The organism is Haloarcula sp. Atlit-120R, assembly GCF_003665885.1.
Lineage (GTDB): Archaea > Halobacteriota > Halobacteria > Halobacteriales > Haloarculaceae > Haloarcula > Haloarcula taiwanensis.
This window is the reverse complement of record NZ_QPLN01000009.1, coordinates 1-54,933: the sequence shown is the minus strand read 5'-3', so window position 1 is coordinate 54,933 and position 54,933 is coordinate 1. Positions and strand designations below refer to the sequence as shown.

Annotated in this window: 62 protein-coding genes, 4 pseudogenes and 2 CRISPR repeat arrays; of the genes and pseudogenes, 38 read left to right on the top strand and 28 right to left on the bottom strand. The window is 56.6% G+C overall.

Translation table 11 applies throughout. From position 1 onward, the window contains the following. The first annotated feature begins 513 nt into the window (after positions 1–513). Complete coding sequence (locus DVK01_RS22950; protein ID WP_121538535.1) at positions 514–690, top strand: DapH/DapD/GlmU-related protein; 177 nt, start codon at positions 514–516, stop codon at positions 688–690. A gap of 11 nt (positions 691–701) precedes the next feature. On the opposite strand, the gene DVK01_RS19920 is transcribed toward DVK01_RS22950, so the two are convergent. The 7 genes and pseudogenes from DVK01_RS19920 to DVK01_RS19890 all read right to left on the bottom strand — a co-directional run bounded on the left by DVK01_RS19920 (position 702) and on the right by DVK01_RS19890 (position 4,551). Beyond that, positions 702–1,379, bottom strand: a complete 678-nt coding sequence (locus DVK01_RS19920) for a hypothetical protein (protein WP_121538533.1) — start codon at positions 1,377–1,379, stop codon at positions 702–704. A 224-nt stretch (positions 1,380–1,603) separates the two neighbouring features. After that, entirely contained in the window at positions 1,604–1,807 is a 204-nt protein-coding gene (locus DVK01_RS19915; RefSeq protein ID WP_121538531.1) for a hypothetical protein, read from the bottom strand. Positions 1,808–1,849: 42 nt separating this feature from the next. Next, positions 1,850–3,127 (bottom strand): glycosyltransferase 87 family protein, encoded by a 1,278-nt coding sequence (locus DVK01_RS19910; RefSeq protein WP_121538529.1) that lies wholly within the window; start codon positions 3,125–3,127, stop codon positions 1,850–1,852. 53 nt (positions 3,128–3,180) lie between these two features. Next, positions 3,181–3,432: pseudogene (locus DVK01_RS19905) on the bottom strand (hypothetical protein). Between the two features lie 95 nt (positions 3,433–3,527). Then, positions 3,528–3,794, bottom strand: coding sequence for a type II toxin-antitoxin system HicB family antitoxin (locus DVK01_RS19900; protein WP_121538527.1), 267 nt, complete (start codon positions 3,792–3,794; stop codon positions 3,528–3,530). A gap of 167 nt (positions 3,795–3,961) precedes the next feature. Continuing rightward, on the bottom strand, positions 3,962–4,225 hold the full coding sequence (locus DVK01_RS19895; RefSeq protein ID WP_121538525.1) for a hypothetical protein: 264 nt from the start codon (positions 4,223–4,225) through the stop codon (positions 3,962–3,964). Further along, positions 4,222–4,551, bottom strand: coding sequence for a hypothetical protein (locus DVK01_RS19890; RefSeq protein WP_121538523.1), 330 nt, complete (start codon positions 4,549–4,551; stop codon positions 4,222–4,224). The genes DVK01_RS19895 and DVK01_RS19890 overlap by 4 nt, the downstream gene beginning before the upstream one ends. 181 nt (positions 4,552–4,732) lie before the next feature. Here DVK01_RS19890 and DVK01_RS19885 point away from each other — a divergent pair, with 181 nt between their 5' ends. Genes DVK01_RS19885 through DVK01_RS19875 form a run of 3 tightly spaced genes read left to right on the top strand, consistent with a single transcriptional unit; the run spans position 4,733 to position 6,013 of the window. After that, a complete protein-coding gene (locus DVK01_RS19885) occupies positions 4,733–5,077 on the top strand; it encodes a helix-turn-helix domain-containing protein (RefSeq protein ID WP_121538521.1) in 345 nt (114 codons plus the stop codon). Between the two features lie 6 nt (positions 5,078–5,083). Continuing rightward, the gene (locus DVK01_RS19880) at positions 5,084–5,335 is read left to right on the top strand and encodes a type II toxin-antitoxin system RelE/ParE family toxin (RefSeq protein ID WP_121538519.1); all 252 of its coding nucleotides are present in this window, start codon (positions 5,084–5,086) and stop codon (positions 5,333–5,335) included. A gap of 60 nt (positions 5,336–5,395) precedes the next feature. Beyond that, the gene (locus DVK01_RS19875) at positions 5,396–6,013 is read left to right on the top strand and encodes a hypothetical protein (protein ID WP_147435209.1); all 618 of its coding nucleotides are present in this window, start codon (positions 5,396–5,398) and stop codon (positions 6,011–6,013) included. Here DVK01_RS19875 and DVK01_RS19870 read toward each other — a convergent pair. After that, entirely contained in the window at positions 6,010–6,279 is a 270-nt protein-coding gene (locus DVK01_RS19870) for a hypothetical protein (RefSeq protein WP_121538515.1), read from the bottom strand. The two genes, DVK01_RS19875 and DVK01_RS19870, sit on opposite strands and share 4 nt — an antisense overlap. A 3-nt stretch (positions 6,280–6,282) precedes the next feature. Then, positions 6,283–6,501 (bottom strand): winged helix-turn-helix transcriptional regulator, encoded by a 219-nt coding sequence (locus DVK01_RS19865; protein ID WP_121538513.1) that lies wholly within the window; start codon positions 6,499–6,501, stop codon positions 6,283–6,285. Positions 6,502–6,854: 353 nt separating this feature from the next. Here DVK01_RS19865 and DVK01_RS19860 point away from each other — a divergent pair, with 353 nt between their 5' ends. The 10 genes from DVK01_RS19860 to DVK01_RS19825 all read left to right on the top strand — a co-directional run bounded on the left by DVK01_RS19860 (position 6,855) and on the right by DVK01_RS19825 (position 12,461). Further along, on the top strand, positions 6,855–7,235 hold the full coding sequence (locus DVK01_RS19860) for a hypothetical protein (RefSeq protein WP_121538511.1): 381 nt from the start codon (positions 6,855–6,857) through the stop codon (positions 7,233–7,235). Next, on the top strand, positions 7,201–7,371 hold the full coding sequence (locus DVK01_RS22405; protein ID WP_199722400.1) for a hypothetical protein: 171 nt from the start codon (positions 7,201–7,203) through the stop codon (positions 7,369–7,371). The genes DVK01_RS19860 and DVK01_RS22405 overlap by 35 nt, the downstream gene beginning before the upstream one ends. After that, entirely contained in the window at positions 7,368–7,895 is a 528-nt protein-coding gene (locus tag DVK01_RS19855; RefSeq protein WP_121538509.1) for a hypothetical protein, read from the top strand. Before DVK01_RS22405 ends, DVK01_RS19855 begins: the two co-directional genes overlap by 4 nt. Next, entirely contained in the window at positions 7,892–8,185 is a 294-nt protein-coding gene (locus DVK01_RS19850; protein ID WP_199722395.1) for a hypothetical protein, read from the top strand. Before DVK01_RS19855 ends, DVK01_RS19850 begins: the two co-directional genes overlap by 4 nt. Continuing rightward, a complete protein-coding gene (locus tag DVK01_RS19845; protein ID WP_121538507.1) occupies positions 8,182–8,394 on the top strand; it encodes a hypothetical protein in 213 nt (70 codons plus the stop codon). Before DVK01_RS19850 ends, DVK01_RS19845 begins: the two co-directional genes overlap by 4 nt. Beyond that, entirely contained in the window at positions 8,384–8,524 is a 141-nt protein-coding gene (locus DVK01_RS22400) for a hypothetical protein (protein ID WP_199722394.1), read from the top strand. Before DVK01_RS19845 ends, DVK01_RS22400 begins: the two co-directional genes overlap by 11 nt. After that, complete coding sequence (locus tag DVK01_RS19840) at positions 8,517–8,795, top strand: hypothetical protein (RefSeq protein WP_121538505.1); 279 nt, start codon at positions 8,517–8,519, stop codon at positions 8,793–8,795. Before DVK01_RS22400 ends, DVK01_RS19840 begins: the two co-directional genes overlap by 8 nt. Positions 8,796–9,002: 207 nt before the next feature. Then, the gene (locus tag DVK01_RS19835; protein WP_121538504.1) at positions 9,003–9,968 is read left to right on the top strand and encodes a hypothetical protein; all 966 of its coding nucleotides are present in this window, start codon (positions 9,003–9,005) and stop codon (positions 9,966–9,968) included. 690 nt (positions 9,969–10,658) lie between these two features. Then, positions 10,659–11,885: an orc1/cdc6 family replication initiation protein gene (locus DVK01_RS19830; protein ID WP_101352113.1), complete on the top strand. Its 1,227-nt coding sequence runs from the start codon at positions 10,659–10,661 to the stop codon at positions 11,883–11,885. A gap of 240 nt (positions 11,886–12,125) precedes the next feature. Beyond that, positions 12,126–12,461 carry a hypothetical protein gene (locus DVK01_RS19825; protein WP_233562823.1) on the top strand — a complete coding sequence of 112 codons (336 nt, stop codon included), beginning with the start codon at positions 12,126–12,128 and terminating at the stop codon, positions 12,459–12,461. Between the two features lie 205 nt (positions 12,462–12,666). Next, positions 12,667–13,283: direct repeats of the CRISPR family, unit length 37 nt; unit sequence GTTTCAATCCCGGTTCGGGTTTTCTGACCGCTTCGAC. A 109-nt stretch (positions 13,284–13,392) separates the two neighbouring features. Here the strand turns inward: DVK01_RS19825 and csa3 are convergent. Next, the gene (csa3, locus tag DVK01_RS19820) at positions 13,393–14,037 is read right to left on the bottom strand and encodes a CRISPR-associated CARF protein Csa3 (protein ID WP_121538502.1); all 645 of its coding nucleotides are present in this window, start codon (positions 14,035–14,037) and stop codon (positions 13,393–13,395) included. A 272-nt stretch (positions 14,038–14,309) separates the two neighbouring features. On the opposite strand from csa3, the gene cas6 reads away from it, so the two are divergent. From cas6 to cas2, 8 genes are read left to right on the top strand one after another with little or no spacing between them, the layout of a single operon-like run. Then, a complete protein-coding gene (gene cas6, locus DVK01_RS19815; protein ID WP_233562822.1) occupies positions 14,310–15,053 on the top strand; it encodes a CRISPR system precrRNA processing endoribonuclease RAMP protein Cas6 in 744 nt (247 codons plus the stop codon). Further along, complete coding sequence (cas10d, locus tag DVK01_RS19810) at positions 15,053–18,124, top strand: type I-D CRISPR-associated protein Cas10d/Csc3 (protein WP_121538498.1); 3,072 nt, start codon at positions 15,053–15,055, stop codon at positions 18,122–18,124. The genes cas6 and cas10d overlap by 1 nt, the downstream gene beginning before the upstream one ends. Before the next feature lie 2 nt (positions 18,125–18,126). Continuing rightward, the gene (gene cas7d / locus DVK01_RS19805; RefSeq protein WP_121538496.1) at positions 18,127–19,116 is read left to right on the top strand and encodes a type I-D CRISPR-associated protein Cas7/Csc2; all 990 of its coding nucleotides are present in this window, start codon (positions 18,127–18,129) and stop codon (positions 19,114–19,116) included. An 8-nt stretch (positions 19,117–19,124) separates the two neighbouring features. After that, positions 19,125–19,868, top strand: a complete 744-nt coding sequence (gene cas5d, locus DVK01_RS19800) for a type I-D CRISPR-associated protein Cas5/Csc1 (RefSeq protein WP_121538494.1) — start codon at positions 19,125–19,127, stop codon at positions 19,866–19,868. Then, positions 19,861–22,014, top strand: a complete 2,154-nt coding sequence (gene cas3 / locus DVK01_RS19795) for a type I-D CRISPR-associated helicase Cas3' (RefSeq protein WP_121538492.1) — start codon at positions 19,861–19,863, stop codon at positions 22,012–22,014. Before cas5d ends, cas3 begins: the two co-directional genes overlap by 8 nt. Beyond that, positions 22,014–22,628, top strand: a complete 615-nt coding sequence (cas4, locus tag DVK01_RS19790) for a CRISPR-associated protein Cas4 (protein ID WP_121538490.1) — start codon at positions 22,014–22,016, stop codon at positions 22,626–22,628. The genes cas3 and cas4 overlap by 1 nt, the downstream gene beginning before the upstream one ends. Further along, positions 22,625–23,620: a CRISPR-associated endonuclease Cas1 gene (gene cas1, locus DVK01_RS19785; RefSeq protein WP_121538488.1), complete on the top strand. Its 996-nt coding sequence runs from the start codon at positions 22,625–22,627 to the stop codon at positions 23,618–23,620. Before cas4 ends, cas1 begins: the two co-directional genes overlap by 4 nt. 2 nt (positions 23,621–23,622) lie before the next feature. Continuing rightward, positions 23,623–23,895 carry a CRISPR-associated endonuclease Cas2 gene (gene cas2 / locus DVK01_RS19780; protein ID WP_121538486.1) on the top strand — a complete coding sequence of 91 codons (273 nt, stop codon included), beginning with the start codon at positions 23,623–23,625 and terminating at the stop codon, positions 23,893–23,895. A gap of 115 nt (positions 23,896–24,010) precedes the next feature. Further along, positions 24,011–25,572: a CRISPR direct-repeat array (repeat unit 37 nt; unit sequence GTCGCGACGGCCAGAAAACCCAGCACGGGATTGAAAC). Between the two features lie 164 nt (positions 25,573–25,736). Here cas2 and DVK01_RS19775 read toward each other — a convergent pair. Next, the gene (locus tag DVK01_RS19775; RefSeq protein WP_121538484.1) at positions 25,737–26,096 is read right to left on the bottom strand and encodes a hypothetical protein; all 360 of its coding nucleotides are present in this window, start codon (positions 26,094–26,096) and stop codon (positions 25,737–25,739) included. A gap of 191 nt (positions 26,097–26,287) precedes the next feature. On the opposite strand from DVK01_RS19775, the gene DVK01_RS19770 reads away from it, so the two are divergent. The 6 genes and pseudogenes from DVK01_RS19770 (at position 26,288) to DVK01_RS19745 (ending at position 30,573) form a co-directional block, all read left to right on the top strand. After that, positions 26,288–27,160, top strand: a complete 873-nt coding sequence (locus DVK01_RS19770) for a ParA family protein (RefSeq protein ID WP_121538482.1) — start codon at positions 26,288–26,290, stop codon at positions 27,158–27,160. Then, positions 27,157–27,534: a hypothetical protein gene (locus DVK01_RS19765; protein ID WP_121538480.1), complete on the top strand. Its 378-nt coding sequence runs from the start codon at positions 27,157–27,159 to the stop codon at positions 27,532–27,534. The genes DVK01_RS19770 and DVK01_RS19765 overlap by 4 nt, the downstream gene beginning before the upstream one ends. 174 nt (positions 27,535–27,708) lie before the next feature. Further along, on the top strand, positions 27,709–28,077 hold the full coding sequence (locus DVK01_RS19760; protein ID WP_101352104.1) for a UPF0175 family protein: 369 nt from the start codon (positions 27,709–27,711) through the stop codon (positions 28,075–28,077). Further along, positions 28,074–28,580: a twitching motility protein PilT gene (locus tag DVK01_RS19755; protein WP_121538478.1), complete on the top strand. Its 507-nt coding sequence runs from the start codon at positions 28,074–28,076 to the stop codon at positions 28,578–28,580. Before DVK01_RS19760 ends, DVK01_RS19755 begins: the two co-directional genes overlap by 4 nt. A gap of 32 nt (positions 28,581–28,612) precedes the next feature. Continuing rightward, a pseudogene (locus DVK01_RS19750) lies at positions 28,613–29,197 on the top strand (transposase); the annotation flags it as partial. A gap of 353 nt (positions 29,198–29,550) precedes the next feature. After that, the gene (locus DVK01_RS19745) at positions 29,551–30,573 is read left to right on the top strand and encodes a tyrosine-type recombinase/integrase (protein ID WP_121538476.1); all 1,023 of its coding nucleotides are present in this window, start codon (positions 29,551–29,553) and stop codon (positions 30,571–30,573) included. 384 nt (positions 30,574–30,957) lie between these two features. Here the strand turns inward: DVK01_RS19745 and DVK01_RS21745 are convergent, their stop codons facing one another. Both DVK01_RS21745 and DVK01_RS22395 read right to left on the bottom strand, forming a co-directional pair. Next, positions 30,958–31,617 carry a hypothetical protein gene (locus DVK01_RS21745; protein WP_147435208.1) on the bottom strand — a complete coding sequence of 220 codons (660 nt, stop codon included), beginning with the start codon at positions 31,615–31,617 and terminating at the stop codon, positions 30,958–30,960. Between the two features lie 515 nt (positions 31,618–32,132). Next, positions 32,133–32,276: a hypothetical protein gene (locus tag DVK01_RS22395; protein ID WP_198560286.1), complete on the bottom strand. Its 144-nt coding sequence runs from the start codon at positions 32,274–32,276 to the stop codon at positions 32,133–32,135. A 312-nt stretch (positions 32,277–32,588) separates the two neighbouring features. Here DVK01_RS22395 and DVK01_RS19740 point away from each other — a divergent pair, with 312 nt between their 5' ends. Further along, entirely contained in the window at positions 32,589–33,674 is a 1,086-nt protein-coding gene (locus DVK01_RS19740) for a substrate-binding domain-containing protein (RefSeq protein WP_121538474.1), read from the top strand. 122 nt (positions 33,675–33,796) lie between these two features. Here the strand turns inward: DVK01_RS19740 and DVK01_RS19735 are convergent, their stop codons facing one another. Beyond that, positions 33,797–34,021, bottom strand: coding sequence for a hypothetical protein (locus tag DVK01_RS19735; RefSeq protein ID WP_101352141.1), 225 nt, complete (start codon positions 34,019–34,021; stop codon positions 33,797–33,799). A 74-nt stretch (positions 34,022–34,095) separates the two neighbouring features. On the opposite strand from DVK01_RS19735, the gene DVK01_RS19730 reads away from it, so the two are divergent. After that, the gene (locus DVK01_RS19730; RefSeq protein WP_121538473.1) at positions 34,096–34,308 is read left to right on the top strand and encodes a hypothetical protein; all 213 of its coding nucleotides are present in this window, start codon (positions 34,096–34,098) and stop codon (positions 34,306–34,308) included. Between the two features lie 426 nt (positions 34,309–34,734). Here DVK01_RS19730 and DVK01_RS19725 read toward each other — a convergent pair whose 3' ends face one another. The 3 genes from DVK01_RS19725 to DVK01_RS22665 form a co-directional block, all read right to left on the bottom strand. Continuing rightward, positions 34,735–35,127, bottom strand: a complete 393-nt coding sequence (locus DVK01_RS19725) for a PIN domain-containing protein (RefSeq protein ID WP_121538471.1) — start codon at positions 35,125–35,127, stop codon at positions 34,735–34,737. After that, entirely contained in the window at positions 35,124–35,363 is a 240-nt protein-coding gene (locus tag DVK01_RS19720) for an antitoxin VapB family protein (protein WP_101352139.1), read from the bottom strand. Before DVK01_RS19720 ends, DVK01_RS19725 begins: the two co-directional genes overlap by 4 nt. Positions 35,364–35,522: 159 nt before the next feature. After that, the gene (locus tag DVK01_RS22665; protein WP_233562820.1) at positions 35,523–35,681 is read right to left on the bottom strand and encodes a hypothetical protein; all 159 of its coding nucleotides are present in this window, start codon (positions 35,679–35,681) and stop codon (positions 35,523–35,525) included. Positions 35,682–36,121: 440 nt separating this feature from the next. On the opposite strand from DVK01_RS22665, the gene DVK01_RS19710 reads away from it, so the two are divergent. From DVK01_RS19710 to DVK01_RS19700, 3 genes are all read left to right on the top strand, one after another. Further along, the gene (locus tag DVK01_RS19710; protein ID WP_121538467.1) at positions 36,122–36,781 is read left to right on the top strand and encodes a helix-turn-helix domain-containing protein; all 660 of its coding nucleotides are present in this window, start codon (positions 36,122–36,124) and stop codon (positions 36,779–36,781) included. Positions 36,782–36,847: 66 nt separating this feature from the next. Then, positions 36,848–37,201: a helix-turn-helix transcriptional regulator gene (locus DVK01_RS22660; RefSeq protein ID WP_121538545.1), complete on the top strand. Its 354-nt coding sequence runs from the start codon at positions 36,848–36,850 to the stop codon at positions 37,199–37,201. Beyond that, the gene (locus tag DVK01_RS19700) at positions 37,194–37,463 is read left to right on the top strand and encodes a HalOD1 output domain-containing protein (protein ID WP_199722393.1); all 270 of its coding nucleotides are present in this window, start codon (positions 37,194–37,196) and stop codon (positions 37,461–37,463) included. Before DVK01_RS22660 ends, DVK01_RS19700 begins: the two co-directional genes overlap by 8 nt. A 68-nt stretch (positions 37,464–37,531) precedes the next feature. On the opposite strand, the gene DVK01_RS19695 is transcribed toward DVK01_RS19700, so the two are convergent. The 5 genes and pseudogenes from DVK01_RS19695 to dgoD form a co-directional block, all read right to left on the bottom strand. Next, entirely contained in the window at positions 37,532–38,356 is an 825-nt protein-coding gene (locus DVK01_RS19695; RefSeq protein WP_121538465.1) for an IS5 family transposase, read from the bottom strand. Between the two features lie 263 nt (positions 38,357–38,619). Then, positions 38,620–38,845: pseudogene (locus tag DVK01_RS19690) on the bottom strand (IS5/IS1182 family transposase); the annotation flags it as partial. 307 nt (positions 38,846–39,152) lie between these two features. After that, positions 39,153–40,169: pseudogene (locus tag DVK01_RS19685) on the bottom strand (MsnO8 family LLM class oxidoreductase). A gap of 320 nt (positions 40,170–40,489) precedes the next feature. Continuing rightward, positions 40,490–41,521: an NAD(P)-dependent alcohol dehydrogenase gene (locus DVK01_RS19680; RefSeq protein ID WP_121538463.1), complete on the bottom strand. Its 1,032-nt coding sequence runs from the start codon at positions 41,519–41,521 to the stop codon at positions 40,490–40,492. A gap of 69 nt (positions 41,522–41,590) precedes the next feature. Beyond that, positions 41,591–42,742, bottom strand: coding sequence for a galactonate dehydratase (dgoD, locus tag DVK01_RS19675; protein WP_121538461.1), 1,152 nt, complete (start codon positions 42,740–42,742; stop codon positions 41,591–41,593). Positions 42,743–42,861: 119 nt separating this feature from the next. Here dgoD and DVK01_RS19670 point away from each other — a divergent pair, with 119 nt between their 5' ends. Continuing rightward, a complete protein-coding gene (locus DVK01_RS19670) occupies positions 42,862–43,635 on the top strand; it encodes an SDR family NAD(P)-dependent oxidoreductase (RefSeq protein WP_121538459.1) in 774 nt (257 codons plus the stop codon). A 5-nt stretch (positions 43,636–43,640) separates the two neighbouring features. Here DVK01_RS19670 and DVK01_RS19665 read toward each other — a convergent pair whose 3' ends face one another. The 6 genes from DVK01_RS19665 to DVK01_RS19640 form a co-directional block, all read right to left on the bottom strand. Further along, on the bottom strand, positions 43,641–45,116 hold the full coding sequence (locus DVK01_RS19665; protein ID WP_101351959.1) for a rhamnulokinase family protein: 1,476 nt from the start codon (positions 45,114–45,116) through the stop codon (positions 43,641–43,643). Between the two features lie 32 nt (positions 45,117–45,148). After that, positions 45,149–45,802 carry a class II aldolase/adducin family protein gene (locus DVK01_RS19660; protein WP_121538457.1) on the bottom strand — a complete coding sequence of 218 codons (654 nt, stop codon included), beginning with the start codon at positions 45,800–45,802 and terminating at the stop codon, positions 45,149–45,151. Positions 45,803–45,866: 64 nt separating this feature from the next. Continuing rightward, entirely contained in the window at positions 45,867–47,027 is a 1,161-nt protein-coding gene (locus DVK01_RS19655; RefSeq protein ID WP_101351961.1) for an ABC transporter ATP-binding protein, read from the bottom strand. Between the two features lie 91 nt (positions 47,028–47,118). Continuing rightward, complete coding sequence (locus tag DVK01_RS19650) at positions 47,119–47,997, bottom strand: carbohydrate ABC transporter permease (RefSeq protein ID WP_007190033.1); 879 nt, start codon at positions 47,995–47,997, stop codon at positions 47,119–47,121. Beyond that, a complete protein-coding gene (locus DVK01_RS19645; protein WP_007190034.1) occupies positions 47,997–48,929 on the bottom strand; it encodes a carbohydrate ABC transporter permease in 933 nt (310 codons plus the stop codon). Before DVK01_RS19645 ends, DVK01_RS19650 begins: the two co-directional genes overlap by 1 nt. A 36-nt stretch (positions 48,930–48,965) precedes the next feature. Next, on the bottom strand, positions 48,966–50,408 hold the full coding sequence (locus DVK01_RS19640) for an extracellular solute-binding protein (protein WP_007190035.1): 1,443 nt from the start codon (positions 50,406–50,408) through the stop codon (positions 48,966–48,968). 346 nt (positions 50,409–50,754) lie between these two features. Here DVK01_RS19640 and DVK01_RS19635 point away from each other — a divergent pair, with 346 nt between their 5' ends. The 4 genes from DVK01_RS19635 (at position 50,755) to DVK01_RS19625 (ending at position 54,383) form a co-directional block, all read left to right on the top strand. Beyond that, complete coding sequence (locus DVK01_RS19635; protein ID WP_121513604.1) at positions 50,755–51,789, top strand: galactitol-1-phosphate 5-dehydrogenase; 1,035 nt, start codon at positions 50,755–50,757, stop codon at positions 51,787–51,789. Positions 51,790–51,904: 115 nt separating this feature from the next. Next, a complete protein-coding gene (locus DVK01_RS21935; RefSeq protein ID WP_157829453.1) occupies positions 51,905–52,066 on the top strand; it encodes a hypothetical protein in 162 nt (53 codons plus the stop codon). Between the two features lie 257 nt (positions 52,067–52,323). Beyond that, positions 52,324–53,091: an IclR family transcriptional regulator gene (locus DVK01_RS19630; protein ID WP_121538455.1), complete on the top strand. Its 768-nt coding sequence runs from the start codon at positions 52,324–52,326 to the stop codon at positions 53,089–53,091. A gap of 893 nt (positions 53,092–53,984) precedes the next feature. Then, entirely contained in the window at positions 53,985–54,383 is a 399-nt protein-coding gene (locus DVK01_RS19625; protein ID WP_049944728.1) for a PIN domain-containing protein, read from the top strand. Positions 54,384–54,933 lie beyond the last annotated feature (550 nt).

Sequence of the window (54,933 nt, the reverse complement as noted above, 5' to 3'; positions counted from 1 at the left end):
CAAAAACAATAATATCGGTACAATTTAGATTTTTATATGGCAATCCAAAAGCTTCGTCAAGCACGCCGAAAAGCTGGATTTCGAGGGATGATTAAGTCAGCCGTCAGTTCTATGAAGCATACGAGAAGACCAGATTCCCTGCTGTTTCATACGAATACAATTACCGATATCGACGAGTCTACCCAGTTCGAGATTAGCAATCGTATTGAAGTAGGCATAGGAGACCGTGGGGCGACGCACCCACGGATTGGAAGGTCGAAGTTCGAATCGCACAGTGGTTCAACCGTCGCCCACACCGGAAACCATAGAGCGAACATTGGCCCCGCTTCGATTGTTCATATAGAGGGCGATTTTCGGATGGGCGATTCGAACATGAATTCTCACGGTAGGATCTTGTGTGGTAACGAAATCACAATCGGCGACGGGTGTGAACTGTCATGGGATGTTCAATTATTAGATGATGACCGTCACAAGCTCAGCATTAATGGCACTGAGTAGCCAAGGTCGGGGCCAATACATATCGGCGACAATGTTTGGATAGGGCAGGGTGTGACAGTTTTGAAGGGGGTTTCAATCGGTGACGGGTCTGTCATCGGTGCTAGCAGTGTCGTGTCCAAAGACATCCCACCCCAATCGCTGGCAGTTGGACAACCGGCGAATGTTGTGCGTGAAGACGTCGCGTGGAGCTAATATTTGTCACATTATTCGGTGTTATCTGACAATGCATCGTTGGCGAGTGTTTTGATGGTCTCCGCATCCCCTTTGTTGGGATCTTGGCGCATTCGTTTCGCGTCGATCATGAAATCCTCGACGTCGGTCTCGTCGAAGGGGACTTTTGCGTTCGTCGTCCAGTAGCCAAAGAGCAACTCAATCGCGTTCCAAAACGTCTCATCGTCAACGTCACCAAGCCGGACGCCAGTCGACTCTCCGCCAGATATGCACCCGTCTCGCTTGTTGACACGAGCGGCCCGCAGATGCACACGGTTACCGTCTCCGTGCGGCCGCGCGTACGGGTCCGACAACTCGACCGGCGTCTTGGCCGGATCGTCGAGGCTGGCCCCGCAGAGTTTCGGCGCGACATCCCGCAGAATCTGAAAAGTCGTGTGGCGGGCCTTGTCGCTGACGATCTCAGTCTCGTCCCACTCGGTGCCGCCGTCGTGATGCTCGGTGGCGACGGTCTCGACCTCGGGGTCGCCCCACCAGTCGTCGCGGCGAGGGCCTGAGGCGTTCGGCTCTTCCTCGTGTGGGCTACGGTCAGCGTCAACGGGGTCGGGAAGACCGAGATCCTCGCCACGCTTGACGGTGGTGTCGGCCGGCGCGAACGCCGAGCTTTCGCGGCGCTGTCGCTCGCTGTCGCTGGGGCTATTGTTGGTTGACATGGGTGGTGAGAGAAACGACTGACGAGTGAGCCGATTAAGGCTCACAAGCACACGCCGATTGGTCGGCCAGCGCGGCCGTTCCCGAGCCACGTCCGTTCCGGCCTGTCAACCGGAGCGGCGTCCTCGGGGGGTCATCCCTCGCGGGACCACGACGATGTCCTGTTAGCTATTACAACTCATGCAACTAGCTTAAACCTGACGACAGTGCAGTAAGATATTCTTACTTATTCTCTTGATACCTGTGTTTCGCTCGGATATTCACCTGTAGCTCTGGCAACTTCTAATTTTTTCATCCGTTGCCAGTCGTCAATCACAGCTCGCAGTAAGTTGCGTTTACCCCCCTCCGCAGAGGCAGGGAATTTATTTTGCATCTCCTCGAAGAGTTCCTGAGGGATATCGCCCTCAAGGTGGACGGTCTCATCATCCATGCCCGTCCGTTTTCTGGCGGTCTGAAATAAGCGTGCGGGAGTTTATCTGCGCTCACCACGGCGATCTTGAAGTGTCTCAGCCCACAATTCCCGTAGGTTAGTCTGGCTACCAGACGCTGTGTACAACATCGAGAGCACTGATATCAGCAACACGACTGTGATTAGAGTCCAAGACCAATGCGTAAGGATGGGTTGTGCGGCCCCTTCTGACAATCGCGTATCTTGGCCGATGAAATTCGGCATTTTGTACACAGGCATCAGGGCTAAATACGCCAGCGGACGGATCGAGAGTGTTCCTGCAATAATAGCTACGTGAGTTCGTAACCGATCTGGACCTATCGCAGCGCAATACCCAAGACCCAGCAAGACAGGCAACCATCGATAGATCGGAGCATACGGGTAAACCAATACTGCGGGTATCATGGGTATCACCAGCGCCAGTTCTGGGACGGTAAACTCTCCCCGAATGGCCCAAATTGCAGCTGCTACCGTGGTTACCGGGAATAATTGAAGACCCAGTGTTGTTGATTCTCCGATGAAGTAACTAACCAGAGACTGAGCAGAAAAGGTTGTAATCGGACGATCTTTGAACAAAAATGGGTGTGAGGTGTCCAGGGCTGCTGTAATGCTCTCTGGAGCCATCCAAAATAGGAGGCCGGCAGTCAAGCAGGTGATCGGAAGCGCGCCCAAGATGATTTCCCGGTAGTGCGACCGATAGCGAATGAGCAACACGAGTGCCGCTATTGCCGGATAGATTTTCAGCGATGTCGCAACCGCGGCCGATGCACCGGCAAGGGCCCACCGTTCGTTGTGGACAGCGACGAGCATACTAACCACCGCTAATGCGACCAGAGCGTCAGACTGTCCGAAGAACCCTGTATAGTATATTGTAATAGGAGTCCCCAGCACTAACAGTGCCCAGTGACGCCGATCAATATCTGTTGGGAGGTACACAATAGTAACCAGAGCGCCGACGAATAATGTCTTGAGCGCAAATATAGACAGGTAATTTGGTGGTGTAATCAGATGACCCAGCAGTTGTATCGGGGACAAAACTACGGCAAAAAGCACGTATGGAAGAGGGGCATATGCTGAGTGTGGCAAGGAATATACCGGCGTCCCGGATGTCACAGCTCCAGCTGCCGATAAAAATGCCCCCACATCTGTATCCCCATAAAAGAAACTCCCTCCGAGAATCATCGCCAAAGCGTATGTACCCACGGCGACATCGAAAGCAGACAGATTATCTACACTCAGACGATCGGTAAAACGAGTGAGACCGCGGCCCACACTGTCCAATAATTTGTTTTCACCATCCATATGGATGGCATGGATAAGCAACTGGAAAAGACCAGCGACACTGCCAGTTTATATTATGCCGTCGCGACGACGATCGCCACGTCAGCCTGCGAGAGCTTGGGTCGCAACGTCAGCCCGACGAGTGCCAACTCGCGGAGCACCGCCGGCGGGATGCCCTCCGAGTGTAGCGCCGCGTCAAGCGTCTAGCGGTCGTATTGACTTTCGCTTGGCGGGAGCACGTCGACACCGGCCGTCTCGTGAGTCACTGCAAGCGTTCGGGCCGCCCGGCGGACCTTCCGGCGGTGTTCGGCGGTACAGTTGCTCATTGCTCGTACCCAGCCACGAGGTCGCCGACGAGCGAGCCGCCGACATTTATCAGGACCTTCACGACATCTTTGCCAGAAAACGTACCCAGAGCCATTTACTGCATGAACTCGGGCAGTTCGCCATCTCCGGTCGTGTTATCTTCGGGGTCAACCCCCAACTCTCGGAGTTCTTCGTCGGTGGGTTCGTGGCCGCGTTCGCCCTTGTAGCCCGCGACCGCATCGTCAAGCATTTCCAGAGCGTCCTGACGATTCTCGCCCTGTGTAGTGACGCCGGTTTCGACATCCGTGATTACCCACGAGTCTCCCTCGCGCCACATCCGAATTTCGTCCTCGTGGGTCTCGTCGCGCGTCGAACTGGCCATATCTCTAGTTGCTGTATGGGTGGCATAAGCGTTCGGCCAGCAAAGACGGAATGGGGGGGTGAAACAACGGGAATCGGTCGCCGTGGTGTTGGGAGGTGGTGGTAACGACCGATTGCCCGCGCGGCAGCCCGGATGCCCTGATAATAAAAGCAGGTTATTCGGTTCGGTCAGGCCGTCGCCACGACGTGCTGATGCTCAGCCTGCGTGGGGGTCGGCTGGAGCGTCAGGTCAGCCAGCGCGAGCTCCCGAAGCACTTCAGGCGGGACGCCGTCGGTCTCTCGCAGCACGGCGTCGAGCGTCCAGGCGTCGTGTTCCGAGCGCACCGGCGGCGTCGTCTCGACCACGGCGGTCGGGGCAGTCTCTCGCAGTGCTCGGGCAGCCCGTTCGACGCGCTGGCGGTTCTCGACCGTACAGCGAATGGTCTTACTCATGCTTCCACCGCCTGGACGAGATCGTCGACGATGGTGCCGCCGACGTGCGGGCCGACCGCCCAGCCGCGTTCGTCCTGCGTGTACTCGCACCAGCCTGCGAGTGTTTCAAAGGGCGTCTCGGCGAGTGGGACTTTCTCGGCTTGGTCGTCGCTGGCAACAACAGCGACGGCGAATTCATACGAGTCCCAGTAGTGGGCCGCGCCTTCACCGTCGACGCCCAGGAAGAGCGGGCGACCCTGCGTAAGCAATTCGCGGGCGGTACGTTCCTGTGGATGTGCGTCAGTCGTGCCGACAGATTTACTAGTCGGTGTCGCAGATTTGCTCATGGGTTTTCGCACCACGGAAGCCCGGCCTGCGTGGTGGACACACGCGGGCACTTCTACACTCCAAGTGTCCCGAGTGGCCGGCCTTCCGTGCCATATTGTCCGGACCACACGGGCTTAAGCGTTATGTTCCGGACCATGTGGTGGGGAAAACATTATCAACCCCCACCGGCTTCTAGGAAATATGAGCAATCGCGCACGGAACGACTCTGGGAAGTACACGGACAAACTGACCGAACAAGACGTGCTGAAGGCGTTCGACTACGAAACCACGCCGGAAGAGCCCATGCTGACTGCCACCGAGATCACCGACGCGCTGGCCGAACACTTCGATATCGAAGTCAGCAGCCAGACGGTTCGCCGTCGGCTGGGAGAGATGGAAGATGCGGGTATCGTCGCAAGCAAGAAGTTCGGTGCCTCTGCTGTGGGTTGGACCGCGCTCGTCGGGCCGCGGCTCGCCGACGACGTGGCTGCCGAGGCCGACCGCCGGCTCGAAGAAGAGGAATTTGTCAGTCTCGACGAGGCCTGAGGTCAGATGGCAGATGTGTTGTTGGCCGAATCGGCCACCGACGAGTTAGCGTCGTTCCAACCAGATATCGAACAACGTATCCGCGACAAACTGAAGCAAGCCGGCGAGAACCCAGACCACTACCTCGAACGGCTACAAGGACGAAAAACCTTCAAATTAAAAATCGGCCGCGAATACCGGGCCGAAATCGACTGGGACAAAAACGAATCCGTCCTTCGTGTTCTCCGAATCGGCCACCGCGACGGCTTCTACGACTGAACTATACAGACGACGCTCATAGCACTTATACAGATGGGCCAAAAGGATTTAGACGAAACGATGGCGACAGGCTCGACCAGCCTTTCCAGACAACGAGACATTCCATCTACGTTAGGCCACGCTATTGGCTTGCTCGCCATTGGATTTGTCGGGAACGCAATTTATATCCCAATCGCACTCCTGCCAACGGTGATACTGTTGGTGCTCAGCGATGCAACCAGTCCAACAGTGTTTCTGACGCCGATGTTCGGCGTCTACATCGCTGTGATGATGGGTTCGATCACCTCCAATCTCGAACGGATGTACGAGAAGGAACCCAAAGCAGAACCCGAAAAAGAACCAACCGAAGAGGAAAAAGAGCCAATCTTTCTGGGATTCCAGACCGAGAAAGAAATACGGGATTTCGTCCGTCGTGCCACGATAGTCACACTTCTAATGATTACCTACATGAACGTCTTGTATCTCGCCGCAACTATCTCTGTGCAAACGCTCCCGGCATACGCACTCTATCTTGGCGTGTTTGTCCCAGTCATGGACAGAGTAATCTACTCAGCTGTGGGAACCTCGCCTGGTATTCTCCTTATCGAAGGGCTAGCACGGCTAGTCGTTCTATTCGGTATCGTCGACGACATCGACCTGACCGTTGTACGGCAAGCCAACCTCCTCTCGTTAGCTTAAATTTCGCCTGGCGGCAGCGTCGTCAGACACCAATCAGTAGCAGTAAACGCGGTCGCAATACCAAACGAGATCTGCAGAAACTGTTCCGACAGCAGCTCGGTATTACTAAGAATGGGATAAGGAGCTATCACAGCTGCGGCCACGACAGCCATCGTTCCAGTCAACCAAAACCCGCCCTCAACAACCACTTTTCCAATTGCTCCAAGGAACGTCTTTGGCAGACCGCGAGCGTGGTAGTACCTACTCAATCGCTCTTTCCAAGTCATCAATCACTCCGACTCCAAGTACTCGCGACCGGCGTCGGTAATCCGGTAGAATGGATTTCCACCTGTCTCATCTATTTCGAGATAGCCGTCTTGGACAAATTTCTTGCAAATAGACCGGACATAGCCCTTGGAATATCCGACATTTCGAGCTATATTGCTCGCGCTCAGCCAGATATCAGCGTCCTCCAGAAGCTTCAGTACGGCTTTTTCGGCATCCTTCATTATTCGGAAATCCGGTTACCCGCAGTTCTGGACAGACTTACAAAAAGACATAGCATATCTGGCAGAATGTTCGCCTTAACGTATATGCGGAGAATCGTAAAGACGTATTACCGTATATCCGGATTCCCGGAAACACTAAGTAGAAAGGATGGTATTCTTTTCACTAACAACAGTCGTCATTGGGTCAGTAAGGTCCATTTAACGTGGAAATGGGCCCGTGTGACGGCACGGACCCGATGCGGTTGTTGCCAACCAATGATAGTGGACAACAACAACCGCGCTCGGAGTTATTCGAGCGTACTGGATAACAGTATCGACCCAGAAACCAGCACCGTCGCTGCGGAGGTGGCTAGATGCTGAAACGCCTCCTCTCCAGCGACGATGAGCCGGAGCCGCCAGCAGTGAGCGTCCCATTCGACGCCCTGCTGGATGTCGCTCAGTCCGAACGCCGACGCCAGTGCCTCCGAGCGGTGAACGAACACGGCCAACTGGAACTCACCGACCTCGCGGAGATCGTCGCCGCTGCGGAAGTCAACACTACCCGCGAACATCTCGAGTCACAACAACGCAAGCGCGTGTACGTGTCGTTATATCAGACGCACATTGCGAAACTGGACGACACCGGACTGGTGCGCTGGTCCCAGGCCAACGGCACAGTCTGTGCGACCACCGAGACGGAGCCGGCCGTCGACGCCCTAGATGACCTCGCCGACCGCACGACGGGAGGTGCCTGAGATGGCCATCGAGAAACGCGGTAGCGCGGTCATCACCACGGAATGTCCATTCTGTGACAGCGACATCGACCCCCAGCAGAGCCTTGCGAAGCATCTCGACACCGACTGTCCAGAGTACGGAGGGAGCCAATCATGACCACCGGCCACGGCAACTACTACGACGTAGACGGTCGGCGCTCGCTCAACGAGCGCTGGCCGAACGCCGACGGGGTGGCCGCTGTTGGCGGCCTTGTCCGCGAGCTCAAGACTGACGGCGGGAGCGCCGCTGCAACTGATGCAGACATCGAGACGATCCTCGACGAACTCGAAGCGTTCGAAGACGTCAACCTCCGTGAGGCGGACCCAGACACACTCAGCCGGTACTGGGACGCCCAGGACCGGTTGATCGACGCTATCGACGCCGAGTTGGACAAGGACACTCTCTCAGAGGCGACCCACATCTGGTGGAATGACCAGGCGGAGTTCCATCTCTACTGTAGTTCTCACTATCACCCGATTGCCAGCGAGCAGTGGACCGGCTTCACTGAGGTGACCGACCCACAGGCGGTGAAACAGGCCGCACGAGACCGCCTCGAAAGTGGGGTCCCGTGCGAAAAGTGCCACAGTGAAGCTCTGTTCGAACGACGTGACGAACTCCTTGCGGAGCGTGGTCTGGCATGACCGGCAGCGCCCAGTCCACGAAAGGCTCTCGTGTCGGCACCGACGTGCCAACAGCGATCCGCCGCGGTGGCGCGACCAAACCGATGCAGAAGCTCGACCGAGAGGGGGCCCTCACCTCGTATCGCGGCCACGCCGTCGCCTTCGAGTGCCAGGACTGTGGCAACGTCCAGTGGTTCGTCACCGACCAGTTCCGGATCACGGCGGACTGCCACGAGTGTGGCCTGGGTAGTTGCTTCGAGTTTGACTTCGAACTCGCCCGGTCGGCGACGCGAGGAGGTGCGTTTGAGTGACCCGCCTCGAACTCGTCGAGAAACCAGACACGCCGGGGAGCTTCAGTAAAACAATCGAGCACTACGGTGCTGCGATTCCCCGCGAGGGCGAACTCGTCACCTGGGACACGGACCACTACCGCGTGACTGAGGTCCAGCATCGTATCCAGCTGGGGACCATCATCGTCCACCTTCGACCACGCGACCAGGAGGGCGACGATGGCGAGTGAGTCCGACGCTACTGTCGACCGCGTCGTCGAGGTCGCCGATCTCGTTGCCGACGAGGCAGACACCGACGCCGAGGCGGTGTTGCTCGATGCGCTCGGGCGAGTGCGCAAGCGGGGGTGGGCCGATGAGTAGAGCCAGCCAGGGCGCGCCGGCCAAACGCAAGGCACGCCATGACGAACCCGCCGACGTCGGCACGCCTGTGACGGTCGACCGACTCAGCGGCGATTCGCTGCGTGGGATCGTTCGCGAGCGCTACACCTACGACGAGCATGCTGCCCCAGCACGCGTGCTTGTCGAATCGTCCGAGACGATGGTCAACGTCGCTACTGACCGTGTCAGTATCGCTCGCGGGTCAAACGCCGATGTCGTTCGCAGTCTTGTCGAGGCTGATACCAATGTCTGACGCTGCTGGCGGTTCTAACTCACCGCACGTGCAAGTCGCAGGACAGAGAAGACACTACGAGAACACAACGCACCTGAGAAGGGGCCACCGTTCCCAGTTCGAGCCGACTACCAACAGTACGAATGCTCCCAATCGCGCCGTGCTGAGTGAAATGTTCGAGGGCATCGTCCACGGCACAGTCAGCGGTCCACACACGGGAGGTGCCCAATGAGCGTCGACAGCTCTCCACCTACTGCCGACGAACTGCCCGAGAGTCCGAACGGCCTTCGGGATGTTGTTGCCGACCTCATCGAAGAGGTTTCACAACTACGAACGGAGAACGAACACCTTCGTGAGCGCGTTGACGAACTCGAAACGGAGGTTGCCGAGCAAGAGTCCATCGAGTATCGGGGTGATGCAAAGGAGATCGAGAACCTGTTTGTCGGCGGCGTGCCGGTCGGCAACAGCATCGCCTCAAACAAGACGGGGCGGAAAACTCTCAACCGCTTGGTGTTCAGGAATCCAGAGCCCGACATCGAGAAAAGCGACATTGAACCGTTCGTCGAGGAGCACGGGACGGTGAAAGAGTCGGTTACGAACGCCCAGCCGGCTGCTGAGAATCAGGACGCCTCGGAGAGGAGCCGGGGGAATATGCTCCCGCTGCACCGGATGATGGTTGATCTGAACTCCGGCGCCGACGCATCGCTCAGCAAGTCACAGAAACGTGCCGCGGCGCTGTACGAGCGGTTCGTGAATAAGGCCAGCGGCGAGACGAACCAGAACGTCACGCCAGACGGCCAGAAGTTCACGATGAACACTGAACAGGCTGTGGAGGTACTTGAAGACGAAGGCCTGCTGGATGGCGTCAAGCCACAGTCCTATTCCAAGACAGCCGGGCGTGTCATGCGCGATGTCCAGCGGTTCACGATCGTCGATGGTGACGGCCACAAGGACTGCGTTGACATCGACAAGTGCTCCGACCATGGACTGATCAACTTCCGCTCCGGGAAGCCACATACCCTGACCGTTCCAAAGCGGAAGATGAAAGCTAGCGTCCACAACGCAGACACTGCTGACGCCAATGTCAGAACCGACAGTGAAAGCGAGAACAAACAGAAGACAGCCGAAGAGCCGTCAAAGACGACGGACTTCGATCAGCTGAATCAGGCAACGGCGGTGAACGCGGATGACTGAGACGCGTTCTGACAGTGTTGTCAGCACGCTCGCGAGTAGCGTGTCATATGGAGGTGGTCGACAAGAGCGGTAACGAATTCCCCACTAGACCCCTACAATAAAATCCATACGAATGTGGTGCGTAACTTACGCTTGTTCTCGTTTCGTTAGAGTGACGTGAAACGACTTCCCTTTTCCTTCCCTCTATGAGGTGTAGGAAAAGAAGTCTGAGAGCGAACGATTCTATCTGACATCCTCTTCCATCGCCTTCTGACAACACTGTCAGATAGTCCGTCAAGACAGTGGTGCCTGAAATTCCATAGTCACGGCCATAACTAACCAACATTTTCCCTAATTGACGCCGAATGTTGGTTAGCTTGGGGCATCGACTTCGAGATGGGACAGCGTGACCCCGGGGAGAGACACACCACTCTTTCACGTGAAGCCGGGAAAGGGTGGAGACCCTGTAGAATTCGAGCAATCAGCCAACTACCACGAAGCGGCTAAAAATGGGACTTCCAAGACCGTTACCACCAGAATCGGGATTCTGACCAACTAGACTAGTGTCAGCGCTTTAGATGAAACAGTGGACTGTTGTTCTAGTAACTACTCTACTCTAGTTCTTCACTCGAAACAGTGGTGTGTGTGAGTGGCTTCACTTGAAACAGATGCAGAGGTGGTTTTATATACCCCTCTTGTGAAAGATTCCCTATGCGTCGGTTCGAGCGGAAGCAAAACATCTTCCGGAACAAAGACGCCCTGGGGGAGTCCTACCAACCGGAACGGATTGAGGAGCGGGATGAAGAAATTGAGGAGTATATGAACGCTCTCCAGCCGGTAATCGATGGGTGGGAACCAAACAACATCTTTCTCTACGGCAATACGGGTGTCGGGAAAACAGCCGTCACCGACTACCTTCTTGACCGACTCCAGGACGACGTCGCTGCGTACGATGATATCGATCTCTCCATTATTTCGCTCAATTGCAAGACGCTCAACTCCTCGTATCAGGTCGCTGTGGAACTCGTCAATGAACTCCGTCCATCCGGTGGCGAAATCAGTACGACTGGGTATCCACAGCAAACCGTGTTTAAAAAGCTATATCAGGAGCTTGAGGCCATCGGTGGGACCATTCTCATCGTCCTTGATGAAGTCGATTCCATTGGCGACCGAGATGAGCTGCTCTATGAGCTTCCTCGGGCCAGGGCCAATGGGAATCTCGACTCGGCAAAGGTCGGCGTTATTGGCATCAGCAACGATTTCAAATTTCGTGACCAGCTCGACCCTCGTGTCCAGGACACACTCTGTGAGCGAGAACTCCAGTTCCCGCCATACGATGCCACAGAATTGAAAAACATTCTCGAATCACGTGTCGAGGTCGCTGTCACGGATGGGTCAATCGATACTGGTGTGTTGCAGTTGTGTGCTGCTCTCGCCGCCAGGGACAGTGGCAGTGCCCGGCAGGCGCTTGATCTCCTTCGGTTGGGTGGTGAGATCGCGGAAAACCGGGAAGCTGAGATGATCAAAGAAGCGCACATCGAAGATGCTCGCTCACAACTCGAACAAGAGCGGGTCGAAGAAGGAATGCGCGAGTTGACGACGCATGGCCGCCTTGCACTATTGGCAGTGATTTCGAAAGCAGCCAAAGAGGAAACGCCCTGTCGGACGCGTGACCTCTACGAGGAGTATCGCTCACTCTGTGAGTCCTCTGAAACCGATGCGCTCGGCCAGCGGTCGCTCCATAACCACCTGTCAGACCTTCGGATGTTGGGTATCCTCTCAGCGCACGAAAACCGGAGCGGTTCTCGGGGGAACTACTACAATTACGAGCTTGATGTTCCGTTTACGAGCGCCATTGAGGCGATGTCTGATGTCCTTCATCTCACAACGGAAATCGATACAATCCGTGACATTGCCGCTATGAACAACGTTGGATGACGGGGGACTCCACCCTTTCATGTGAAGGTACGTAGTGGGCGGGCCAATCCGCTTCACGTGAAAGAGTGGTGTGTCTGACGGACGCTGTTTCACTTGCAAGCGTGGTGTGGTTACCAGTGAGCCCTTCACTTGAAAGAGTGGTGTGTCCGGCGGTAGGCGTTTCACATGTAACGGTGGTGTGTCCGCTCCAGAATTGGCTCTTGCCACAATGAAGGGCTTCGTCGTCTACACCGCCGCGCAATGGCGGCGGCGTCGAAGGATGTGACGCTCCCCGAGAGAGAATTTCGGCAGGAGGTGTTCGACGACGAAATCTCGAGACCAATGATGCATGAAGTGATGCAAGACGCCGCTGAGCACTTCGGGATCGGGACTGGCAAACCAGACAGACAGCAGGTGCTGCGCCTGAATCTGACCGAACTCGAAATTGACCACCTCGATATGGCCCGGACCATCAGAGAGTTCGCGAACGCCGACGGCGACTCGAAGCTCGCTGATAGCGGCGAGACGACGCTGGGCTCCTATGGTGGCGGCCAGCAGCCGTCGGCACTGACTGATGGAGGGACTGTCGCGGACTGAAGGGCTACACTGAACCGCTTGTCAGCACGCTCGTGGGCACGCCATTGCCCGGTCTGTTAGCTTTAGCTATGTCGTTTGACGAGTATGAGGGTTGACCACGTCGATGAGCTGACGTTGGGGAGGCAGTAATCACCTCAATGAGTGGCCAGAGCGGCACCCGACCGACAAGCTTGTGCTGTCGCTAATCGCTCACTCACAGTGTCGACATTCAATCCCGGTTCGGGTTTTCTGACCGCTTCGACGCTGCTCGTGTTCTGGAAGCGGTGGCTGTAGCGGTGTTTCAATCCCGGTTCGGGTTTTCTGACCGCTTCGACAGACGAGTTCTACCGCGAGGGCGTGGAGTACTCCCGGTTTCAATCCCAGTTCGGGTTTTCTGACCGCTTCGACCTACACGGACGCTCTCGATGCACTGATCGAGCAGGGTTTCAATCCCGGTTCGGGTTTTCTGACCGCTTCGACGGGGCGGCTGGCCCAAGTCCTGACGCGACAGCGTGTTTCAATCCCGGTTCGGGTTTTCTGACCGCTTCGACCCTGGATGGGTCAGACGATGCCTCGGCAGTCATCGAGTTTCAATCCCGGTTCGGGTTTTCTGACCGCTTCGACAAGGCGGTGATCGTGGACAAGTTCATACCAGACTGTTTCAATCCCGGTTCGGGTTTTCTGACCGCTTCGACGGTATATTCCTCTGGTGCGGCTTTGCGGCCTCTTTCGAAGTTTCAATCCCGGTTCGGGTTTTCTGACCGCTTCGACCGCATCGCGGACGGTCCCACACCGCGGGCACTCGAGTTTCAATCCCGGTTCGGGTTTTCTGACCGCTTCGACAGGGGGTGAAAATACGGTTATAGGGCTGAAAAGTCTTTCTCAGGCCGCCAAATCGAGGCCCGATTACGTCGACCGGGGCTGTACACTCATTTAATAAAGGTCCACGTAGTCAGACATCATCTCGAAGGAGCAATTGTCCGGTCAGAGTCACCTGTGCGAACTTGGTTTTCCCGTCTGTCCATGTCTCGATTGCTCCTGCATCGGCAAGTGCGGTGACGTGGCGTGTCACCGTACTTTTCGAGTTACCAGTCTCCGCAGTCAGGTCGGGTATCGAGATTGCCCCCTCTGCATTGGCAATCGTCTGGAGTGTTGACATCGTCGTCTGTTGAATTTGGGCAGTCAACCGGGGGAGATCCCACTCCCGCACTGTTCCATCAAGATCGCTGAAAAACAGTGCAGCAGACAGCAATCGAACGTGTGTCATTGCAGCAATCGTGAATGGCAGCAACACGTCCCGTGCTCCGCCACCGAGCGAAACAATTCGCTCACCGTCTGCTGCCCGGATCAAATCACTACATTCCAAAACAGCTGTCTGAAAATCTCCGTGTGTGATCTGCTCTGTTGTAAGATTGAGGTCCGGTTCAATCTCCTGTAAGAGGCGTTCGACATCCCCAATCGCTTCCTCGGCGCGTGAATCTGGTTCCTGATCTGGCCGTATTAAGACGACTGTGTCGCCGGTGTCGACACCGTGGCTCAGCAGCGGTCGGGTGACGCTTGTACTGTTAAAACCAATCGCTGAGAGATATGTGTGCATTACCTGCTAATCGGTGTGACCTGCAAAAATAGTATTGTTGCGTGTCAGTGAAATCGACGACTATTCAATTTTGGTTGCATGAAATTGAAATCGTCCCATTTTTGGGAAACGCTTATGATGCTACTGGGCCAACGACCCGGACGCACCTGATGAACAAACAAGAAGTCTCGATAAATAATAGATTACGCCAAATCCACATCACGGCTCGGCCGGAATCTCGGTTTCCAGTGCCGATCTCGGACGGATACTCCGTGTATTCGGCGCTATTGGGTGTGCTCGAAGCCGTTGATGCGGACGTGAGCGGACACATTCATGACTCGTCACTGGGGAGTCTCCACAGCAGTGGCCTTCGTGGTGTGTTCGGTGATAGTAACCGTGCCTATCACAAGTTGCTCCTGCCAGACGAGACATATCAGCTAACACTTGGTGTAGTAGACCCTGCCGACACCGAGATTTTTCAGGCACTGGTGAACGCACTCGTCTTGGAAGGTGATCGTATCGAGTTGAGTCACGGGGAATTGCACGTTGAGCAGTTCGAGAGTCTGAACACGACACAGGCCGAACTACTGGACGAGGCGGGGTCGATGGATAACCCGACCATCGAGATGTCCTTCGAAACGGCGACCTGCATTGAGGAAGCCGATGAAATTACGACGATGTTTCCTCATCGGGGTGCCGTATTCTTGTCACTGTTAGGGAAGTGGAATCGGTCTGTTCCGGAGGAATTGGAGCTTGACCTGCGTCGAGAGGCAATTGAAGCGAACGTAATCGAGAAACCCGACGCACGCACCTATGATACCCATTCGGTGCTAGTCAACCGCGTAAAAAACGAAGACGGAGAAACGCGGAATCTCTTCCGGCAGGGCTTCACTGGTGACTGTGCCTACGAATTCAAAGGAGCTAGCGAGTCCGTCGAGAACGCGGTAACGGCGCTCGGGATGTTCGCTGAATACTCGGGTGTCGGCAGTGCTGTTGCTCGGGGCTGTGGACAGGTCAACTCGGAGGTCAAAGATTGATGACCGACAACGACAGAAAGCAGGCAACACTCGATGAAATTGGGTCAGAGGGCGATGGTGAGTCAGAAGAAGTACCTACTGAAGGCGTTGATTCATTTTCACAGTCTCTCTTCAAAGATCCAGAGAAAGAATTCGGAGTTGATCCCGACCCAGAGACTGTCGAGTCAAAATTGGATAGTATTTTAAGCGAGTATATTTCAGAAATCGATCCACGGCTCGTGGAAGCAGGCTGGTCGTTTCTCCCGAACAAGAGCGTCGAATACAGCAAAGTCGACCAGTCGATGCTCAATCATACTCGAAATCTAGTATACTTTTTACACCAGCTTGCTCGACAAGTAGAGAATACCGATCTTCCACCGATTACACCGGAAAAGCTCCGTCATCTCGTTGCACTCGCGGTCGCTCACGATTATCACAAGCTCCGCAAAGAAGACGAGAATCCAGATGAACGGTTCGATATCAAAATCAAGGAACTGGAGCCATTTATCAAGCAAATCGGACTGGACGAATTTAGCGCTAGCCAAGACGATCCTGATTCGGCACTCTCAATGCGGACGTTCCGTTCGTGCGCCGTCGATCATCACGAGACTGATAACGCCAACTCGACTCGCGTCACGACGACTTGGCGAGAGTATCGGCCACTAATCCGACTGGCTGACGCGATGGCTTCTTCGACGACACCAGAGGCAGCGACGAATACTCGCGTCCAAGATCGATTCCGTGAGGCATTTCCCAGTGGAAACGTCGAACTCGCATATCACCAGACCGACCACGTCAGTGGTATTTTTACGAACTTGTTGAATAAGGCCGTGAGCGAGTATCTACAAGAGGAATATAACTACCATCTACTCACGATGTATCAGGATGGCTGTGTGTATCTCGCACCATCGGATCAAGACCAGCCAGAGACTGACGAAGACATCGTTGCCGCAATCACTTCACAGCTAGGGAATAGTATCGGCGATTCTCACCCATCGTACAACGATGTCGATCAACTGCGCTCAAACTTCTCGATTGTTGGCGCCCAAGGACTTTACAGTCTGAACGAGCCCGACTTTTTCTACGCTGGTAGTGGAACGATGTTGCAAGCCGTAGTTCGGAAGGGGATTACTGACGGCGACGCGGACAGTAGTGCCACGGACCCTGCCACAGAGTCGATGGAACTGCTGGAAGACGAACTAGGGGCTGAATTCGAGAAAACCGAGCAGCAGTACGGTCTTGGTCGCTTTGTGAACACAATAAAAAGCTGGTTTGTCGATCCGCTGCTTCCCAGCGACCGAACTGCGAACGACCTGATTCGAGCCACTGTCACCGCGTTCGGTTTTTCGGATGAGCTATCCGAGGAGCTTGTTGCTCTCTCTGAAGACACTACCTCGGAGCTGACCAGTGGTGGCAAATGGGAATACTCGTATGCAATTGCACAAGCGCTTCTTGATCGACATGGAACCGGACCCGTAATTCCCACTGTTGAAGACGAAATCGTTACGACACTATCGGATGGCTTGGCTGGACTTGTTGACGATGACACTGATTGGCGGACTCTCATTCAGAACGCACACGCGGGTGATATGTCAGCAGAGGTCGAAGCGTTCATCGGTGAAAACCTCCGTGTTGGTGGTGGCAACCTAATTCTCACGAGTGCGACAGTCGATACTTACGATGAATACGTCAAATCATCACGGGGAAAGACCTGTATGCTGTGTAGCCGTGGCGTCGCGGCGGGTGGGAACCTTGGACTAATGAAATCCAAACAATCCCTGACGACGTTACAAGGTGGTTTTTCAAATAGGGAGATGGTCGGTGGAATGAAACGAGATAACCTCCTGCTGTGTTCGACCTGTCGAATCGAATTCTCGTTGCGCGAGACAGCAGCCTCCCAACGAGACGAAGGTCGATTGTTTTTCCACCTGGTTCCTGACTACTTCTATACACCATACTCTTGGCGACTCTATTCTCGCTTGGTCAACCGATTCACCGGTGAAAACCGGGTTCGATTGGGACGACTTGCCGAGCGGGTGTTCGATATCGACTCTCTTGAGGAGTTCACCGGCGTGATGGACGAATTAACACAGCCGGAAGGGAACGGCCGAACGATGATCGAGTCACTCTCACAACAGTTCGACCGTAATCAGCAGTTTGGTGCTCAGACGGTCGGTTACTTCAAAAACCCAGACAACGACACTGAGTTCCAGTTTTTCGGTGCGTTTCTGGCTCTCACCGTGAGTGCATACACTGGGATGCGGGTGTATTTGAGTTCGTCGCCTGTCCCGGAGATGCGCTCTCGTGACTTCCCAGAGTTTGCAAAGATCGGGAGCGGGTTTACGCAGGTGACGAGGTTCTACGGTGAGACTGTCCCACTGACCAGTCTTCGGTCAGTACTCCAGTCAGCAGCTGCCGTTGTGAAGCTTGGATACGCAATCCAGGGTAACGACCGCAATGACTCTCTGTTCGCGAAATACCTCCGGACGACACGGAACGAGCTGTTGCCGGGGTCGTATCTACTCAAGCGTGCTGTCCAGACCTCAGATGAGGGGCCGTACATACTCGCCCTGATGAGGTATGCAGTCGCACTCGATCAGCGAAACGCGATCAGACAATCCAATTCACAGATGAGCGACACACCACACAATCGTATCACGACACTCGCAGATCTTGCATACGATGCCATCCGGCCAGCGAGCGGACACGACCGGAAACCGCATCGTGTCGAACGCGTGTTCCGTGAGAGCGTCAAAGCAGTCTCGAAGACAGGACAACAACTCGATAGAGAAGACTACAGGATGTGTGTCTCCGGGCGACTTCAGAAGATGATTGACCGGCAGGCTGGCGACGCAGTCTATCCGGTCAGTGCCGAGGAGTCAGACGCTGGAACACCGCTTCAGGAGCGCATCGAAGAGTACGCGAGATACTTCGTCGACGAAATCCTCTACGGGATTGCTGACGGGCGCCCCTCTCAACTGAAGCGTCTCGAAAACAACCTCGCAGACGGTTTCTTCGGTGCGACACTTCGAGCAGAGGCAGAGTACTACAAAGAAGACAGCGCAGAGAAGAAGTCAGCAGATCAAGTCTAACAATGATTCCAGACAGTATTACCGACGCACTCGCCGATGGCACTGTTCCAATTGATGACATGACCAACACACCCGGAACGAACTACACGACGTTGTTAGTACTCCGGGAATTGGAGAGCCATGCGGTCTTCACAACGAATGGGCAGGATGCAGATATCACCTCACTATCAGTCGTTGGCGATGACGGGAGTGTCGAGTACTCACCAGGACTGATGTTCATGCGGAAACAGACCGGGAGCGACCGCCGGACTGGAAAAGCGATTCAGCGCGAACTGTTGGAGTATGACCAGAGTGATTCAATGGATGTTAATGATATGAACCCCCAGTCCGTTGAGTCGGCACTATACGGCAGTGCTGCTAGTGGAGACGACGATGTGGATATCGGCGTCACATCGCGAGTGATGTACGATACTGCGTTTACTGTCCGCGATGCCAGTGCTTGTATCGATGAGAAATTCCAGAACGCGCCCGGTGAGGGGTACGCTAAAGGGTCGACTGCCAACATTCGAGAGCCGGACTTTTTCGAACCGGGAACGCTGTTCCCATGTACGATAACTCTTCGTGACGCAACACCTGCGGAAGTGGCGTTCGTCGCTGCGATTACGAGCCGCAATAAACGCTACGGGGCAGCAACGACTCGGCTTGGACGAGTTAACAATCGTATCCTCGGTCTCTACACTGGCTCTGAAGAGGGTCCGTCAAACCGAGAATTAACAGCAGAAACGATTGTCTCGTTCGCTAGTGAGAGTGATCGAACGCTTGGTGATGTCGTCCAGGCTCCAGCACTGAATGCTGACAAAGCAGCGACATACGTCCGGGAGACCTACGACACAGCGTGTGCTGAGACAATTGCACAAACCCCTGTTGATGACGAGGTCCTTGATGAATTACTGGAGCTCACAGGTGACGATGACCTCCAGGCTGTGCTCGAAGCCCAACAGCCCCACTCACAGTCATTCATCGACGACGCAATCACGGCAGACGAGAGCTAATCCAAGCCATGGAGGTACTCGAAGCAACGCTGACAACACACGGGAAAGTCGGATTTGCATCTCGGGAGGTTGGTCGGATGGCCGACACAGATCCGTATATCCTCAACACAGCATTGCACTATGCACTCGGGTTAGCGAGTGGCAACTACGTCGATGTCGCCCACCAGCCAACCTATATTGAGGATACAGCGGACATCGTAGACGAAGTGTACGTGACTCCAGCGACACCTGTTGCAGTTGAGAATGATTCGATCCGAACGGAATACCTCACGACCAACCGAAACGCAAGAACGGATACGTACGCGACCCCGAACTATCCGGCTGACGACGACCCAACGGGAAAGGCCAGCCAGAACCTTCCAACGTTCGAACGTGAACGAGCGCTCGCCCCGGGCAACCACTTCCGGTTCTACGTCTTTCCGTATGGCCGGACAGCTGAGGCCGTCAAAGAGACGCTTCCACCGTATATCCGACTCGGTAAAAAACGTGGAAAAGGCCACGTTCGATATCGTATCGTCAATGCCGAGCGAAAGTCGGGGACGTTCTCGCTAGGCCATCCGCTGAGTATCTACGATCATAGCGCACAGCCACTCGGTGGCGTCGTGATGCGGCAGATGCAACCCACACCGCTCTGGTTCGAGGGTGAGTTCGAAACTGAACATTACGCGATAGAACCTCCGATTGATTCTGCTGACCGCGTGTACTACCCGGCAGATGCAAAATTTCTTGCAACGAAACGTGACGATGTCTGATTCATCTTCATCAACCGTTCGAGTAAAGGGACTTGCATTGCGGGAATATCCTGGCGATTCGTATCCAGTCGATGATGTTACACCTCACCGCCACCAGTGGGCACTCCACGACGCTCTGACAACAGGTGTTCCAGGTGTCTTCGTGAACGATGCACCAACTGGTGCGGGGAAGACACTTTCGTGGCTTGCACCGACGATTTCGGGGGGTCTGGACACAGTTGCAGTGTACCCGACGAACGCACTGATCGAAGATCAGCAGGCGAATATCGAGTCACAACTGGACGATATCGAGGGTGGAGATGACGTCCATTTGCTGGCAGTCTCAAGTGACACACTCCAAGACGAGTACGCCACAGAGTATCCTGCTGCTGAGTCGAACGGAGAGCTACTTTCGTACCTCCTACGAGATGCATTTCAGCGGCCAGAAACGGTAATTCTACTCACGAACCCAGACATATTCGTCCTGCTACGTCGAGAAATATACCACAAGCGAATTGATGGGGTCAATCTCTTCGAAGTCGCTGTGGTCGATGAGTTCCATCGAGCGACACGAAAAGAACAGAATACACTCTTGTTTTTATTGGATGAAATGCAAGATGCCGATACTGAAATATGTCGGCTGTCATATCTCGTGTTCCTCAGTGCGACTCCTGACGAGGAGCTAGCCGAACGGTTCGATGAAGCCGTCTCTGCGCCCTACTATCCGCTCACGGATTTTGGATGGCGTGAGACGCCACATCCAGCAATGGCAGCGGACGACAAGTCAGTTATCGCATTTGCACCTGGCCAACTACCGACCGAGTACCGTCCAGTACTGCCACCACTCGAACTCCAGTTGGAGCCAGCAGCGACCTTTCAGACTGCGACACGATTAGCTGAGGAACGGGAGGAAACCATCGACCGCCTCTTACGAGGACGAACGGTTTTGATGCTGGATGGCATCCACGAAGTTGATCAAATATATCGGTTGCTGCAGGATTCTGAACTCGGTGTTGTCGAACGAATCGACGGATTTCATCGTGGAGATATTGCTGATAAACTCGACCGATTTGACACGCTTGTCAGCAATGCGGCAGTCGAAGTTGGCGTCGATTTCGATACTGATCAGGTGCTGTTCTCGGCACACAGCGCCGCAACGTTCTTCCAGCGACTCGGCCGACTCCGAACACGTGAAGAGACATCAAGTGCCTACGCGTACCTCCCACCCTACGTATATAAACAACTTCAGCCGGAGATTGATGACTTCGGCAACGAGTGGATCGGCCGAGATCGGTTCGAAGAGTTGGTTGAACAATACTACGTCGATAATTCCACACCGAAGTCGTTTGACTGGCGGTATTCGGCCGTCGAAGCGTACCATCACGTTGAAGAACGTGTAGAGAACGCACCATCGGACGAAGCCGGCCTGATCCGAAAAGAGGGCTGGAAACGAATCGAACGGCACTTTTGCCGACCGCATGGTACCGTGTTCTCGAAACAAGATGTGGAACGATGCCATGACGCAGTACAAACAAAGATTCTCGATGCGTTGCAAATGTACCGCGGCAACAGCCTCCAACTATCCGTCTATGACCCAGACCAACAGGCAGTCCAGAATTATAATCTAACATATCTACTACGACACGGCGACATCCAGTTATTGGAGCGGGATGACTTTTTTACACATATCCCCGATCATCTCGAAGACGACGTATCGCGAGTCGAACGCTACAGCATTGGATACTGCATTTATTACGGAACTTACGACTGCGATGGAACCGAAGGCGATGAAGGGTACACTGGACGTGATCTCTGCTTCAAACCAACTGGTGAACTGTACTCACTGTTGAGTGGGGGACAACGGCAGACTCGGAAGCCAAAAGTGTGTACTGGATTAGAAGTCGAAACCTCACCGGATATTGATGGGCTAGATCAGTTGAAAATCAACCTTAGTGAAACCGAAATCCTCTGTTATCCGATCGAAGGCCACGTTAGCGAGATATCGAAGCAATACTCTATTGGTGAGTTCGGATTCGTTTATCCACTCCTACACCCAGAGGGAGATACGGCTGCAATTGCGTTCAGCCACGATGCACTCTATCTGCACTGCCGAGTACAAGACCAGCAGGACAATGATGGACTCGACATTGAACTTGGTGAGTTGTGATGTCAGCAAGTTCTGTTGCAGATCACGACGACTTGGTTCACGTGAGTGCGCTGAATGAGTACCTCTACTGCCCACGACGATTCTACTACCAGCGGTATCAAGACGAGATCGGAACTCCCTACGAATTGGTTGATGGTCGGAGTAAACACAAGAATGCTGCTCACCGGGGTAACTGGATCAACGAACGATATTTATGTGATACTTCACTCGGCCTTCATGGCAAAATAGACATTATCGAATCCAAGGACGGGGTTCTGACCCCGATCGAGCGAAAGCGAGCTGAAAGTGGCGGGTACTACACCAACGATGAAATTCAGCTAGCCGGTTACTGTATGTTGTTATCCAAAGCAATCGGTGAGCCTGTTAATTTCGGATACATTTATTTATATTCTACAGACCAGCGACACTCGGTTCGGATTACAGAGGATCATCGACAAGCAGTCAACCAAATCGTCGAGAGAATCCAGACCATGTCCGTTGACGAGATACCTCCACTCACCGACACCCCTTCGAAATGTGGGGCTTGCTCTGCTCGAGAGTACTGTATGCCTGAGGAGACAGCTATGCTCGAACCAGAGAAAGCCCGCGGTTCCGGCTGGGAGGATAAAGTATGAAAGCAACCGAGGGGATGTTTGACGAGTCGGTTGTCTATGTCACTAAACAGGGCACTCAAGTCCGAACTGATGGTGGGAGAATTGTTGTCTGGGATGTCGATGGTGATGAGGGCGAACTTGCCACCTTTCCCACGGAGAAACTCGAAACGATCAACGTCTTCGGCGGGGTAAACTTCTCGACACCGTTTGTCGCGGAGGCGAACGAGCACGGGATCATTCTCAATTACTTCACTGAGAATGGCAAATATCGTGGAAGTTTCGTCCCAGAACGGAATACAATCGCTGAGGTTCGCCGAGCACAGTATGCCCTCAGTGAGACTGCTGAACTGGACATTGCGGCATCAATGATTTCCGCAAAGATTCGCAATGCCAGAACTCTGCTCTCACGGAAAGGTGTCCACGGAACGGACGTGCTGAAAGACCTTGGTGTGCGTGCGACGATGGTATCGACGAAAGACGACCTGCGCGGTGTCGAGGGTGAAGCCAGTGAGCGGTATTTCAGTCGCTTAGACGAGACACTCACTGATGGGTGGACTTTCGAGAAACGGACAAAACGACCGCCTGAAGACCACATCAACTCACTTCTATCGTTAACATACGTCTTCATGAAAAATGAGGTGTTGAGTGCACTCCGACAGTATAATCTTGATCCCTTCTTAGGCGTCCTGCACGCTGACCGGCACGGGCGACCGTCGCTGGCGCTGGATCTCCAAGAAGAGTTTAGGCCAATTTTCTGTGACGCGTTCGTGTCACGGCTGGTAAACCGTGGCGTGATCACGCACGATGAATTCACGCAGGATAATCATCTGGGTGACGATGCGTTCAAAACCTATTGCTCGAAGTTCGACGAGTTCATGCGGGAGGAGTTTATTCACCCGTACTTTGAATACTCAGTCACACGCCGAAAGGCTGTTCGCCAGCAAACAATCCTGTTGCGGAAGGCGATTACCGAGGAACTGGACGAGTACCACGCCCTGACCTTTTCGAAATAACCATGCGCCTGGCAATAGCTTACGACGTAAGTGACGATGCAAATCGTCGCCAAGTGTACCGAACGCTCCAGCGATACGGAGCTTGGCGACAGTACAGCGTGTTTGAGGTTGATGTGACCAAAGCCGAGCGTGTCGAGCTTCAGGACGAACTGGAATCACATATCGAGCCAGCCGACGGTGACCGAATTCGGATTTACCGTTTGTGTCAGTCCTGCCAGGATAACACAACCGATATCGGGTCCGATCCGCCCGATGAACAATCCAACGTTCTCTGAACAGAGCTACGTGGACCTTTATTAAATGAGTGTACAGCCCCGGTCGACGTAATCGGGCCTCGATTTGGCGGCCTGAGAAAGACTTTTCAGCCCTATAACCGTATTTTCACCCCCTGTCGCGACGGCCAGAAAACCCAGCACGGGATTGAAACGAGTATGGTTGATCGAGGAGCATCTCCTCGACTCGGTCGCGACGGCCAGAAAACCCAGCACGGGATTGAAACGTGCTTCACGCCGTGAACAACGATACCCAGTCTGGAGGGTCGCGACGGCCAGAAAACCCAGCACGGGATTGAAACTATTCCCCGCATAAATATAAATATCGACTCATAATGTCGCGACGGCCAGAAAACCCAGCACGGGATTGAAACTATTCCCCGCATAAATATAAATATCGACTCATAATGTCGCGACGGCCAGAAAACCCAGCACGGGATTGAAACACTGCCGCCATCAATGAGTGTGGCCTTTCCCTGCCGTCGCGACGGCCAGAAAACCCAGCACGGGATTGAAACCTGCTGTCTGTCGAGTTTGCCACGAAACAAGCCACTGTCGCGACGGCCAGAAAACCCAGCACGGGATTGAAACGATGTGTCGAAGCTGCAGGAAGAGTTAGAACAGATCGTCGCGACGGCCAGAAAACCCAGCACGGGATTGAAACAACACTTGCAGGAGTCTCAAGAGGTTATGACGACGAGTCGCGACGGCCAGAAAACCCAGCACGGGATTGAAACAAGCTCCGAGAGGTCCGCGTCAAGCTGGCGTTCGGCGGTCGCGACGGCCAGAAAACCCAGCACGGGATTGAAACCTGTTGAGGACGACAAACCGCCAGCCGTTGATATCGTCGCGACGGCCAGAAAACCCAGCACGGGATTGAAACATGACCGCCCGTCAGAAATTGCCATCCCAAACAAGTCGCGACGGCCAGAAAACCCAGCACGGGATTGAAACTACTGAGATGCGTTGCAGCCGACCCACGACTCGTCGCGACGGCCAGAAAACCCAGCACGGGATTGAAACCAACTCGTCAACATCGTGGAGGTACTCGTACTCTCTGTCGCGACGGCCAGAAAACCCAGCACGGGATTGAAACTGGGATATCGATGAATGGGAATATCTGAATGTCGTGTCGCGACGGCCAGAAAACCCAGCACGGGATTGAAACTAACGGATGTTGAGACGGCCTGACTGGTGTCGTTGAGTCGCGACGGCCAGAAAACCCAGCACGGGATTGAAACTCGTCTTCGGTCTCTCCCTCGTCGCTTTCCTGCTCGGTCGCGACGGCCAGAAAACCCAGCACGGGATTGAAACTCGCTTCGACCGGGATGGTGCTCACGAACGTCTCGGTCGCGACGGCCAGAAAACCCAGCACGGGATTGAAACAGGGAGTACACGAACCCTGCCCTGTCGATGAACCGGAGTGTCGCGACGGCCAGAAAACCCAGCACGGGATTGAAACTCGCTTGATCCAGATGCAAACGACCAACGTTGGTACGTCGCGACGGCCAGAAAACCCAGCACGGGATTGAAACTGTATCGGCTCACAGAATCCGGTCGGCAGATGGCGTCGCGACGGCCAGAAAACCCAGCACGGGATTGAAACTATAACCGTTCCACTGAGCAGTCATTCAAACAGCTGAGTCGCGACGGCCAGAAAACTCAGCACGGGATTGAAACAGCGTACAGACACCGCCGAGAATAGCGTCTTCTCTATAGATGCAGCGACAGCCCAGAAGCCCACCGCTGGAGTGAAATCATAACTCCCGCATTCAACAATGAATCAGATCTACAACGATTGTTTGGCCGGCTTCAAACACCATCGTCTCTGGAGAGAAACCGCCCTATGTCGAACTAACCGGCGCCACGTACTGACTCTTAACTTTCTCTCCTTCTCGCCACTGGATATAGTAATACCCCCGTTCGTCGATTGTTTTCGTCGTTAGCGTCCCCTTCGAGCGAGCGATCTCCGCAGCCTCGTAGGCCTCGTTGATTTTCTCGTCCCAGTCGTCCTCGTCCCACCCTTCGGGCGCCTCGATGCCGACTGCGTCGTCTGTTTCGTCGTCTTCTTCGAGCGCTGCGGCCAGCTCGTCGACGGCGGCAACCGCGTCCTCGTGCGCATCACGACATTCCTGCTCCAGCGCCTCGACGTCGATGCGTTCCAGCGCCGACAGCGCTTGGTGAGCATAGTCTTCGTCGCCCATGCGCTAACCAACACGACCGCGCACAATAGCGTTTGTGTTGGTTAGTCTAGTCACTCCCTGTTGCGAGTTTTCACACCTCACTGTTTCCGATGTATTACTAACTTTAGTTACTACCATCAGTTACATACGTTAGTAACAAGCGTTACTAACACACGCTAATTATTAGTAGTAGCAACATACAGTAATAACACATGCTGGCATATACGACGTACAGTGAGGCCGGCGGCGTCGGCAAGACAACGACAGCCGCGAACCTCGCGCATGCACACGCTCAGAACGGTCTGAAAACGCTCGTCATCGACCTTGACCCGCAGGAGGCGTCCATCTCCTACATCTTCGGCGTCGACGACGACCGCGACGACGGCGCTGCGGACAATCTCGTTCGTCATATGGTCGGCCGCGGCAAAGGCCCGTTTGCGGACCTCATCCGCGAGGACACCGGCGTGGAGAACCTCGACGTAATCCCGGCCCACAACATGCTCTCGTCGCTGGATACGACGATGCGTCGGGCGAAAGAGACGGAAGAGCAGATGAACCCCGACGCAGAGTGGGTTGAAGAGGAACAACTCTACCAACTCCTCGGTCGCAACGGCATCCACGAGCAGTACGACGCAATCATCTGTGACCCGCAGGCCTCCGAGGGGCAGGGTCTCTACAACGCGGTCATGGTCACACAGACGGTGCTCATCCCGGTCGAACTGTCTGGCAAGGGCTCACTTAGTATCGACGGCCTGGAGCAGCTCGTCGACGGACTGGAGGACAACCTTGACATTGAGGTCGGCGTGCTCGGCATCGTTCCTGTCGCGTTCGGCGATACAACGGGCCAGCAGCAACATCTCGCTACGCTCGAAGAAGATATCGACTACGACGTGCCGGCGGTATTCCGCAAACGCGAATCGCTAATGCAGGAGATGTGGGACGCACGGGCGACTGCCTATCAGGTGGTCGAAGAAGCCTACAAGGATGGCGAGAAGGGCGTCCGACGCGTTCCTGACCGCGAACACGCCACGCTCGAAAAGTATGACGACCTCGCGGCGGAAATCGAGGCGGTGTTCGACGCATGAAGTCCGGCGCTGGCTCCCCGTTCGACGACGACTTCGACCAGGAAGACGAGACTGCCGCCGAGCCTGACAGTGATACCACCCAGGCAGATACGGACCTGGAGACCAACACAAGTGCTGAACCAGCCGATACGACTGAACAACTGCCGTACAAGTATCGACGCGACGGCGTGCAAGACGGCCGGAACCACGCGAATCTGTTCCTCCGCGACGAAGCTGAGGCCCACGTCGAAGACGTCGTCGACGCGATGGACGAGACCTTCGAGTCTGAGTCCGTCTACAAAATCGACGTACTCGAAGCGATTGTGCTGGCTGCCAACGACGATACCCGAACCGTCGAAGACGAGCTCCGGAAGATGGGCTACGGGATGAAGTAACTCTCGCAGGACTCGGCGATAGCGAACCGCTCGTTTTCTCGCGTCAGCCCTTCTCTAGGGCCGATTCATGTCTGGATGGTTATAGCCGACAGTAGTTGAGACCAGTCGTCGCAATGCATATTGTATTCTGACGTAGTTCATAAATAGTATGAAGTCGTAGTCTATGAGAGAACGATGGCACGAATTACCGGTTCTTACCCAGATGACCTCGACCTCCTCATTGAGGGTGCTGTCGAGGCTGGTGTGTTTGGTGGCAAGAGCGATGCGTTGCGCGAGTTCGTGCGTGAATACTTTGAGGCCCACGAGAACGAACGGATTGCAGCTGCGGTCGCTCTCTACGAACGTGAGCGGATCACACTCGGTGATGCTGCAAGACTCGCTGCTGTCGACCGCTGGACGATGCGTGACATCCTCCGCGAGCACGGTGTTGAACTTCGCCTCGGACTCGTTGACGAAGACGACGCAGCCTACGAGGTAGAGGCAGCACGCGAACTCGAATTCGATGATGAGGACTCGTCTGATGAGGAGCCACGTGCTAAATGACAGGTAACGATCTCCCAGCGAACCCGAGCGTCTTGAACACGACTGTCCTCTCGAATTTTGCGTACATCGATCAGCTGTGGATAGTAGCTGACCTTTCTGGAATCTGTACGGTACCAGTCGTTCGTGAGGAGTTCGAACACGGCGTTGCTAACCACCCATATCTTCAGGAAGCACTCGATGCGCTTGACGACGAAATCCCAGTTGCGGCGATTTCGGATACTGTCGCCAACAGAGAAGCCGTTGTTGGGGAGCATCTCGATCCTGGGGAAGCACAGGCGTTCGCCCTTGCCGACGCACACGACGGTCGACTGCTGACAGACGACGGAGATGCTCGGTCGTTTGCGAAAGACCAGGGCGTGACCGTTGTGGGGTCGGTTGGCGTTCTGTTGGCTGCAATCGATGCTGGGAGGATCGACGAAGCCACTGCTGACGAGTGGCTGTCGAAGTGGATCGATGAGATCGGCTACTACGCCCCGTATCGAACGATTTCGGAGTATCGATGACAGGCTTGTTCGAAGTTCAAAACGCCTGATTAGAAATCATCGAAGATCTGCTTAACTCTGCCGAGAACCTCGTTCACGTCGATAACGTGCTGATGGACCGGGAGTTCGACAGCCAGCACATTCTGGAGATGCTCAGCCAGCGTGGACTGTCGTATGTAGTCCCGAAGCGGATGCAAACCAGCGAGAAAGCCCAGGCCAAGCGATTGCTCCAGCGGGGTCAAGACCGATACGAGACCGACCGCAAGCTCCATCTCGGAAAGAACGAGTGGCACGAGACAACGCTGATCTACCGACGGAAGGAGGACTCTGAACATGATGATCACCGCCAGTACTCGGTGTTCATGTCGAACCGCGGCAGTGGATTCCTTACTGAATACGGCTATCGCTGGGAGATCGAGAGTGGCTACAGGTCAATCAAGCGATTCATGGCCGCCACGACCTCGAAGGACTTCGGACTCCGATTCTTCTACTTCGCGTTCGCGTGTCTCCTGTACTCGATTTGGCGTGCGGTGGATCTACTCGTACAGGTCGAATTGACCGGTGAATACGAACACTCGCCAATTGTGACAGCCGACAACACGCTGACGCTGTTGAAGAAAGAAACCGGAATCGGATAGTGAGGTTCTCCACCCGTAATAGCGCGGTGTCTGAGTGGCAACGCTGTCGGAAGTCGTCTAAATTCGCGAACATGAGTGGCAGTGCAACAAGATCGGGCGTTTGGAGAGCTATCTAAGTCAATTCCCGTTCACTGAATCGGCTGAATCCACGCATTATAGCCCCGCTAAGCCCGGTGCAGTCTCAACTTCAACAGCCGATATTCGGTATAGCGATATGAACTTTATAAATACAAGACTGGCCTGATTCCGAACGCTACAGGCACTGAAACGCCACAATTCGACTTTCAGCAGTAGGTTTGTATTATTGCAGTAAGCACCACCAGTTTTACCCGGACCGCCGCTGTACGGGAAGCATGGATCGTCTTCCGCCTGCATACGACGCTACTCCCGGGGATGACGCCCTCGAAGCAGCCATCGAGAAACGACTGGTCGATATCGACTCCGGGCGCTACCGAACGAACGTCGCGAGCGTCCTCCGCAAGTTCGCCGCATGGGCTCGCGACCGCCACGGCGTCGCCAGCCCCGACGACATCGACGAGAATGTCTGCCGACAGTACGCTCGCGACCTCGCGCGAGCTGAAGATCGGGACGACATCTCCCCCGAAACGGCACGCCGGTACTTCGCGTACGTCCGCTCCTTTCTCACGTGGGCCGTCTACGAGGGCCTGGTTCCAACAAACCCGGCCAAAACCAACCACGCTGAGGGACCACTGCCGACAGACGAAACCGAGAGTGACCAGCAGTACTGGACCACACGGGACCGCGACGCTATTTGTGCGACAGCCACCGCGCGCGTCGACGAAGCCAGCGAAAGCGACGGTATCAACCGCAGGGCGGCTTACCGTGACCAAGCACTCGTCTTCCTACTTGCCTACTCAGGTGCGCGTAGCGCCGAACTCGTCGCCGTCTCTGATGACGAAGCACGGAACGGGCTCCAGTGGCGACACGTCAACCTTGAGGACGGCACCATGCAGGTGTTCGGCAAGAACCGCACCCGGGAGGCCGCGCCGATCCTCGACGAGGCAATCGACCCGCTCCGACGCTGGAAGCAACTCCGTGACCCTGCCGAAGACGAAGCCGTGTTTCCCCGACTGGACAATGCGGCGAAAGCAATAGAGCCGACGCCCTCGATCACTACACAGTCTGCTCGAAACATCCTGGCCGACCTGTGTGAGTGTGCAGACTACGAGTTTGAAGAGCCGTTAAAACCTCACGGTGCCCGCCGTGGGCTCGGGCGGGAGATCTATCGTGAGAACCCACAGCTGGCACAGGATGTACTCCGCCACAAATCCATCGAGACCACGCATGAAGGCTACGCTCAGGAGGCTGCAAAGCGGACACGTGACGAAGCGAACGATATCATCTCTGGTGGGTAGACTAACCAACGAAAACGCGTAAAACTCTTTTTGTTGGTTAGCTCTTCCGAGACAGTCCCTGCGGAGAAGTCCCCAGGCTCCCTCTGGGATTACTCTGGTGCAACGATGTCTTCACACGTTGGACACTCGGCCCACATACCCTCCGTGTCGTCAGTTTTCTCGTATTCAACCAGCAGCCATGCAGTCGTGATACGCTCGTCGCAGTTTGGGCAGCGACCGAGACTGTGCGTGTCGTCGGACATGGAAAGGGTATGGAAGGAGCGCGTGACAGTGTTCCTTCCACGCAAAAATTCGATCGGTATCGAGTATAAGCGTCTGCTATGGTTCAGAGTGAATACATTTAGTACTGTTATCGCTAAGCTCTCGACACCTGCCCTTTGGTCCTCATCTTGGAGTGAACGTGAGCGATGTTCCAGAAGTTAGATTGTTGATACGGAACTTACGATTCGCTTCTGCCCCGAAAGCACAGCCTGTAGAGCATTCGATACCGACATCTCTGGTGAGGAAACGACCTGTGGTGTCGCTGCTCGTTCCGCCGCCGTGTCCGCTATCTTGTATTCTCAGACCGTCATTTGTGGTTTTTTGCGATGGCTGGACCGGTGTTGCAGACGAATTCGATACGGCCCCTGCATCTTGCATCGCTTCAGAGCTACTGGGGAACGGACTATCTTCAGGAGGGTTGACCTGTATGAGCTGGTCAAAAAATGTTCCGACCTCGATAGTGTAACTATTGGGGGGTGTAATCTCTAATATCCAGTCATAGCGGCCAGGCTCCACATTCGAGTCAGCGAAATTAAATTCAAACACACCTTCGTCAGGTCGTACCTCCGGGGTGACCTCGGATTCGCCACTTGGATACGACAGTCTGAGTGTTCGTTCCCACTCAGCCGAAATTGATGGATGATGGGTGATGAATGCCGCCTCTGTGGACTGTGCAAAGACGTACTGATAGCCATAAATGAGAAGTTTCTCACCACTTGAAGCGATAACTGACCCGTCCTCTAGAACCTCAAACGAGTACCTTGCACAGGTCTGACGAGACATGATGAGACAACTCGGCATCCTCCCGGACGCCCCGTGACGGTTACGCGCCCTCCATCTCGCACGCGAGTTTTGACAAGAAGTGGATAGACAGACGGTGCGAAGCTTTTTATGACACGCTCTGTAGAACGGTTAACAGCACTCGATCAACGGCATTGGTTTGGAGAGCTATAAGTTCTGTCTCAGTAATCATAGTAGTATTTCAACGCCTGATAAACTAAATGACACTGTGGTAGGTGTTATTACCGAGACTGATGAGCTGACGGTGATAGAAGGTGCGTATCTTTGATGAGTCGCACCGAGGCTCTACCGATTACGGATGTCGAGACGGCGAAGTGACGGTCCACCCACCGAACCCCTTCGGAAATCCACCGTCCGGTATTCAGTCGTCCTGACTGGTTCAGCACGAACGGACGTCCCGATAGACGATACCCTGTCGGTCCTGCTGGCTCGGGAGACGTCGATTTCGACTCACACCACTCTGAAGCCGGCCTGATGAGAGGGGTGGTCAAGCTGTACTACAGCCCGATAATGTCGTCCAGTTCGACGTCGGTGAGATGCCCGTCACAAACGGCACACGCATCCACGTGGTCGGGTGCAGAGCCGCCTTCCATGTGCAGGTTGCCACACTCGGTGCATACTTCGAATTCTGCGTCAAGCATACAGATTCCACGCCAGAGCTCACACACAAGAGTCTGGTGTGGTTGAACTCTGGACTCTCATGACCTGATCAGGGTACCTATACCTTCCCGTGCTGTGGAGTCTGGACTGGGGATATCGAGTTCCGCATCCCGAGTGTCCGACCTCGTGGTGCGCTGTGCGAGTGGAAAGATACCCACCAGACCTGCCAGAGGGACTCCGTACCCCTCTGCACCGTGCTGTGGCTGCCAGTCGTGGAATGATTATCACCCCCTCACTGCTGGGAGGAGAATACCCCCGACTATTACATATAGTCGCCAGTATGTCCGAATCAGATGCCCTCCCGTAGAGCCTTTCTCCGGGGTGTCGCTGCTCTATGTCCACCGGGGCTCTCAGTTGGATGTACAGGAATCTTCGGCAGGGACAGACCGACGGAACGGTACTCCACCACTGACCGCGCCGACCGCTCGGCGACGGCCTCAGCCACCCCGACGGAAACCGAAACAACTGCCGAGCCACTCAACATCGCAACGGTGGCGCTCACTGGTCCGGTCGCCCGCGCTGCGACGCTCTGGAACGGGAACCCCCTGCCGACGGACGACGAGTACGGCAGGTCGCTGGCCGACACCCTCGGAAGCGACGGGCCCGGACTGGCGGGATATTTCGGGCGCCAGCACGGACTGTCCCCGACTCGACAGGCGTTGTCCCCACCTTTCGAGATTACGGTCGCCAGCGCAACCCAGACCGACGCCCGTGACGCGCTCGCTACAGGATCGATTTCGATTGCCGGGCTCGGCACCGAGGCGTACGCCCCGATCGACAGCGAACTGGATCTCTCTGGATTCGTCCGGCACGACCTCTTTCGAGCGGGGACGGTGATTGTCGTAAGTACGGCGCTCTACGACAGTGGCGTGACCTCGATCACGAGGGCGGACCTACTCGGCATCTACAACGGGCGCCTAGACAACTGGGCATCGCTGGGCGGGCCGGCTCGTGAGATCCACCTGGCCGGGACAGTTGACGTGCAAGGTGGGCCGGAGATATTCAAAGAGACCGTCCTCGCGGGGCAACCCAGAGGCGGCGCGGACGAACTGTTTGGCCAGGTCGACCGGAAGGTGGACACCGTCAGCGACAGAGACGACACAATTACGCGAATTCCGGTTCGAGATGTCAGGAGCCTTCGTGACGGCGGGACAACCGACTACCGGATATTGCAGATCGAAGTCGATGGCGAGCCCCGTGGACCGGGAGATATCGGCTACCCCGCTACCTATCCGGTTCCACTGTTCACGACTGGTGCTCCGGGCCCGCGAGAGGCTGCCTTCCTCGATGCCCTGTCGGCAGACGCCTTACAACCCGAGATTCTGGATAGCGACGGCCGCCTCCATGTGCTACCGACTGGGGCTGACCCGAACTACTGACACCACGGTTACCTGCTCGAACCCCCCTCAGGCAGCACTATCCAGGGAGCATTGCACAGGTCGACTCAATCAGCAATCGAGGTCGACACTCCACCGGAGGCATCCCCACCGGACCCAGCAGTCTAGGCCTGGTGGGCCATAATAAGCATGCTGACAACGAGACAGAGCCCCCACAGCAGCGTCGACATTCCCACGATTGCGATGTCCGTCGCGGTGACCACCCAAATCGCCGTCGGGAGGAGCCACTGACCCACGAGATACAGCCCAGTAGTAGCCTGACGTGCTCGACCGACCACGTTCAGAGCGTCTACTTGCGATCCGACGACGATCGCAAGGATCGATAACATACCTATGTGAGCGTGACCGACGGTCAGCCACCCCACGTTGCCGTATATGACTATTATATCGACGCGATGTTCTCGTGTTCGAACCGGCCGGCGATGGACGGACGAATCTCACGTTCTGCTACAGCGAAGAGGCCGTCGAAAACCCCGACTACCGCGGGGAACAATCACCGAAACTTTCCGAGCCGGAAGCCGTCGCGCTGACGCAAGCGCTCGCCGAAACCATTGCTGACGCGGCCCAGACGTATCTTGATACCATCCGGGAGTACGATCCCGATGCTGATTCTTAGTATGTCGAACCACTGTTAGATGAGTTACGTGAGAGACTCGGCGGCACCGAGAAGTAGCTGATCGGTCCCCTCTTTTGACGAATTTCGCAACTGATTGCCCGCCCGCCAGCGGACGACTCAGAAGTTGCGCGAGATGGACTCGGATACCTGGAAGTGAATCAACGACAACGGTGCCAAATTCACGTCGAAGACTACTCGCGCCATCCGGACAACCGGCGAAACGGGCCCCAAAGCGCTCGAATCGCTCGGAATCAACGTCAACGGTAGGGCCGCACTGCTGCAACTCTCCGAGGCGACTACGACCGTGCGAACGTCGATTCAGGTCTAGAAACGCGGCGTTCTCTCTGATACTGCACTTCGACTCCTACAAACAGCTTGACCGGGCTGTCCGGAAAGTCGACGAGCTTGACGCCAGCATCGTCGGTCTCAGCGATACTCTTCAACGTCTACGACGCGCTTGGTCTCTTCGTGCGTGAGATCACTGTCACCGGAGACCACAGGTGCATCAAGTTCTCGGCCCACAGCGGCGATGAGACCGTCCATCCCCGCGAGGAACGGGCCTTGCGGTCCTACCTCGCTAGCGATTTCGCCAGCTATCTCGGCTGTCTCCGCGTCGGTCTCGTAAACTTCACCCCACGACAGGTCAGCTTTTACCGTTGCTACATCGCCGTCCGGGGCATTCCCCTCTCCGACAAGGACCTCGGCGTATGCTGGAGCCGGGATAATGAACCGTTCATCGTCATGGGCTAGTAGATACTCAGCGGTGGCGTCGACACCGTTGAGATAGTCGATGAGAAATGTCGCGTCGAGTACTTTCATTCGTCATCCGCCAGCCGACGCATCCGGTCTTTCGACTTCTGCTTGGACTTCTCACGTGTCTCTCGGGCCCGGTCAGCCTGTTCGTCTGACCACCGGCCGAACCCAGCCATGAGGTCGCGGTCGTCCTCAAGCATCCGCTGCAACACATCGTTATAGCTCTCGCCCTCCCGGCGGCGGCGGTCAAGCTCTCGCTTCACCGTGTCGCTAACTCGAATCTGCTCATCTGCGGTCGCCATTGGTACGTTGACGTTCGCGTTGACAGGCATTAATACTTGTGTGGCAAACGATGGAATCCCGCCGGGAACAGCTGCTGCTAACCTGAAAAACTCAACACGCACGCTTACTGAGCGGTCATTTCAATCGCTGTCATGAGCAAAGAAACCGTTCTACAGCGGCTACGACGAGTCGTACAGGTCCTCGACTTCCTGTCGGTAGTAGTTCTGACTGGGGTCTGGAACGGGATCAGCCTCCTCTATGTCCTTCGCGATGCTGCTGGTGAACTGCTTGGGCGGCTTCCAACTGTCATCAATTTCGCGGGCCTCCAACTGTCTCATGACCGCATACTGACCGTCAGCGATGACGTACAAAGCACGAATCCCCGGCTTCTCACTCAGTGGACCTCTGAGTAGCTTCCCTGTTCGTGTATTGACCAGCCACTCAAGTAAGAGTCCAGCCTGACACTGGATTGCATACAGTTGCACCTCATCTTCCTCGGGAGATTCTGTGCGACTGTTGTCGGCGCACGACTGGGGCAGCGACCGATTCTCAGTTGCATCTTTCCAGCGCCACTTCAACTTTTTCGCCCGGTGTTACCTCGTCGGTATCCACTACTCATTGTTGGATTCTCTCAGCCACTAGAGAAACAGGCCTTGTTGAAACGCTTGTTTGATGACATGCTCTACCAGCATTGAAAAGAACTACATCCGCGGATTCAGCGTGGCTCTCCGACCTAACGGGGGAAACCGCTACATTATCCCCACGCGAATACTATGGTATGAGCGTAATCCTGGAGTTCTCGCTCCCGGCCACGGACTTCCAGCTCGGCGACGTGCTGTCGGGGCCACCGGATATGCAGATCGAACTCGAACGCATCGTCCCGACCGGGGACATAATCATGCCCTTCGTGTGGGCGACCGGGAAGAGCCAGGCGGAATTTGCAGCGATGGTCCGCTCTCACGCAACCGTCAGAGAGTTCCTCGAACTCGACACCGTCGGCGAAAGTACACTGTACCGAATCGAGTGGAAGGAACCACCAATCGACCTGATTGAAGGGATTTCCAGAGCGGATGCGGTCGTCCTCGAAGCACGGGGGGCCGACGACTGGTCGTTCCGGTTGCGTTTTCCCGACCACGAGAAGCTCTCGGCGTTCCACAACTACGTCATCGAGCACGACATCCCCGTCCACATTGACCGGACCTACACCTTGAGTGAGACGACCGAACACGGCCACCGGTTCGACCTCTCACAGGAACAACGCGAGGCACTCATGCTCGCCCTCCGGGAGGGGTACTTTGAGACGCCGAGCGAAGCGAGCCTTGACGACCTAGCGGACGAACTCGGTATCACCCGACAGGCACTCTCGAATCGGATCCGCCGCGCCAACCAGAAAGTCCTCACCGAAGTCCTCCTGTCCTCGGCGACGAGATACGAGTAGCACCTCTGAAAAAAAATTGACTAGTCAATGAACACGTCCATCGCGCCGGAGCCCGTATGCATATCTATGAGCAGTGGGCCACCCTCCGATCGAGTGTTCGAGGCGCTCGCAAACCCGTATCGGAGACAGTTGTTGCTCCCCATGTTCGAGTCAAATCCGCAGGATGACGACGATCTCGATCCCTTACGCCTCCTGAAGGAGGGACAAACGACCGACGACCTTGACGTCACTCAACTCAACTTAGAACACGTCCACCTGCCCAAACTTGCCGACATGGGATTTATCGAGTGGGACCGCGAGTCGGGAGACCTCTCGAAAGGGCCGAATTGGGAAGAGATCGCGCCACTCCTCCAGTTGATGGACGACCATCGGGATGAACTACCGGACGAGTGGCTGTCGGATCCACCATCCGATGAGTGACCGACTCCCGGCCTTCGAGATGGACCCGCTGGTCGAACAACGGGTGGGGCGCGACCGGTCGCTCAGTACGGCCGTGGTCGAACTCGTCGCATCTGTCTCGAACACACGGATAGAGACCCTGCCACCACTCTATGACGCAGTCGATCCTGACCTCCTTGATGGTGCCTTCGCTCGGTCCGGGACCGGACTGATCGCCTTCCCATACAACGGGCATATCGTGAGTGTCTCGGGCGATCGGACCGTCGCTGTCTACGAGGGGTGACTGACCAGTGTGTATCCATTGACTGTGCTGTGCTCTCCGACGAAACGATTCCCGGACGTGTCGCCGGATTACCCAAGTGCTGTTTCAATGTTGTGAACGACACACTTGATGACGAGTTCACGGAACTGCTTCCACCACCGGCGCGACCGGACGAATGCGCCGAATTTCTGTTTGATCGCCGCGTTAACTGTCTCGTTCATATTCCGTCGATGGTAGAGATCGCTGTCAAGCCGTTTATTCCACGCCTTGTGGAGAGGTGTGAACTCACGGTGTTTGATCAACGGGCGAATATCGAGGTCATGGGCGAGTTGTCGGAGTTTCTGGTCGTCGTATCCCTTGTCGCCGGTCAAGACTGCGATAGAACCTGCGTTCCGTTTCACTACTTGCGGCGCAATCTGCGTATCGTGCTTTCGCGTTGTCGTCACGTGAACATCGAGAATGGCGTTGGTCGCTGTATCGACCAACAGTGTCGTCTTCAACTGCTGGATAGTGAGATTCGTTCGCTTCGTGTAGTGAGTTGATGCATGCGCCCGCTCAAAGCCGGATGCATCGATACCGGTGACACCGTTCAGCGGCACGTCCGCGAGCGAGACGTTCAGTAACACCCGCCAGACGGCCATCTCCAAGCGGCCGAACGCCTTACAAAGCGTCGAGGGGGCAGGAATCGATTCGAGATCGAGGGCGGCACGAATGCGAGGCATCTCGATGAGCTCATCTACGAGATCCCGGTATGTTGTCGTCTTTTTCACTTTCAGACAGAGCAGAACGACGTGTTGGCGGAGCGTGAAGCGTTTCCGCGAATAGCGGGACGAGAACCGTGGCACAGCACGGCGAGCCAACACGACAGCACGTTCAACGAATCGAAGGAGGCGTGACTTCGGGAAAGAGTCCATCGCTCTTCCGCTACTCACTCATTTTGTTTCTCAACGAGGGTTTCAACAGGGCCATCGCGAACATATCTTGTTGCACGCAAGATAGCGTCGGCGTAGGGTTACTAATCCACAATTTCACGCCGCTAAAGACGGCTTTTTCGACCTCAGAAGATACAGCAGCCGCCACTCACAATATCTGCTGAAAAGTCAAAAATATTTCATTTGACTCCATTGTTTCGGTGGCGACGTCGATTCCTCTCCTAGATACGTCCGGAGAAGGGAGTCAGGCGGCGGCGCTCACGCATCCGGTACTCTTGTTTCCACCGGCACAGCGAGCTATAGTGCGGTGTCTCCTCAGAGCCGAACACAGCGGGAATACCGGGCATCTCGTTGAGATTGGCTTCCGTCTCACGGAGACTCTTCTCCAGTTCGACACGGTACAATCAACGCGATCTGTACCCACTCGGCGTACCCGTCCGCGCTATCCGGGACCGACTTGACGGAGCCGATTGCTCCTACGGCCGACGATGACTAAGCAGGTCCGAACAGGTGGCATCTGGAACCGCCGTAGATTAGCCCTTTTCCAGATGCCATTACGGTTACACTCTGTGCAGTTAGATACTGGGATACAAAATTGAGAGGGGCAAATATAGATTCCGTATTTCAGGAAAAGTACAAAACACGAAAATACACGCACATATATGCCGTAGTAAAAATAAGAACGCATAGACGGCCCGCTTTCTCATAGATTTATTACCATATGCCGACTTTCTGGTACTGAATCTCGACGCTCGGTTAATCTCTCTGATAGAAGGGACTAACGCGGTGTGAGATCGACACGGTCTGCGAACAACTCGTTTGATTGGAGCGCGTCAGCGTGGTTGCAGACGACGTGCCGGATGATCACTTCATCGATTCCGACACGATCAGACAGTTGTTCAGGAAAGTCATTGAGTGTGTCCGGACTGTCGGAAATCGCCTGCGGCCACTCTCCGGCATCTAGTGTGGCGGGCGTCGGTTCGGGCACGGCCCCAAGCTCGTCGGTAGCCTCCTCAACCGATGGAGGCGTGCCAACGACCACTCGCTCCATCCGCTCGAACGACGCGTTGGTCACGGCTCGGAGCCGCGCCGATTCGTCGTCGGTTTCACCACAAACCGCATTCACTGCGACATTCTTGATAGCTTGTTGATACCGCCGTACAACTCCGACGATTCGAAGTGATCCCGGTACTTCTTGAACAAACGGGAGCCAGATCCGTTGAATGTACGTGGCGAAACAGTAGCGCAGGCCGAGTTCGCAAGACAGTGCGGCGCTCAACTGACTTGGCCCAAGACCTCACGGAACGTGTATGTCTGAATTTGACTGGTGGATCTCGAGGTCACTGTAGGCATGACTGTTCGGGTAGCTATCGTAAAGGTGCGAAACGACAGCCTCGATTTTTTTCGGCGTGGTCCTCGTCGGGGTTCTGGGCGCGACGGTCTGTCCCGAGTGCCCGGTCGACGGCCGGAGAGCCGTTGGCCCGCCCGAGTTCCGCATCGATCCGTCAGGGGGCAAGGCCATCGAGGGAGCCGAATAGCTCCGCGATTTTGAACGGACTGTAGTGATTGAGCAGAGCCGCCCCCGAACCGAGACGAATCGAGTCGGTTTCATCGGTGAGGTTGCCAAGCAGTACCTCGGGGGTTGTTCTGCGATCTTATTCCCCATGCTATGGTGTTATGCCATTCAGAACTAGAAATAGTCGAGGCGTTCGGCCTGATAGGCAGCATCGATGGTGTTCGCATGCGCACCAGTCGCAGTTCCGTAATCCGGGAACGGAGAGATAAATTGAGAGATCCATTTCCAGTCACAACAACTGTAGAATTGTACTATATTCAGGATACCTTATTTTGAGATGGTGACGGTCTTAGTACAGTGCGTAGCTTGGAACGTACCTGTTCAGGCACCTACCAAAGCCCTCCAAAACCCAAATTGATCGCACTCAAGCGGCCTCTGGCCATACTTCGATATAGTTAACCGTCTCAGCGGTTGCTTCAGAGTTTCGTCAGATGTCGTGCATACACCGGGTCTGCCAAAATCACTCCCAGTATTCAGTGATGGTCTGCTATCCATCATACTATACTTGCTTTGTGACAATCTTCTCAATGCAGTGCTGGTTACGAATCAAGTGATATCATACCTTTGACGACAGTTGGTTCCATCGCTCGGCGGAACGCAGCGTCGATGTCTTCGAGTTCGGATTGGAAGTCGATTATGCCCTCGACGTCGGCTTCGCCGTCGGCCAACAGGTCGACAGCCGCGTCGTAGGTGTTCTTGTACCGGAACGAGCCGTGGACATCGACTTCGTTGTCGATGAGTTCCAGCACGTCGATGGGGACCTCCGCTTCGCTGGCCAGGCCAACCAGGACGACAGTGCCGCCCCGACGGACCACGTCAATCGTCGACTTGATCGACGGCTCCGCGCCGGAGGCTTCGACGACCACATCAGCACCGACGCCGTCCGTGTACTCGGCGACCGCCGCATCGAGGTCCGTTTCGGCAACGTTGACTGCCAAGTCCGCGCCACGCTTTTTGGCGAACGCCAGCTTTTCGTCGACAACATCGGTTAGTATTACGTCCGTCGCGCCCGCGGCGCGCGCGGCCTCTAGCACCATCAGCCCGATAGGACCGGCTCCGGTTATCAGCACCGTATCGCCGGTTCCGACGCTGCCGCGGCGGCAGGCGTGGATTCCGACCGAAAGCGGCTCGCACAGCGCCCCCTCTGCGGTGGAGACGGACTCCGGTAGCGTGTAGGCGAAGTCGGCCGGCCACGAGACGTACTCCGTGAACGCGCCGTCGTGTGGCGGTGTCGCCATGAACCGAACGGATTCACAGAGGTGATAGTCGCCGCGCTTGCAGTGGGCACAGCGCCGGCATGGAACGCCGGGTTCGAGCGCGACGCGGTCGCCCGGTTCGTGGTCGGTTACGTTCTCGCCGACCTCGACGACTTCGCCAGCGCTCTCGTGTCCGAGGACGAGCGGGTCCTCGACGACGTAGTCGCCAATACGACCGTGTTCGTAGTAGTGGACGTCGGAGCCACAGATGCCCACGTCGCGCACGGCAACGAGTACGTCATCGGGCCCGGGCGACGGTCTGGGACGGTCCTCCAGCTCGAACTCAGTCGGTTCTACCAGTACAGCAGTTCGCATACCTGTTGGCACGGAACAGAGCCATAAAAATACACAGGGTGGGCCGCCACGTGCGGTTGCCGTGTCCAGTTACCACTCCGCGACACTCCCGTCCTCATGATGCCAGACCGGGTTGTACCAGTTGACCTCTGTCTGTGCCAGCTCGCGGATGTAGGCCTCGTCGATGTCGATACCGAGTCCGGGGCCGGTCGGTCGTTTGACGTACCCATCTTCGAACTGGAACGTCTCCGGGTCCTCCAGAATCTTGAGTCGCTGGCTCGACGTCGGGTCGTGCAAGTCGAGGTCCTGTTCATGCAACACGACATTCTGGGCGCAAAACCCGACCTGCAGGCTCGCCGCGAACGCGATGGGGCCGAGCGGGCAGTGTGGAACGACGGACACATCGAACGCTTCCGCCATCGACGCGACCTTTCGCATTTCGCTGATACCACCGACATGGGTCACGTCGGGCTGGAGTATCGACACCGCGTCATCGACGAGGAGGCGCTTGAAGTCGTAGCGCGAATAGAACCGTTCGCCAGTCGCTATCGGGACAGTCGTCCGCTCGGCGATACTGGCAAACGATTCGTCGTGTTCGGGGAGCAGCGGCTGGTCGATAAACATCAGATCGAACTGTTCGAGTCGCTCGACAAGATCCGCAGCCATCGGTTTCGAGACGCGGCCGTGGAAGTCGACGCCGACGAGGGCATCGCCACCGACGGCGTCACGGATTGCGGCCACGCGCTCGACCGCATGATCGACGGCATTCGGCGTCTCAATCGGCCGAAACTCGCGGGCGAAATTGAACTTGAACGCCCTGTAGCCGCGTTCCCTGTCCTCTCTTGCGGCGACAGCCACGTCTTCGGGGTCGTCGCCACCGAGCCACTGGTAGACGAGTAGCTTATCACGGACGTGCCCGCCGAGTAGTTCGTGCACTGGTGCACCGTAGTGCCGCCCCTTGATGTCCCAGAGCGCGTGGTCGATGCCCGCGAGCGCGCTCATGAGTATCGGCCCGCCGCGGAAGTACCCGCTCTGATAGAGCTTCCGCCAGTGATACTCGGTTCGAAGCGGGTCGGCCCCAAGGAGATACGCCTCGATAAGCTCGGTAACAGCGGCACGGACTGTCTCCAACCGGCCCTGAACGATGGGCTCGCCCCAGCCGACGATCCCCTCGTCAGTCTCCAGTTTTAGAAGCAACCACCGCGGCGGCACGGCGAACAGTTCGAAGTCGGTGATTTGCATAGCTATGTTATCTGCGAGGGAGTACTTGTAATGACTGGCTGCCGATACCAGCCGCCAGGGCGTATGACAGAGCTAGGCGTACATTTATGCTGGAGGCTGCCGGAGCACCAAGCGTACGCATGAGTGTACTTGACAGTTTCTCCCTCGACGGAGAGACAGCTATCGTCACCGGTGCCGCGCAGGGCCTCGGGAAACAGATGGCGACCGGTCTCACCGAGATGGGGGCCGACGTGGCTATCGCGGACGTGAACATCGAGAAGGCGGAACGGACGGCCTCAGAACTCGACGGTCAAACAGATGTCATCGCGACGGAGGTCGACGTGACGGACGAGGCCTCGGTCGAGGCGATGGTCGAAGACGTGACTGACCGCCTCGGACCGATCGACGTACTGGTCAACAACGCCGGAATCGTCGAGAACTCCCCTGCGGAGGAGACGAGCATCGAGTCATGGCGGCGGGTCGTGTCGGTCAACCTCGACGGCGTCTTCCTCTGTGCCAAACACGTCGGCCAGCAGATGCTCGAACGGGGCGAGGGGAGTATCGTCAACGTCTCCTCGATGTCAGGCTTCGACGTGAACGTCCCACAGAAACAGGCCAGCTACAACACGACGAAAGCCGGCGTCAGGATGCTGACCCAGTCACTGGCGGTCGAGTGGGGCGAGCAGGGCGTCCGCGTCAACGCTATTGCGCCCGGCTACATGCGGACCGAACTCGTCGACGAAGTGCTCGAAGAGAGCCCCGAGATGGAGGAGACATGGCTCGAAAACACGCCGATGGGCCGACTCGGCCGGCCTGAGGAACTGAAAGAACTCGTCGTCTACCTCGCGTCGGACGCGTCGTCGTACATGACGGGGTCGACCGTCGTGATGGACGGTGGCTACACCTCGCGGTGAAAGCGTCAGACTTCGGACAGCGAGTCGTCGGTCAGTGCAGCCAACCGATCTTTTGCGTCGGCCCACTCGCCAGTGGTACCCGGTTCGTATGTCGTCGTCTCGAACGCCGACTCGACCAACTGCCGCCCGGTTTCGATGTCAGAAACCGTTCCGGCGGCGACGGCCTGTGTGAGGACGTTTCCGACAGCCGTCGCCTCGACTGGCCCAGTCGACACTGGGCGGTCGGTGGCGTCGGCCAGTAACTGACAGAACAGTTCGTTCCGGACGCCGCCGCCACCGAGAACAATGCGCGATGGTGGATCATCGATGACTGCCGCGAGCGCGTCGAGTTCCAGCGCCGTTTTCGCCGCCAGGCTGTCGAGGAGACAGCGGACGATACCGCCCTGCCCTGTCGGAACGGGCTGGTCCGTTCGGCGACAGTAGGCCCGAATCTGGTCGGGCATCGGCTCGTCGATGCCGAACGCGTCGGCGTCCGTGTCGACGAGTGCGGTCCGTGGCGGGGCCTTCTCGGCGGCCGACAGCAGGTCGCCGTAGTCGACTGACTTCCCGGCCTCGCGCCACGCTTCGCGGCACTCTTCGAGCATAAAGAAGCCGTTGATGTTCTTCAGGAGCCGGACGGACCCGTCGACGCCGAGTTCGTTCGAGACGGCCTGTTCGAAGGCGGCGTCCGTCCGCACCGGGCCGTCGCGCTCGACGCCGAGGACGAACCACGACCCGGTGTTGAGGAACGCGGCGTCCTCGACGAGCGGGAGGCCGCCGACAGCCGCCGCCGTGTCGTGGCTCGCCGGAGTCACGATCTCCGGTGTGGAAGACAACCCCGAGACGACGTCGTCATCGACCGCCCCGAGACATTGTCCGGGTTCGGACAGGTCCGGGAGCAGGTCCGTTGGAACCGACAACTCGTCGAGCAGGTCGATGGCCCACGTTCGTTCCTCGGGGTCGACCATCTGCGTGGTCGAGGCAATCGTCACCTCGCCCACCGGCACCCCTCCAATCCGTGTTGACAGAAGCTGTGGCATCATGAGCAGGCCGTCGCTTTCTTCGAGGCGTTCGGGCTCCCGCTTGGCGATGGTATGGAGCTGCCACAGCGTGTTCGGCGTGTTCCAGTTCGTGATGCCGGTCGCGTCGAACAGCCGCCGCTTGCCGACGGCCTCGAACACTTGCTCGCGCGTGGCCGTTGACTCGGGGTCGCGGTATGATACCGGGTCCCGGAGCAGTTCGCCGTCGGCAAGGAGTCCGAAGTCGAGCCCCCAGGTGTCGATACCGACCGTGTCGAGGCCGTCGGCGCGGTCGTCGGCAGCCCGGAGCCCGTCGCCGATGTGGTCGACCAGCGTGTCGACGTCCCAGACGTAGCGGCCGTCCCGCTCGACGGGTCGGTTGTCGAACCGGTGGACCTCCTGTACCGCGAACGAGGACTCGGTCACCTCGCCGAGGAACACCGTCCCGCCGCTCGCGCCGATGTCGATTGCGACGTGGTTCATGGGATGCTTTCAGGTGTGGTTCGCACGGGTGGTCACTGTCCGTAGCTGTCGAGCTTGTCGGCCAGCCGGTCGATCTCCTCGTCCGGGAGGATCTCCGGCTCGCCGATGGCCCGGGCCTGATGGTGGATGCGGGCGCAGTACTCGACCATCAGCGCGACCGTGTAGGCGTCGTCCAGCGACTCGCCGGCGGTCAGCACGCCGTGGTTGCGCAACAGCGTGGCGTTGAACGACTCGCCCAGCGCGTCGACGGCCGCTTCGCCGAGTTCTTCGGTCGCGTGTGTCCGGTATTCGGCGACGGGGACCTCTGTCCCGGTAAACGAGAGGAGGTAGTGCGAGGCCGGTATCGACTCGCCAAGCGAGGCGAAGGTCGTCGCGTACGGCGAGTGGGTGTGGACGACGCCGCCGACCGCCGGTCGCTCGCGGTAGACGGCCAGGTGCATCGGTAGCTCCGTCGACGGGTCGACGTCGCCCTCGACGACAGTGCCGTCCGTGTGTACGATCGGAACGTCTTCCGGTTCGATCTCTCCATAGGGGATTCCCGACGGGCTGATCGCGATGTGATTCTCGTCGAGCCGGGCGCTGAGATTTCCGCCAGTCCCGGTTGTCAGGTCGTCGTCGAGCAGGCTCCGGCCGTACTCGCAGATAGCGTTACGCGTCTCGTAGTGTGAAATGTCTTGAGCTGTCATGTGTCGTGTGTCGATAACTGTCGGTCGGTTGGGGCGAGTGGGATGATGACGGCGGGTATTGCCGTCACTCGGCGGGTTTCATCTGCTCTTCGAGCGCCATCTCCGCGTCGTCACCGAGTTGGCGCTGGTGGATCGTCTCGCCGCTGGCGGCGTCGAACAGGTGGACATCTCCGTCGGGAATCTCGACGTAGACGTGCTGGCCCTCGCTGATTGGCCGCTGACCGTCCGTCTCGACGATGAACGTCTGTTCATGACTCTGTGCCCGCGCCTGTAGGTAGACGTAGGAGATGCTCCCCATCGGTTCGACGACGTCGACGACGGCCTCGAACTCGTGGCCCGAGTTCGCTCGGTCGTGAAGCGCCATGTCTTCTGGCCGGATTCCGAGGACGAGGTTGTTGCGGCTCCCGACCGAGGACTGCATCCTCTCGGTCAGGTCGAAGTCGAAGCCGTCCGCGCGGAGCGTTCCGCCTTCGACCGTGCCTTCGAAGAAGTTCATCGACGGCGAGCCGAGGAAGCCGGCGACGAACTGGTTGGCTGGGCGGTAGAAACACTCCAGCGGCGTCCCGACCTGCTGGAGTTCACCGTAGTTGAGGACGACGAGTCGGTCGCCCATCGTCATCGCTTCCGTCTGGTCGTGGGTGACGTACAGCGTCGTCACGTCGAGGTCGTTCTGGAGTCGGTTGATCTCGGTGCGCATCTCCGCCCGGAGCTTCGCGTCCAAGTTCGACAGCGGCTCGTCCATCAGGAACACGTTCGGGTCGCGGACGATTGCGCGACCGAGCGCGACACGCTGTTGTTGTCCCCCGGAGAGTTCGCCGGGCCTATCGTCCAACAGCATATCGATATCCATCATCTCGGCGGCGGACGTGACGGCTTCCTCGATCTCGTCGGCGGACATATCCGTCGACATCTTCAGCCCGAAGGACATATTCTCCTCGACCGTCATGTTGGGGTACAACGCGTAGTTCTGGAACACCATCGCGATGTCCCGGGCGCGCGGGCCGAGCTGATTGACGAGGTCGTCGCCGATGTGAATGTCGCCTTCCGTTTGCGTCTCCAGCCCTGCGACGATGCGCATTAGTGTTGACTTCCCGCTCCCGGACGGACCGACGAAGACGATGAACTCGCCATCGCGGATGTCCAGCGAGACGTCGTCGACGGCGACGATTGACTCATCTCCTTCACCGAATCGCTTCGTAACGTCGTCGATTGTGATCTTTGCCATTATTTTGCCTCCGATGTGCGGCTAGTTGAAGCTACCGCCGCCGCAGGGGCGTCGTTTGCGGGCGATGCCCTTCGTGGTGTGGACAGCGTGGTCATTCTTTGATCACCACACCGAAGCTGAGGCCGGCTGCGAGGTACTTGTTGACCGCGATAAGGAAGATGACGACCGGGACGATCATCGCCGTCGAGGCGGCCGCGAGCATCCCCCACTCGATGGAGCGGGAGCCGATGAACGAGTAGACGAACAGCGTCACTGGCACGGCCTCGAAGCTCGTCAGCACGAGCCCGAACAGCAGCTCAATCCACGCGAAGATGAAGCTGATGATGGCCACCGAGAAGATGCCCGGCTTGGCCGCCGGCAGGACGACCTTCCTGAAACCCTGGAACTGGGTCGCGCCGTCAACTCGGGCCGCCTCCTCCAAGGTCTCGGGGATGCCGTCGAAGAACGCCTTCATCACCCAGACGACCAGCGAGAGGTTGATGCTGACGTACATCAGCACCATCCCGATGCGCGTGTCGAACAGATTGAGCTCCCGGAAGATGATGAAGAACGGGAGCACGACGGCGATGGGCGGGAGCATCCGCGAAGAGAGTATCCACACGAGCACGTCCCGCTCCATCGGGATGTCGTACCGCGAGAGGACGTACGCGGCGGGCACGCCGATAAGCAAGACGAGGACGACCGACGCCGACACCATCACGAGGCTGTTGGCAAAGGCCGCGACGAACCCCGAGTCCTGAATCAGCTGGATGTAGTTGTACACCGTCGGCAGGAATATCCAGTCAGGCGGCAGCGAGTTCGCTGTGCCCGGCGGCTTCAGCGACATCGAGGCGAGCCAGTACAGCGGGAACAGCACGATGAACGACCACGTCAGCAGAATCGTGTGTCGAACGACCGTGACCAGCGTCTCCCGGGTGTCCTTGTCGAGTCGCTGTGAAGCGGTGGGGGAATCGCCGTCAGTCGTCGCCATCAGTCCCACACCCCCTCGAAGCCGACCTTCGCGATGATGACGTTACACAGCGCGACGACGAGGACGAGGTAGACGATGGCTATCGCCGCGGCCACGTTAATCTGGTTGTTGATGAACATCTGCTCGTAGATGTTGATGCTTACGAGTTGGGTCGCCGTCCCCGGGCCGCCGCCCGTGAGGCCGTACACCACGCCGAAGGTACGGAACAGGTCGATAAGCCGGATGAGCGTCGCGACGAAGACGACGGGCTTCATGTAGGGGATTATGACGTGGACGTAGCGCCGCCACATCGGCGCGCCGTCGACCCGCGAGGCCTCGATGAGCGTCTTCGGCACCGACGAGAGGCCGGCGTAGAAGATGATGAACATGAACGGCGTCCAGTTCCACGCGTCAAGAAGGATCACCGTTAGCAGCGGGACATCAGAGAGGAAGTTCGGTGCTGCGAACGGGGTTCCGGTGTTTATCACGTATGGAATGATGCCGATTTCGCTGTTCAGCATGATCCGGCCGATGGTCGCAAGCGAGACGGGGGCGACGGCCATCGGAATGATGAACAACACCCGATAGAACGACTTCGCCCGGTTGGAACCGACACCGGCGACGAGCGCGGCGAGGAGGAACCCGAGCGCGGTTTCAAGGAGCAGTGCACAGGTGACGACGGTAATCGTGATGACGAACGAGTGAATCGCGCCGCCGCGGGTAAACGCCGTCTCGAAGTTTCGCAGTCCGACGAACTCGGCCGAAAACACGTCGAGTGCCGGCTCCGCGATGAGGCTGAGATACAGGTCGTAGGCACCGGGGAAGAAGGTGATCATCACCATCACCACGACCATCGGTGCCATGAACCAGTACGGGAGGTAGTCGTTCCACAGGTCCCGTAGCCTGGCGAAGGTCGATTGTGGTGTCGTTTCCGTTTGCGTTGGTGTACTCATTTGTGGGGTTTATTTTGGCGCAGGTGTGGCTTAGAGTTAATTGCTGTAGATGTCTTCCGCGATGGACGCCGCCTGAGTCATCGCTTCCTCAGCGGACTTCTGGCCGGCTATTGCGCGCTGCAGTTCCTCGGAGTAGCGCTGGCCCCACTGCGGGTACTTCCGGTCGAAGGGGTCCGGCGCCGCTTCCTGCAGGGATTCGAGCGTGACCTGCGCGAAGTTCTCGCCCACGCGCGAGCGGAACTCGTCGTTCTCCCAGACGGATTGTCGGACGGAGAACGCGGCGTCGCCCTCGACGTGCATCCAGGTGTTGGTCGGCTGTGAGGACGCCCACACCATGAACAGGAACGCCTGCTCGGAGTTCTGTGCGTTCTTGGACGTGGAGATCTGCCAGTTGAATGCGTTGGGCGAGAACTGGCCGTCAGCCGGGCTGGGAGCCTTCGCGATACCGATGCTGTCAGCGACCGAGGAGTCAGAGCCGGTGAGTCCGGGCCAGAACAGGTTTGCGTCGGCGACGATGTGGCCGGCGCGGCCCTCCTGCATCGTCGAGAGCACGTCCGACCACGTCTGTGTCGACGCGCCCTCCGGGCCGTAGTCTTGGAGCAGGCTGACGTACCACTCGGCGGCGTCGATGACGCCGTCGGAGTCGAGGCCGGAGTCTGTCGGGAACTCGGTCCACAGCGAGGTGCCGAACTCTCGCAGGAACGTGTTCAGGATGTAGATGTTCATCCCGTAGCCCTTGTCGCCGCGGCCGACGGTGCCGACGACGTCCGACTCGTTTTCGTGGATGGTCTGGGCGTTCTGTCGGAACTGTTCGAGCGTCTCCGCGACCTCCAAGTCGTGCTTGTCGTAGAGGTCTTTGCGGTAGAACTGCGTCTGGACTTCGACGGTAATCGGCATTCCCGTCCATGTGTCGCTGTAGCCACCACCATGGGCCTGCCACCGCGACGCCTCGAAGAGGTCGTCAGGCTCGTACCAGTCCTCGTCGAAGAGGCTGCCGTCGTCAAAGAACGGGTCGAGCGGCTGGATCCAGCCTTCTTCACGAAACTGGTTGACGACCTGGTCCATGTAGAAAACGTCGAACTGCCCGGCACCGGTACTGACGTCAGTCTGGCGCTTGGTCCGGAACTGCTGCTCCGGTAAGACGTTCCAGACGACATCGATTCCAGTCAGTTCCTCGAAGACCGGGACCGCGGGTTTGATGGCCGAAACCCAGGGGTGCTGGACGGCCCCGATGTTGATCGAGGACCCCTCGAACTGTCGCCAGTCGATATCGGCGTCCTCGTACTCGCTGAGCGGAATCGCGAGATCACCGTCGCTTCCGTCGGTGTTGGTTCCGCCATCGCTGCCATCACTACCCCCACTTGACCCATCACTTCCACTCCCATCTGAGCCATCGCCGCCCCGTGTACAGCCAGCGAGACCGCTGAGTAGTCCGACACCTGTCGCTTTCAGAAACGTCCGCCTGTTGGAATTGGTCATGCCAGTTTGCCTCGTCACTATCGAATTACCGATCCATAATAAAGGTAATCATCTGTAAGGTAGAATACCCCTCTCACTGGGGGAGATCCGACGGTATGCAGTACTGGGACGCCACTATCTACGAATTCATCCGTCGCCCGATTAGGGGAGACCGTGGCAAGATTTTAATACGCGGTCCGAAAACTACGATAGTACGGATTGAGGCTAAGTCCGCTGTGTGCGTCCAGCTTAGCTGGACCAGTGACAACGGGCTACGGCCCAGACGACTCATGACCCGACCAACACCAACTCACGACCGAGGTACTGCTGTAGTGACGACCGCGACTCGACCGATGGAGGGGAACTGATGCGGGCCAGCACGTTGACCAATGTCGGCGAAATTACGGTCGAAGAGCGTGACCGACCGGACCCTGCGGATGACGAGGTTCTCGTTCAGGTCGGCGCCTGTAGCGTCTGCATGACCGACTATCACATGTACCACGGTACCTTCGCCGCCGAGACTCCGCTGGTCTTGGGGCACGAAGGTGCCGGGACTGTTGCGGAAGTCGGTGCCGACGTTGAGGGCTTCGAGGTCGGAGATCGCGTCGCAATCAACCCCACTGTCCCCTGTAACGCCTGTTCGTACTGCAAGAAGGGGGAGACGCACCTCTGTAAGAACAACACGAGCATCGGCGGTGCCGGTGACACCATCCTCGACGGTGCCTTCGCTGAATACGTCCGTGTCCCGGCGATCAACGTCGAAGACATCGGCGACATGTCATTCGAACGGGCCGCACTCGCCGAACCGCTCGCCTGCTGTGTCCACGGCGTCGAGCAGACAGACATCAAACCTGGAGACAGTGTCGGTATTATCGGCGCTGGCCCGATTGGCCTGCTGCTCCTACAAGCGTTCCGCAACGCTGGCGCTGCCCCGATTGTGGTCTCCGAACTCGATGACGAACGACGAGAGCTGGCTGCCGACCTCGGCGCAGATGCCGTCGTCGACCCCAACGAAGAGGATCCCGAGGAAGCGCTCCCTGCGGCGGCCGGCGGACCGGTCGACGTCGGCGCCGAGGCTATCGGGCTCGTTCCGACAATCAAGCAGGCCAACGCTGTGACTGCGTCCGGTGGCTCGACACTCATCTTCGGCGTCCCTGATCAGGAGGAGACGATGGAAATCAGTCCGTTCGATGTCTTCTTCGACGAAGTCGACTACCGCGGCTCGTTCTCCCTGACGACCGAGGACTTCGAGCGAGCGATAACACTGCTCAGACACAACCGCATCGACGCCGAGACTCTCATCACTGAACGTATCGGGCTTGACGACCTCCCGACAGCGTTTGAACGGATGGGCAACGCCGAGGGGTTGAAGAAAGTAGTCATTCCAGGGGACTCCGAGTGAGCGAGTACGACCTCCTCGATACTGCGTCTGGAAACGCGGTCGTAGTGGCGCTTGACAACCGTATCGGTATTGGAGCGATCGACGGTTCGAAGACTCTCAGGCCACGCTTGATGCGGTGCTTGCAGGCGAACCGGACGGCGTGCTCGTCGGGCCGTACTTCGCCGAGCAGTTCGCCAACACGCTTGCCGCTTCGTCGACAGAGAGCCTCGTGACTGCGGATTTCCTGTCCCCCTCGAGTCGGCCTGGCGAGGATATCGGTCGCTGGGTGCTTCGCTGAATCGTTCACGACGTTGATGCTCCTGAAATGGTCTGGCCGGCCTGAAGCAGGCGTTTTCTACACGCTGGTGAAGTAGCTGCGATCTGAACATATCCGTTCTGTAGAGAAGAACGTATAAATTTCGGCATTTTGGCATCGTAGCAATCTAATCAATTCCAATAAATAATGCAGAATTCTCTGCGGTACTGGCTCACATGATTAAAGTTGTTCTGCTCTAGTGAACAGGCTTTTTACACCGTGAGTCGAAATGATGTCCAATGACTGACGAACCACAATATGCGGTCGAAGCAACCCAGACATCCGTGGCGATTCTCGAAGCACTTGTCGACGCGACAGAACCTGTCGGCGTCACAGAGCTTGGCAATACCGTCGGGGTTTCCAAGAGCGTCGTCCACAACCATCTTTCTACGTTACGTGCGGCCGGATACGTGGTCAAGCGCGGGGCGAAGTATGAGGCGTCGCTCCGTCCACTGGCTCTCGGTGAGCGAACGCGTGAGGGACTTCGTTTCTATCAGGCGGCGAAGCAACAACTGGACAATCTCGCAGCGGCAACAGGGGAAACAACCATGGTGTTCGTCCTCGAAGAAACGGCCGGTGTCCCGGTGTCAATCTCCGAACCTGAGGGCGGTTGGTCAGTCCCGTTTCGCCCGGGCGAACGATTACCACTTCACGTCAACGCCATGGGTAAAGCATTGCTGGCGTCGCTCCCGAGTGATCGCGTCGAATCGGTTCTCGATGAAACGGATCTTGTTGCACCGACTGACGCAACTATCGTGGATCCAGATGAACTCACCAAGGAACTGCGACGAATCCGCGACGACGGAATCGCGTTCTGCAGGGGAGAACAGTATGAGGGAATCGTCGGTGTTGCTGCCCCGCTCCCTGATGTCGGTGCCAACCGGATCGCTGCGCTGGGGATCGCTGGCCCTGCTGAACGCCTGAACGGCCGATACCTGAGAGAAGATATCACTGGGCAAGTCCTCAGCACGACGAAATCCATTCAGATCGACCTCACACCAAACTGAAGGTCATAGAAATAACAGACGTACTACTGTTATATTATATGTTCAACGACAACCATTCAATTGGTGCAATTGAGTACTGTGTCCAATGCGCCGTTTAATCCTACCACCTCTCTCCAGAACCATTTGAACAGTACGGGAGATTTTATTTCAAATGTTATCAAACTAATATCACCAATAGTGACCATGATTATTATATTATAACGATTGCAAGAGCAGACACCGAATTGACGGGAAAGATGGCGCACGGCTGTGGGATATCTGCATATCAGGTCTACCGATTGGGCCCCAGCAGCAGAGACGTTCAGTTTCCATGTGTTCACAACCGTGAGTAGTGTTTACCCAGATCGGAAGCAACCTCCCACACCGTAGTGGCAGGACAGCTTGCTCGTCTGCCTCGCTACTTCGAAATAAAGCACTGTTCTGGGGTGTTATTGCTGTAGATCATATCATGTTCTTTAGAGAAGAACTAATCATTCAGAAAGCCATGCGGGTATCAGGCGACATCTATACTGGGCTTAGAAATTGCGAGTGGCTTCCAAATGTCTCGCTATCGTCAACAATAAATGCATAAATCGGCAAAACAATTCCATCTTATCCAATATTAGGGTTAGATATAGCAATCATCCGCTATTTACCGATAAATGCTGGATATAGAGATATTTTGGCCCATTATGAGGATATGTGTACCAATTCTCGTCGCTACCTGCTCGCAGTTGTGTGCAACAGTCGGGGCGCACTGGTGGTCCAGATTCTTAGCCATCAGTATGAGTTCGACAGCTTAGTTCCAAGAAGCCCACTACCAAGCATACATCTGAAGCCACACTGGGGGCTGTTGGCTTTTAGAAGAAGGTCGGCTCTACTTCAGCATGATATAACCCGGTTTCAGACAGAGCATAACGTGTAGTAGAACTCCAATTCTCATTGCAGTTGTCACACAGGACAGTGAGCAATCAGCAGCAGCCCGCGAGCTACTGAATACCACTGAGAACCTCCATGTCTCCGTTCTCAATTTGATGGAACTGCGTAGTGTTCTCAGTAAGAAAAAGCAATTCGAGCGCGATCGGGTTGACCAGATTGAAGCCCGAATCACCTCACGGACGACAGTCACGTTTCCCGACGCATCGGATATGCTAGCTGCAAACCAACTCCAGTCTGACACCCTCCTGTACCCAATGGACGCACTTGTTCTGACAGCAGCTGACGCAATCGAGGGAACGTTGGTTTCGTTTGATAGAGAACTTGTCGAACAGGGGGCAGTACGACCAGAGGAAGTACTTGAAGAGTCGTCTTAGCCTGCTGGGACTGACTGTACACGCTTTATGCAGATACTGACATCGCCAACCGCTTACTCACAGTGCCGATTTCGCGACTACCCAATTGGAGGGCTTCCGACCGTAGGCACTGGACAGTCGTCTGTGAATGAGGAGGGGCAGGCCGAGAGAGTTGGCGACCAGTCACGGGGCCACTCTCAGGACTGCAGGTCAGTGGTGAGATTACCCAGTCACACCTGTTGTGACCACTGGAATCGCTGTGGTCGCTCCGTTCGTGTTACGACCACTCACTACACTCCTGAAAACAGGGGGTCGCTCCCGGTTCCTGCAGCTAGCAGGCAGCGGCGTCGGCGGCGGCAGGGCACGTGCCACCGCGTCCGACAGCGTCGGTTCAGTGGCGATTGTCGTTCTATTCGGTGCGTGTCACAGGGTTAGGGCGATGACTCCACCACAACGGGTGTGACGCCACCCGTCGCGGCTTTGTGGTCGCTGTTCTCCAGCAGATCGAGACCGACGTAGCGTTTCTCCAGCAGTCCTTCGGCGGTTGCCATATCCATCGCGAGGAGCTCGG

Bases quoted from the DNA above. Each gene is read 5' to 3' on its own strand.
- DVK01_RS19695 (WP_121538465.1), bottom strand. From the start codon at position 38,356: ATGGACTCTTTCCCGAAGTCACGCCTCCTTCGATTCGTTGAACGTGCT.
- DVK01_RS19700 (WP_199722393.1), top strand. From the start codon at position 37,194: ATGAGTGACCGACTCCCGGCCTTCGAGATGGACCCGCTGGTCGAACAA.
- DVK01_RS19890 (WP_121538523.1), bottom strand. From the start codon at position 4,551: ATGAGCAAATCTGCGACACCGACTAGTAAATCTGTCGGCACGACTGAC.
- DVK01_RS19840 (WP_121538505.1), top strand. From the start codon at position 8,517: ATGAGTAGAGCCAGCCAGGGCGCGCCGGCCAAACGCAAGGCACGCCAT.
- DVK01_RS22665 (WP_233562820.1), bottom strand. From the start codon at position 35,681: ATGAGACAGTTGGAGGCCCGCGAAATTGATGACAGTTGGAAGCCGCCC.
- DVK01_RS19855 (WP_121538509.1), top strand. From the start codon at position 7,368: ATGACCACCGGCCACGGCAACTACTACGACGTAGACGGTCGGCGCTCG.
- DVK01_RS19740 (WP_121538474.1), top strand. From the start codon at position 32,589: ATGCCCTCCCGTAGAGCCTTTCTCCGGGGTGTCGCTGCTCTATGTCCA.
- DVK01_RS19640 (WP_007190035.1), bottom strand. From the start codon at position 50,408: ATGACCAATTCCAACAGGCGGACGTTTCTGAAAGCGACAGGTGTCGGA.
- DVK01_RS19895 (WP_121538525.1), bottom strand. From the start codon at position 4,225: ATGAGTAAGACCATTCGCTGTACGGTCGAGAACCGCCAGCGCGTCGAA.
- DVK01_RS21745 (WP_147435208.1), bottom strand. From the start codon at position 31,617: ATGTCTCGTCAGACCTGTGCAAGGTACTCGTTTGAGGTTCTAGAGGAC.
- DVK01_RS19910 (WP_121538529.1), bottom strand. From the start codon at position 3,127: ATGGATGGTGAAAACAAATTATTGGACAGTGTGGGCCGCGGTCTCACT.
- DVK01_RS19650 (WP_007190033.1), bottom strand. From the start codon at position 47,997: ATGGCGACGACTGACGGCGATTCCCCCACCGCTTCACAGCGACTCGAC.
- DVK01_RS19865 (WP_121538513.1), bottom strand. From the start codon at position 6,501: ATGAAGGATGCCGAAAAAGCCGTACTGAAGCTTCTGGAGGACGCTGAT.
- DVK01_RS19670 (WP_121538459.1), top strand. From the start codon at position 42,862: ATGAGTGTACTTGACAGTTTCTCCCTCGACGGAGAGACAGCTATCGTC.
- DVK01_RS19830 (WP_101352113.1), top strand. From the start codon at position 10,659: ATGCGTCGGTTCGAGCGGAAGCAAAACATCTTCCGGAACAAAGACGCC.
- DVK01_RS19880 (WP_121538519.1), top strand. From the start codon at position 5,084: ATGGCAGATGTGTTGTTGGCCGAATCGGCCACCGACGAGTTAGCGTCG.
- DVK01_RS19760 (WP_101352104.1), top strand. From the start codon at position 27,709: ATGGCACGAATTACCGGTTCTTACCCAGATGACCTCGACCTCCTCATT.
- cas10d (WP_121538498.1), top strand. From the start codon at position 15,053: ATGACCGACAACGACAGAAAGCAGGCAACACTCGATGAAATTGGGTCA.
- DVK01_RS19720 (WP_101352139.1), bottom strand. From the start codon at position 35,363: ATGGCGACCGCAGATGAGCAGATTCGAGTTAGCGACACGGTGAAGCGA.
- DVK01_RS19665 (WP_101351959.1), bottom strand. From the start codon at position 45,116: ATGAACCACGTCGCAATCGACATCGGCGCGAGCGGCGGGACGGTGTTC.
- DVK01_RS22400 (WP_199722394.1), top strand. From the start codon at position 8,384: ATGGCGAGTGAGTCCGACGCTACTGTCGACCGCGTCGTCGAGGTCGCC.
- DVK01_RS19770 (WP_121538482.1), top strand. From the start codon at position 26,288: ATGCTGGCATATACGACGTACAGTGAGGCCGGCGGCGTCGGCAAGACA.
- DVK01_RS19755 (WP_121538478.1), top strand. From the start codon at position 28,074: ATGACAGGTAACGATCTCCCAGCGAACCCGAGCGTCTTGAACACGACT.
- DVK01_RS19745 (WP_121538476.1), top strand. From the start codon at position 29,551: ATGGATCGTCTTCCGCCTGCATACGACGCTACTCCCGGGGATGACGCC.
- DVK01_RS19825 (WP_233562823.1), top strand. From the start codon at position 12,126: ATGGCGGCGGCGTCGAAGGATGTGACGCTCCCCGAGAGAGAATTTCGG.
- DVK01_RS19630 (WP_121538455.1), top strand. From the start codon at position 52,324: ATGACTGACGAACCACAATATGCGGTCGAAGCAACCCAGACATCCGTG.
- DVK01_RS19655 (WP_101351961.1), bottom strand. From the start codon at position 47,027: ATGGCAAAGATCACAATCGACGACGTTACGAAGCGATTCGGTGAAGGA.
- DVK01_RS19915 (WP_121538531.1), bottom strand. From the start codon at position 1,807: ATGGATGATGAGACCGTCCACCTTGAGGGCGATATCCCTCAGGAACTC.
- DVK01_RS19875 (WP_147435209.1), top strand. From the start codon at position 5,396: ATGGCGACAGGCTCGACCAGCCTTTCCAGACAACGAGACATTCCATCT.
- DVK01_RS19885 (WP_121538521.1), top strand. From the start codon at position 4,733: ATGAGCAATCGCGCACGGAACGACTCTGGGAAGTACACGGACAAACTG.
- DVK01_RS19725 (WP_121538471.1), bottom strand. From the start codon at position 35,127: ATGAAAGTACTCGACGCGACATTTCTCATCGACTATCTCAACGGTGTC.
- DVK01_RS19765 (WP_121538480.1), top strand. From the start codon at position 27,157: ATGAAGTCCGGCGCTGGCTCCCCGTTCGACGACGACTTCGACCAGGAA.
- cas1 (WP_121538488.1), top strand. From the start codon at position 22,625: ATGAAAGCAACCGAGGGGATGTTTGACGAGTCGGTTGTCTATGTCACT.
- cas5d (WP_121538494.1), top strand. From the start codon at position 19,125: ATGGAGGTACTCGAAGCAACGCTGACAACACACGGGAAAGTCGGATTT.
- DVK01_RS19775 (WP_121538484.1), bottom strand. From the start codon at position 26,096: ATGGGCGACGAAGACTATGCTCACCAAGCGCTGTCGGCGCTGGAACGC.
- DVK01_RS19635 (WP_121513604.1), top strand. From the start codon at position 50,755: ATGCGGGCCAGCACGTTGACCAATGTCGGCGAAATTACGGTCGAAGAG.
- DVK01_RS22395 (WP_198560286.1), bottom strand. From the start codon at position 32,276: ATGCTTGACGCAGAATTCGAAGTATGCACCGAGTGTGGCAACCTGCAC.
- cas7d (WP_121538496.1), top strand. From the start codon at position 18,127: ATGATTCCAGACAGTATTACCGACGCACTCGCCGATGGCACTGTTCCA.
- csa3 (WP_121538502.1), bottom strand. From the start codon at position 14,037: ATGCACACATATCTCTCAGCGATTGGTTTTAACAGTACAAGCGTCACC.
- DVK01_RS19645 (WP_007190034.1), bottom strand. From the start codon at position 48,929: ATGAGTACACCAACGCAAACGGAAACGACACCACAATCGACCTTCGCC.
- DVK01_RS19680 (WP_121538463.1), bottom strand. From the start codon at position 41,521: ATGCGAACTGCTGTACTGGTAGAACCGACTGAGTTCGAGCTGGAGGAC.
- cas4 (WP_121538490.1), top strand. From the start codon at position 22,014: ATGTCAGCAAGTTCTGTTGCAGATCACGACGACTTGGTTCACGTGAGT.
- DVK01_RS19735 (WP_101352141.1), bottom strand. From the start codon at position 34,021: ATGTTATCGATCCTTGCGATCGTCGTCGGATCGCAAGTAGACGCTCTG.
- DVK01_RS19710 (WP_121538467.1), top strand. From the start codon at position 36,122: ATGAGCGTAATCCTGGAGTTCTCGCTCCCGGCCACGGACTTCCAGCTC.
- DVK01_RS19920 (WP_121538533.1), bottom strand. From the start codon at position 1,379: ATGTCAACCAACAATAGCCCCAGCGACAGCGAGCGACAGCGCCGCGAA.
- DVK01_RS19835 (WP_121538504.1), top strand. From the start codon at position 9,003: ATGAGCGTCGACAGCTCTCCACCTACTGCCGACGAACTGCCCGAGAGT.
- dgoD (WP_121538461.1), bottom strand. From the start codon at position 42,742: ATGCAAATCACCGACTTCGAACTGTTCGCCGTGCCGCCGCGGTGGTTG.
- DVK01_RS22405 (WP_199722400.1), top strand. From the start codon at position 7,201: ATGACCTCGCCGACCGCACGACGGGAGGTGCCTGAGATGGCCATCGAG.
- DVK01_RS19660 (WP_121538457.1), bottom strand. From the start codon at position 45,802: ATGACAGCTCAAGACATTTCACACTACGAGACGCGTAACGCTATCTGC.
- DVK01_RS19850 (WP_199722395.1), top strand. From the start codon at position 7,892: ATGACCGGCAGCGCCCAGTCCACGAAAGGCTCTCGTGTCGGCACCGAC.
- cas3 (WP_121538492.1), top strand. From the start codon at position 19,861: ATGTCTGATTCATCTTCATCAACCGTTCGAGTAAAGGGACTTGCATTG.
- DVK01_RS19860 (WP_121538511.1), top strand. From the start codon at position 6,855: ATGCTGAAACGCCTCCTCTCCAGCGACGATGAGCCGGAGCCGCCAGCA.
- cas2 (WP_121538486.1), top strand. From the start codon at position 23,623: ATGCGCCTGGCAATAGCTTACGACGTAAGTGACGATGCAAATCGTCGC.
- DVK01_RS19900 (WP_121538527.1), bottom strand. From the start codon at position 3,794: ATGGCCAGTTCGACGCGCGACGAGACCCACGAGGACGAAATTCGGATG.
- DVK01_RS22660 (WP_121538545.1), top strand. From the start codon at position 36,848: ATGAGCAGTGGGCCACCCTCCGATCGAGTGTTCGAGGCGCTCGCAAAC.
- DVK01_RS19870 (WP_121538515.1), bottom strand. From the start codon at position 6,279: ATGACTTGGAAAGAGCGATTGAGTAGGTACTACCACGCTCGCGGTCTG.